Here is a 56,847-nt window from a genome sequence, read left to right on the forward strand (position 1 = left end):
ATTGGACTTTTCCGCGACATCCATTGATATCTCCAAGTCCCCTTCGAAGACTGTTCTGCTGCCAAGCAGAGCAGTCTTTTCCTTTATGAACATCATCTCACTCCACACATATCATGATAGCAAAGGAGATCTGATAACATGCCCAATTACCGTATTATCGTTGATCTGTCGCAGCGGATGCTGTATCTGCTGGATGACAACACCGTGATCAGAGGGTTCCCCGTCGGCATCGGCAAAATGCTGACCGTTACTCCGGCAGGTGAATACACAATCATCAACAAACAACCCAATCCCGGCGGACCCTTCGGTGCCTTCTGGATGGGGCTCTCCAAACCGCACTACGGCATTCATGGAACCAATGATCCCTCCTCTATCGGCAAAATGGTCTCCCACGGCTGTATTCGCATGCACAACGAGGACGTTCTCTCCCTGGCAGCAATTGTACCTATCGGAACCCGGGTCACCATACGCGAATAAGCTTGAACCAGCACAAAGAACACCAGCGTCAGGCGATACTCAACGGCCCGGCGGTGGTGTTCTACATGTTCAAGCAGTTTTTTTCACATTCATACAGGAATTTTGCGGCTATATGTCGAATCTTGTTCATTGGAAGATTAATTCTCGAAAGGAAGTGCCTGGTTTGAATAATTCAAAGATTAGAACCCATATTGATTTTAAGGTGGATGCTTTGGGGAAGCTCTCCAATCTCCTGCTGAACAATGATCATGGGGAACGCAGAGTAAACATCCTCACCAGCTTTGGCAGCATTCAAGGAAATGTGGCCGGCTATAACAGCAGACAAGAAGAGGATGTATTTAACCTGAAATCATTAATGGATGACGTCATCGTGGACGAGTACATTTCCTACTTGGGCGCAGAGCACCCTGAGAAGAACTATAATTATAACTTTGTAGTACTGGATAATGTGGTTGTAAGACCTTTCTCCAGCTACGGCACTGAGATTGAATATAAGCAGCTTATCGTGTATGCCGACCAAATCGCTGCCTTCAATTTCGTATAATTACAATACGCCATCTTAATCTGTGCCTCCAGGAAAAACCACCGCGCTCCTGCAAAGCTTTTTCCGGAGGCATTTCTATGAGCTATTCGAGTGTCTGATCGTACCCCAGCTCCTCCAAAATCCCCTCAGCAAGAGCAAACTGCGCTTCCGCCGGCTCTTTAAGCTTTCTGGAGTAGACTACCGCGCTTTTGGCAACCTTTTCGATTAACCGCCGGCCCTGCTCCTTCGTAATAGATACTTCCAGCCCCGCCCGGCCCACCACTTCCGATAAACAAAAGAAAGCAATGCGCATGCTGTAATTCTCCCGGCTCAAAAAGTAAAACAGATGGGGGATATTCTTCATCAGACGATCTATCCAATTCGTAATCTCCCGGATCTGATAAATCTCTCTAGGGTCCTGCGCATAGCCGTCGAAGATCAACGAAATTTTTCCGCGAAGCCTCTTCTTCTCATATTTCTTGAACTCCCGAAGATATCGCTCCAGCCGGCCTTGTTCCACATCCTCTCTGGAAACGTTCAGCACAGTTATACCGTCCGCATCCGTAATCAGAGTCTCGTTCAATGGTGTTCCGCTTGCTTTCTGCTGCTGTGTTAATCCCAAACGCTGCCGTAGTCCATCTTCCACTCTCTTCACCTTCCATATATGTAATTTTCGCAACAAGAAGAAACGGCTGCCCTCTCTATAAGAGGCGGCGTCCGTTTCTCCGCAGAATACCTCAAGCATTTGGCATTTCACAATTCCTGAACATTACAGTCTACAGCAGCACTCTACGCAAAAGTCTGATCGCAGCAGCGTTCAAACGCAATGCTTCCCGGATGGAGACTCTCGCAGCCAGCAGCTCCCGTCTAGCCCGGCTCGGATTCGGTACCCGCCGTAAATTCTCGTTGATTTCTTCAAGTCTTTCCAGCAGTATTGCCCTTTGTGTCCGAAGCAAATTAATCGCTCTGCGGATTCGTTCACGGTCTGTCATCATTACACCTCTTTTACGTTTGATAGTATAAGAGATGCAATATATTCAGAGTCTGCCTGTATTAACAGGAAAGAATAATACTGTTTTCCAGCAGCTATTTTCGATATCCGGGAAGAAACTATTTATTACTTCTGCGGCAACCTTACCCTAAATTCAAACCCCTGACGGCTGTAGCACATTCCGGCCACCAATACATCATCAGGAGTCCATCTCTGCACAGGGCCGGCATAGTCTGCAATCACATGCGGCTTGCCCTCCATTAATTGGACCACGTACACCTTTACCTGAGCGAGAGCTGCAGCAAACAAATCCGCATCGCTGGAAAGGACTTTATATGTTGATTTCAAAAAGCTACCTCCTTATATATGGTTCATACTTAATTGTCAGCTTATTGCCACTCTGTAGAAATAGTATACAGCGGCTTGGAACAATATGTAAACGCAATCTTTGGCGTAAAATCACAAAAAAGACCCCGCCCGCGTTGAAGCCCTTCCGGCAAGGTCATGCCACTCTATATAAGATTCATTAAAACGCAAAGAAAAAAGCCCCACGATCTGTGGACCTTCACATTACTTCTCTTCTATATGCTTCAAAGCTGTTTCGATGCTCTCTTTCAAATAACCATGGTTTTCGGGTAAAACAACTTTGTGCGCTCCGGACACTTCAACACCTTGCGATCTCGCCTCAGTCTCTACAGCCTCGACAAAAGTCATTTGCTTGTCTTCAACATTCACCCGGATATTATGAACATCCAGCAAATCAAGAATCAGCGTCGAATTAGCTTGTTCCATACCAGATAGCTCCTTTCGCATTTTCTTTCATTGTGTCACATTACGTCAGATTTAGCTATGCAATAATTTACATGAACTAGATAAGATGAACTTTAGATTTTCATGTTGGGGTCTGGTCGTACTGCGGGGAATGTTTGGACTTCCGGCCGCTGCCCGTCTGCAGATTTCTTGATTTGTACCGCTCTTCGCGGTGGAAATTCGCAGACAAAGGCGGACGCTGACGCTCCTCCAGTTCCAAACTTCCCCTCCATACTTTTACCCTCTTTATGATTTTTCAAGTTCATCCTATATAGATTTTAAATGGATGAACTTGCCTTTCCGTTCAGGATTTGATAAGACTAAGTTAGTTGTTCCCTAAGAGATAAAGAGGAGGATGCACAGTGGAAGAAGTACGAATTCAGAAAAAAGACCGCACTGTAAGCTTTAGAGTGATTGAGGAGGAAGGTGAATTTATAGTTTTTGATATGTCGCTCTCAAGTCCGACAAGCAATAGAACGAATTACAGCGGGAACCAATTCCAAGAGGCTTGGAAAGCTGTTGAAGCCATTCTTGGCGAAACCGAAGTCCCTCATGAATTTTTAAAATACACAAATTCCTGATCCACAGCAGACGGTCCCGTACGCGGGGCCGTTAATTATTTTCTCACGGAATCCACGCAAAAAAACCCTTGAGCGCTTAGAGCGTCAAGGGCTGCTTCATCCTAGTAAAGAGTCATGTACTGATCTCTTTCCCATTCATGTACTTGCGTCCGATAGATATCCCACTCGATTTCTTTCAGTTCGTAGAAGTGAGCCAGCGCATGCTCGCCGAGAGCTTCGGTGATAACATGGCTGCGGATCATTTCATTCAGCGCTTCCTTCAGATCAGACGGCAGGCTTGGAATGCCTTCTTCGATCCGTTCTTCCTCAGACATCACATAGATGTTGCGGTCGATTGGAGCCGGAAGATCAAGCTGACGTTTGATGCCGTCAAGACCTGCCTTCAACATTACAGCAAGTGCAAGGTACGGATTAGCTGCCGGGTCCGGGTTGCGGACCTCAATGCGTGTACTGAGCCCTCTCGATGCCGGAATACGGATCATTGGGCTGCGGTTGCTGGCAGACCAAGCTACATAACAAGGCGCTTCGTAACCAGGCACCAGACGTTTGTAGGAGTTCACTGTCGGGTTCGTAATAGCCGCAAAAGCACGTGCGTGCTTCAGAATGCCGGCCATGTAGTAACGCGCAGTTTTGCTTAGGCCAAGTGTGTCGCTTTCATCGTAGAAGACATTCTCACTGCCTTTGAACAAGGATTGGTGTGCGTGCATCCCGGAACCGTTCATGCCAAAGAGAGGCTTAGGCATAAAGGTTGCATGCAGGCCATGCTGGCGGGCTACCGTCTTCACGACAAGCTTAAAGGTCTGGATTTGGTCAGCTGCCTTGATGGCGTCAGCATATTTAAAGTCAATCTCATGCTGGCCGGAAGCGACTTCGTGATGCGATGCTTCAATTTCGAAGCCCATTTTTTCAAGAGTCAATACGATCTCGCGGCGGCAGTTCTCCCCAAGATCCATCGGCGCCAAATCAAAATATCCGCCTTGGTCGTTCAGCTCTGTAGTTGGATTACCCTTCTCATCGGTTCTGAACAGGAAGAATTCCGGCTCAGGTCCAACGTTCATTGCGGTAAAGCCCATTTCTTCGGCTTCCTCCAGGCAGCGTTTGAGAATACCGCGAGGGTCGCCGGCAAAAGGCGTTCCGTCAGGCATGTACACATCACAAATCAGGCGTGCAACCTTGCTGTCCGTAACCCAAGGGAAAATAACCCATGTGCTAAGATCAGGGTAGAGGTACATGTCGGATTCTTCGATTCGAACGTAACCTTCGATAGAAGAGCCGTCAAACATCATCTTGTTGTCGAGCGCTTTTTCGAGCTGACTAACGGGAATTTCCACGTTTTTGATCGTGCCAAGCAAATCGGTAAATTGCAGACGAATAAAACGGACGTTTTCTTCCTTGGCGACACGCAGAATATCATCTTTTGAAAAGCTCACTTTACCCTCTCCCTTTCAAGTCTCTGTGTATTATTTATTAAAAAACCGGGATAGCTCGCCTTGAATGAGAGACACTTGTCCCGGTCTTTTACCGGAAACCAGCTCCTGCTTCAGTAAACGGTGAAGCTGTGAGTCAGACAATTCTCTACGTCTTACCTCTGTATCAGGGGTAATGACCGTAGCTTCTTCAGATTCCTTCGAAACAGGGTTCATCACCTGCTTGATGCCGGCAATATTAACCCCCTTCTCTATCAATGCCTTGATCTCCAATAGACGTTCTACATCATTGAATGAGAACAAACGCTGGTTGCCGGATGTGCGCGCGGGCACGATCAGGCTGTGCTGCTCATAATAACGAATTTGTCTTGCAGATAAATCAGTTAGCTTCATTACGATTCCTATAGGGAATAATGCCATATTTCTGCGGATTTCATCACCCATGACTCATCCAACCTTCCAATGATCTTTTTCTCATCTCATTGTACATTTCTTAATTTGGCGTGTCAATGGTATGTAAGTTTACTTTACAATAGTCTGCGATCTCTCATACTTTGTAAAGCCATCAAAACTCCATATTTTACGTGAGAATACGTTAATCCGCCTTGCATATAGCCGATATACGGCGCCCGGATCGGCGCATCCGCAGATAACTCCAAGCTGCCACCCTGGATGAATGTACCTGCCGCCATAATGACAGGATGCTCATAACCTGGCATATCCCACGGCTCGGGAACGACATGACTGTCAACGGCGGCGGCACGCTGAATGCCCTGTACAAAGGCGATCAGATGCTCCGGTCCGTCAAAAGCCACCGCCTGGATCAGATCCGTACGCGGCTCATCCCAGGCTGGCTTGGTCGTAAACCCGCAGCGCTGGAACACAGCAGCAGCGAAGATGCTGCCTTTCACTGCCTGTCCCACTGTATGCGGTGCCATGAACAGCCCCTGATATAGCCCTCTCGTTGTCCCCAGCATAGCGCCCACTTCACCGCCAATCCCCGGCGCAGTCAGCCGGTAGGCCGCAAGCTCCACAAGATCGCGGCGGCCGCAGATATAACCGCCCGTCTCGGCGATTCCGCCGCCCGGATTCTTAATCAGCGACCCGGCAACAAGATCCGCTCCCACCTGAGGCGGCTCCAGCTTTTCTGTAAATTCGCCATAGCAATTATCTACGAATACGATTACATCCGGTTTCAGCTCTTTAGCCTTTGCCACCATCTCACCGATCTCTTCAACGGTAAAAGAGGAACGCCAGTCATACCCGCGGGACCGCTGAATCCCGATCACCTTGGTATTGTCATTAATAGCCAGTGCTACCTCTACCCAATCAATTTTCCCTTCAGCTGTTAATGCCGTTTCGCGATAACCGATTCCGAAATCAGCCAGGGAGCCGGTGCCGTCTCCCGGTTTGCCGACTACCTTATGCAGCGTATCGTAAGGACGGCCTGTGATGTACAGTAGCTCATCTCCGGGACGCAGCACGCCAAAGAGCGCTGTAGATATCGTATGTGTACCGGAGGCGAAATGCGGGCGTACCAGCGCGGCTTCCGCGCCGAACACCGCCGCATAGACAAGATCCAGCACCTCACGGCCCCGGTCATTATAAGCATACCCTGTAGAGCCGGCAAAATGAAAATCGCTCACCTGCTGCCGCTGAAAAGCCTCAATTACCTTCCACTGATTATGATCGACTATCCGGTCAAGCGACTTCACCGCACCTTCGATTTCCTGCTCTGCGGCCTCTGCCGCCTGTAAAATATCCTCTGCAAAAACTGCCATTCCCCTAGTTCTCTCCTTACATTACATTTACTTGCCATGAAAAGTCAGAGCTACGTCGTATTCTCCGGGTCGGGTCTATTCCTGCTCCACAAACTCAGCGAGCTTATAGCTCCATTTGCCGTAATCCTCTTTATTCAGGCGGACGTTGTACAGAACATCGTTCTCGTCAAAATGCTGTTCAAGCACTTCGCCCACCCGATAGAGCAGCGAAGACAAGTCCCCGCGGTCCCCGGGAATCCGAAAAGTCAATGTGTCTCCGGCCAGCTCATCAGCGATGATCTCTGTGATCCGGGTCAGGTCCTCAGGGTTAAATGCGCTGACCTTCAGATGCCCTGGTCCAGCAGGCAGCATTTCCAACTGATCAAGCCGGCAGGCATCGCTTTTGTTGAACAATACAATTTGTGGTTTCCCCGCCGCGCCAAGATCCTGCAGGATGACCTGCACCACTTCCATTTGCTCTTCCCGCATCGGCGAGGAAGCATCGACCACATGCAGCACCAGATTGGCTTCATTGACCTCCTCCAGTGTAGCCCGGAAGGATGCCACCAGATCATGCGGCAGGTTCTGGATGAAGCCAACCGTATCGGTAAGCACTACTTCCTTCCCTCCGGGAAGCTGCAGCACACGCGAGGTCGGGTCGAGTGTCGCGAATAACTGGTTTTCAATATAAACATCGGCATTCGTAAGCTGTTTAAGCAGCGTAGATTTTCCGGCGTTCGTATATCCGACCAGCGCCACCTGTACGGCCCCGCTCTTTCTGCGGCGTTCACGATGCAGCTCACGCGTCTTGACAACTTCGTCCAACTGGCGCTTCAGCTCGGCAATCCGGTCGCGGATATGGCGGCGGTCCGTTTCCAGCTTGCTTTCCCCCGGGCCTCTAGTGCCGATGCCGCCGCCCAGTCTGGACAGATTCTTCCCGTGCCCGGACAAACGCGGCAGCAAATAGGAGAGCTGTGCCAGCTCGACCTGGATAATGCCCTCGCGCGTTTTGGCGCGCCCTGCAAAAATATCCAGAATAAGCTGGGTACGGTCAATAATCTTCAGGTCCAGAGTCTCCTCAAGGTTGCGTACCTGTGCCCCGGACAGCTCCTGGTCAAAGATAGCCGTATTCGCCCCAAGGCCGTCAGCGGCCATCCGCAGCTCTTCTACCTTGCCTTTACCAATGAACCACTTGGAGTCGGGAGTCTCCTTGTTCTGGCGCATAACCTCCAGCACCTCAACCCCTGCGGTCTCCGCTAGCTGAACCAATTCCTGCAGCGAGAGCTCGGGGTCAATGCCGGAGCGTTTGATTTTGTCCGTGACTAGACTGACTAAGATCGCCCGGTCCTGTACTTCTGTTTCTGTATCATGTGTCGTGGTTGCCATTAATTACATACTCCTTATCTATTTACCTGAAGAGGTATACCTTCCGCCTATGAACAGTTTGCTGTCTACAGCTTAAAGTCTTCGGTGCGCAGGGTCATTAGCTCCTGCTTGCCCGGGCTCGTGCTCTCGTATTGATTCAGGAGGCGCACAGCTTGGGAACGCAGGGCTTTCTCAATGGAGTTGCGCACATAACGCGCATTGCTGAAGGCATGCAGACTTTCCGTCTTCTCCATCAGCAGATGCTGCTTTAGTTTGAGTATGGCCTGCGGCATCAAAATATAATCGCGCTCCTTGGCCATCAGCTCGGCAATTTGCAGCAACTGGTCAATCGTATAGTCCGGAAACTCTACCTGGATCGGAAACCGCGAGGGCAGACCCGGATTGCTCATAAGAAAATAATCAATCTCACTGGAATATCCGGCCAAAATCAGCACGAATTGACTACGATGATCTTCCATTGATTTTACCAGAGTATCTATCGCCTCTTTACCGAAATCCTTGTCTCCACCGCGGGCAAGACTATAGGCCTCATCAATAAAAAGAATGCCGCCGAGCGCCTTTTTCACTAAATCCCGTGTCTTTTGGGCGGTATGGCCGATATATTCTCCAACAAGATCAGCTCTCTCCACTTCGATTAAATGGCCTTTGCTGAGGACACCCATCCGCTGGAAGAGCTTCGCAACAATCCTGGCCACTGTTGTTTTGCCAGTGCCGGGGTTGCCTTTGAACACCATATGATAGGCCTGGCTGCCACAAGCAAGTCCTGCTTCGCTGCGCATCTGGGCAACCTGCAGCAGAGCATATATCTCAAAGACAAGCTCCTTGATATTCTCCAATCCCACGAGTGCGTCAAGTTCCTTGCTAATCTCCTGGAACAGTCCGCTATATCCGTGATTCTTGGAAGGTATAGCCTGAACCAGGCTGTCTGCAGCTGCATTATTTACTGCCGGCGCTTCTTGATTCCGCAGCACAATATTAATTTGTCGTGACGGTCTGCCTTCCTCCCGCCCGCTTGCCGCCGCTACGCGTCCGTTCACCTTGTTCACCCCATTGTCCAGGACTGACTTTAACTATATTATATTTCAAGTCTATTCCGAAGCATGAGGTGTTATTAGCAGTTTCAGGAACTTGCTTTCTTTTTGAGATTAGCTTACAGAGAAAGCTCCTGCAGCTTCCATTTCGTATAGGCCAGAATCTCGCGGGTTTTGTACTTGAACATGGACATCACCTGTGAGTCGGTCAGCCCGAGCTCAGGCTGGGCATAGTCCAGCTTCTCGGCAATTTCCAGCGCCCGCCGTCCATGAAAGGCATGCGTAATAATGACCGCTGTGGACAAACCTTCGGAACGCATGATCCGCTGGCTGAACAGGAGATTCTCATAGGTGCTGGTAGATTTATTCTCGAGAAGGATTACCTTCTCCGGCACACCCTGTCCAACCAGATAATTCTTCATGCCTTCAGCTTCGGTGTATTTGTAGTCCGCATGATCCAGACCGCCTGAAACAATAAAACGGGTGAAAATCCCTTCCTTGTAGAGCTTCAGCCCGTAATCAAGCCTTTCCTTCAATCCAGGACTAGGCTCGTCGCCCCACATTGACATGCCTAGAACAATACCCGCATCCGCTTTCATCATCGGTGAGGTTGTCGCTGCGCTGTTGATCTTATTTAGAGCAACCCCGGACCATGCCAGTCCCGCTACAACACAGACAATTACAGCAATCCATATCTTTCGTTTGAAACGGGAACGTCCTTTTCGGGACATTTTACGAATCGGGGATGAGCCCCTTTGATAGACATACCATTCCATTCTATTTCCTCCTGAATTCTCCATGATGGAACAATTCGGCGCGATGCTTAAGCGAGAGGGCGAAGTAAGGAAAGGCATGAGCGTCTATGCTGCGTAAAATATTGTTCGCTGTTGCCCAGGCCAAATTGTAGTCGCTGTCCGTAATATCCCCACGTTCCAGCGCTTCCTCCAGCTCGTCCTCATCCAGCAAAAACACCTCTCCGTTCCACAGCACCACAACATCCAGATACAAGTCGTCAAACCACGGAACCCCCTGATCTGTGACTCCCTGGACCTTGCAGGTGTCAATGTACCATTGTACGATATTCTGCCGTTCGTCGAACATAGCCGTCACAATGTAATGGCTGTCTTTAGGAAAATATTGCAGCCATGAATATCCTTTGTCCGCAATGCGGTATGTATGCCTGCCATAGCTCTTCCACAGTGGTTCCTTCAGCCCATAAATCGTATAAAGTGTAATATATCCGCTGAATTCCCGGCTTTCCACATAGCGGCAAGCAAAATGGCGGCGCGTAATCCGGCGCCAGTTGGCCCGGTCTCCGAATTTACGTTTCATATGAATGACCCTCTCAAGAAATGGTGTCTTCAGCTTAACACATTTAGGAGACACACTCAAAACATCCCTTACAAAATGCGACAAAGGGGATTCAAACCTGGCAACAAAAAAATCAGCCAGGCAATCTCCCTATTGGGAGAGACTGCCTGGCTGACGGAGGATGAAGGTTTCATTATCTTTGAACTTCAGCTCAATCTATTGAGGTGCATTGCCTTGATCTACCATGCCGGCAGCCGGATCTGCGCTGGCGGCCCCGCCGTTCTCTGTGCCGCCTGGACCAGTGGTCGAAGCCGGAACATCCGTAGTTACCGGTGTATCTGAAGGCGGTGGTGGCGTAGCTTCCGGTGTTATTACCGGACCGCCGCCACTATTGCCTCCCTGGTTACCATTGCCATTGCCGTTACCGTTATTGCCACCGTTCCCTTGACCATTCCCGTTGCCGTTGTTGTCACCAGGATTTCCGTTACCGTTGCCGTTACCTTGACCGTTATCCCCGCCATTTCCGGTTGAATCTGTCGGAAGATTCGGATCAATCGTCGGTTCAGGTGTCGGCTGCTCGTCTTGGACTTCGACGGTAACTGTAGCTGAAGGTTCGCTTTCGACATCCAGTTCAGGATAGTAAGCTGTCACATAGTATTCGTATGTCAGTCCAGGCATAGCGCTGATATCGCCAACACTGGTCGAAGCCGTGTTAAGCACCGGACTGAAATTAGACTCGGACGTTTCTTTGCGGTAGATTCTGTATTCTACACCTGCGGTCGGCACAGCCGCCCAGCTTAGGTTGACCGTCATTGTCGATGGATCATAAGCTGCATTCAGCCCATTAACAGGCTGTACCGTGTCCGCAGTCGGTGATGGAGACGGCTGGCTTACTCCCTCCGGCTGCGGGAAGGCCTTGGACGGAACGCCCTTCAGCGCTTCCTCCATCACCTTGCCCCAGAACGCCGCCGCAAGCGGACTGCTGTTCTTGAGCAAATGGGTTCTGCTTGGCTTGTCATACCCCATCCAGACCGCAGCAGTCCATTCAGGAGTGTATCCGACAAACCATACATCCCGGTTAGAGCTGATGCCTTCGTACCCGCTTTGCGTAGTACCTGTTTTACCGGCTACAGGACGGTCGATTTTTGCTTTTTTACCTGTACCGTCTTGTACAACCTTCTGCATCATTTCTGTCATTTGGTAAGCCGTGTTCTCGGTCATAACCCGTTTCGGGGTTGTATTGGCCTTGTAGACGGTATCGCCGTCGCTGTTGGTAATTGATTTAATCGAATAGGCTTCCCGCAGCTCACCGCCATTGGCAAAGGCACTGTAGGCCTGCGCCATCTCCAGCGTGTTCGTACCTTCGCTCATGCCTCCGAGCGCAAGCGAGAGGTTTTTGTCCTCATCCTTCAGAGGTATCCCCAGATTCTTGGCGAACTGGAAGCCGGTATTCACACCGATTTCGTTCAGCAGCCATACGGCTGGTATATTCTCCGACTTTGTCAGGGCATCGCCCATGCTGATCGTCTTCGAATAACCGTGCAGATTGTTCGGGCAATATTTGCCGAAGCACTGCTTTTCATTGCTGAGTAGCGAGCTGCTTGTGAACTTGCCCGACTCCAGCGCAGGCGCATAAGCAACCAGCGGCTTAAATGAGGAGCCTGGCGAGCGGCGGCTGCCGTCGACACGGCTGTAGCCTTTTTTCTCATAATTACGTCCGCCAAGAAGCGCCACAATGCTGCCATTCTCCTGATTGATGATCGTCATCGAGCCTTGCACCAGCTGATCATCGACGCTTTTCTCAAAGTTGGAGCTGTCCGCAAATGCATCTTCCACCGTTTCCTGGGCATGTTTGTCCATGGTCGTGTAGATTTTGTACCCGCCGATATTAAGATCATCCTCGGACAATCCGAACTTTTCTTCAGCCTCACCGACAGCATAATCAATGAATGCCTGATAACGCTGCTTGCTTTCCGGCGGTTTATAGTTGTAATCAACCACCTTGGCTTCGTCCATCTGATCCTTGGTAATGTACCCTTGCTCATACATCAGTTGGAGCACTACACCACGCCGTTCCTTGGACAGCTCAGGATTACGCAGCGGGTTGTAACGGGAAGGTCCCTTCGGCATAGCCGCCAGTGTGGCAATCTCCCAGACCTTAAGCTTATTCAGATCGCTTTTGCCAAAATAACGGATGGATGCTGCCTTGATGCCGTATATCGTGCCGCCGAAGTTGATGCGGTTGAGATACTTAGTAATGATATCTTCTTTGGTGTACTTGTTCTCCAGCGCCACTGCGATTGAAACCTCTGTCGCCTTACGGAAAAAAGTCTTATCCCGGGTCAGGAATATATTCTTCGCGAGCTGCTGGGTGATCGTACTCCCGCCCTCAACCATGCTGCGCGCCGCAATATCCTTCACCGCCGCACGGCCGATTGACCAAAGATCCACACCGCTGTGTTCGAAGAACCGTCTGTCCTCGGTGGCAACAAAGGCGTCAACAAGCAGCTTGGGAATCGCCTCATATTCCACCGGCTCACTTTTCTCCAGCGCCAGCTCCCCGATCAAATTCGCATTCCGGTCATAAATCTTCGTAGTCTCGTTTACCGTCAGCTTGTCAATGTTCGCATCCAGCAGCTTCTGACCGTTCACCATGATGAACAGATAACCGCCCAGCGCACAAAAAATTGCCAGCGCCGTAGCAAAAAACAATGTCCACAGCACACGCTTTTTCGTTAGAAAGCTTTTCTTTTTCTTCGGCGGTTTACCCTTTGAACTGGAACTGGAACTGGAACTGGATACATTTGAACTACTGTTTCTATTACGATTCGTCCTGGATATTTCGTCTCTGGACATGGTACCTCCTGACTCCCTCTCGGAAAAATCCTGTAGTTGAGTGCACGAATGAAAAGAACAACCCTCACAGGTTGCTCTCTCGCACTCTCTATTCAAACGATTTATAAACAAAAAGGTTTCGCTCTAAGACTGTAAAAACTTATTCTTCGCTTCCGCTGTCCTGCATGAGCGATACGCTGCGCTGCGGTGTAAACGTGGAAATTGCATGCTTGTACACCATTTGCTGGCGGCCGTCGCTGTCGATGACAATCGTGAAGTTATCGAAGGCTTTGATGATTCCACGGATTTGAAAGCCGTTGGTCAGATATACTGTGGCAGGGATATTTTCTTTACGCAACTGGTTCAAGAACGTATCTTGGATGTTAATGGACTTGTTCATATGACGTACCCCCAATGGTTCAATTAGATTGTTCAGAAGTATATTCAAGACCGGAGAGAAACTTTCCTGCTATTATAGCACGGATTTTGGCAAAATTCTCTGAAAAGTTTTGGCTCTCGTTGATGTCGATCCACTGAATATCCTTCATGTGGCGAAACCATGACAACTGTCTCTTGGCGAATCGGCGGGTATCGCGCTTTAAAAGAGTCACAGCCTCGTCCAGCGTCATTTCGCCCGCGAGGTAGGCGGCAATTTCCTTGTAGCCCAGTCCCTGCATGGACACAAGGCTTCTGCTGTAGCCGCGTTGCAGCAGTCCTTCCACCTCGGCGACGAGTCCGTCCGCCAGCATCTGATCAATTCGGTCTTCAATACGTTTATATAGTATTTTCCGGTCCATTGTCAAACCTATGAGGCACAGCTCGTAAGGAGATTCCTTTTTTTGCCCTTCGTGCGACTCGGAAAGCGTGACCTTCGTCTGATGCTGTATCTCCAGCGCCCGGATGATTCTGCGGCGGTCATTGGGGTGCAGTCTGGCTGCGCTTGCCGGATCTACTGCAGCCAGCCGCGCATGCAGCGCCTCTGCCCCGTGTGTCTCCGCATATGCATCCATCTCACTGCGGAAAGCTTCATCCGCCACCGCTTCCGAGAAGCGGAAGCCATAGCACAGCGACTCAATATACAGGCCAGTCCCGCCTACGATAAATGGAAGCTTTCCTCTCACGCTGATCTCTTCAATCAGCTTGACGCCCTGCTCCTGAAATTCAGCAGCCGAATAGGACTCCTGCGGATCATGGATATCAATCAGATGATGGGGAATACCCTGCATTTCCGCAGGCGTTATCTTGGCTGTGCCGATATCCATGCCGCGGTAGACCTGCATCGAATCCCCAGAGATAATCTCGGCATTATATGCTTGCGCCAGCTCAAGGCTAAGCCTGGTTTTACCGACCGCAGTCGGGCCAAGCAGCACCAGAACCCTGCGTTTAGTCTCAGTTGTCAATGGATATCACCCCGTACGATATTTTGGCGCTGCCCCGCAGCAGTTCGGAGAAGCCAAGCCGGGAGAATTCTCCGCTTAAGGCTTTTTCTTTTAAAAGAACGGTCTTTCGCGCTACTCTAACTGCCTCCGCAACACTCTCCGGCGACAAAGCCGCCGCATTCGCGAAATGACGCAGCGGGGAAATCGCCGATGAATCCGTTAGCGGCACACGGAACATAGGGTCAAAATAGACGATGTCCACACTCTTGTCCGGCTGAGCCCGCAGGTAGGCCAGATGATCGCTGTGCACAACGCGCACACGGCGCAGCGCCTCGTTCACCTTCTCTTGTCCTGAGATATAATGGCTCATTCCTTCAAGGAGGAGCGCATACAGCGGCAAAGAGCTTTCCAGTGCAGTGACCGTTGAATTCTCGCCGCCATGCATGGCAAACAGCATTGAATCGCTGCCGAGGCCTGCCGTGCAGTCCAGCACGCTGTCACCTGGCACCATTCCGGCAGCCTCAAGCATAGGGTCAAGCTCGCCCCGGATAAGCCTCTTAGCCCGGACAAAGCCCATGCTGGGATGGAACTCCATCGGCGGCATGTCTGGTGTAATCAACCGTACTGCCTCTTGCAGCACCACCAGAATCTCTCCGTCTCCGTATCGCTCCAACAGCTTGGGCATGGAAAATCTGCCTCTAGGCGCGTATTTAGTGCCGGTTCGCTCTGCAAGGCTCTGGGCCCGCAGTACAATTTCCGGTATCGGGTCAAAACCCGTTGTTATAATCATGTTGCCTCCGATCTTGCCCACTTCAAATTTACGGTGTTGCTATTACATGACGCGTTTGAACAGCTTCTCCAGATCATAAGCGGAGAAAGAAACTACAATCGGCCGTCCGTGAGGGCAGGTGTACGGCTGACGGCACGCGGCCAGCCTGGACAGGAGCGACTCCACTTCATGCTCGGTCAGCTTCTGATTGGCCTTGATGGAAGCCTTACAGGAGCAGAGAATCGAAGATTTCTCGCGCAGCTTCGCCAGGTCAATCGACCGCTCGCTCAGCACCCATTCCGCCATCTCCTCAATGACCGCCTTCTCATCCCCTTCCGGGAACCAGTAAGGGAGGGAACGGACCAGAAAGGTCTGGCCGCCAAAATGCTCAAGATACACGCCCGCCTGCTGGAACCAATGCAACCGTTCGCTAAGCTGACGGCTCTCCGAAGGGGTAAACTCCAGAGTAATCGGCAGGAGCAGCTCCTGGGAAGCATCCTCGGGACGTCCGAATTTCTCATAATAATATTCGTAATTAATCCGTTCATGCGCAGCATGCTGATCAATGAGATACAGGCCGCTATCATTCTGGGCGATGATATAAGTACCGTGATGCTGACCGATATAATTCAGCTCCGGGAATTGCGGAAGAGCCGCCTCTTCACTGCCGGAAGGGGCATACAGCTCCTCCGTAGACGGCATCTGGCCCCGCGCAGCGTTGAAGGAAGCGGACGGGCGGTAGCTGCTAGCGGTATAGCCTTCCCGGGTACTGCCAGCGCTGCTGTCCTGCGGGCGCCAGCCTGCTTGCGGAGCGCTCCCGCCATAGGCCGCAGCGGTTTCCCGCGCCTGGATGGTTCCAGGCGGTGAAACCGCACTGGCGTTATTGGCATACTGCCCGGCACCTCCTGCAAAGAGCGGCGCATCGCTGACGCTCTGCCGGCCACTGGATGGCTGTACCGGCAAGCCGCTGCGCGGTCCTTCTGAACGGGGCTGCTCCATGCCAGGGTCTCCGGCAAGCGGGAGCCCATTGCCGGATGCAGGTGCCATTCCGCTGCGGGGAGCAGCGGATTCCCGGCCGTTCCGGGAGTCAGGCCCCTCCTGAGGAGGCGGTGGAACCGCTCCTTTTGGAAATGCAAACTGCTCCTGTATAAAAGAGCTGCTGCCCTTGCCACCGATCATTTCTTTGCCTGGACGGGGAATCAGGCTTTGCCCAAGCAGAACCTTGCGGATCTCCTGCTCTACAAAAGCATACAGCTCGGCCTCCTTGCTGAAGCGGACCTCCAGCTTCGCCGGATGCACATTGACGTCGACCAGCGACGGATGCATATCAAGCTGCAGCACCAGCAGCGGGTAGCGGTTAATCGGCAGCAGCGTGTGATAGGCGCGCATAATTGCCGCGTTAAGCCCGTTGCTGCGGATGTAGCGCCCGCCTACAATCGTAGTGATTGCATTACGGTTCGAGCGGGTCCACTCCGGCCGGCTGACATAACCGGATATCCGGTAATCCGGGTCCTCGGCAGTTATCGGCAGCATTGCCTTGGCCGCTGAGGTTCCATAAACGGCAGCAATAACCTGCAGCAGATCACCGTTGCCGAGTGAATGCAGCAGCTGATTGCCGTTATGATGCAGCGTAAAGGAGATTGACGGATGCGCCAGCGCCATCCGGTACATCGCATCCGAAATATGCCCCAGCTCAGTCTGAATGCTTTTCATATATTTCAGCCTTGCCGGTGTGTTGTAAAATAATTCCCGTACCGCAAGATCACTTCCCTTGCCGGAAGGCTCATCTTCATTCCTTATCAGCTTACCGCCCTCAATATCAAGGCCTCTGCCTTTGCCGTCATCATTATTAGCGGTAAGAAGCGACACCTTGGAGACGGCGGCAATACTGGGCAAAGCCTCTCCCCGGAAACCCAGGCTCGTAATTTGAAATAAATCACGCCCATTCGTCAGCTTGCTGGTAGCATGGCGGTAAAAGGCCGTCTCACAATCCTCGGGATCAATCCCGGAGCCGTTGTCCTTGACCCGGATGCTCTGGAGCCCCCCCTCCTCCACCGATACTTCTATGCGGGTGCTCCCGGCGTCGATAGCATTCTCCACAAGCTCCTTCACGACGGAAGCGGGCCGCTCCACTACTTCCCCTGCGGCAATCTGGTTGGCAATATGCTCGTCCAGCACATGAATTTTGGCCATGTTCATTTCACCTCGCAATTATGCTGTTATAGATAAATTGAACTATAGATTTTCATATTGGGGTCTGGTCGTAACTGCGGGGAATGTTTGGACTTCCGGCCGCTGTTGTCTGCAGATTTCTTGATTGTTACCGCTCTTCGCGGTGTAAATCCGCAGACAGCCTATGCTTCCGATGCCAGCTTTCCTACGGAAAGCTCTTAGGCGGTCGCTAACGCTCCGTAAGTATCCAAACTTCCCCTCCGTCACTTCGGCCCTTTTTATATTTTCTTAAGTTCAATTTATATAGATCTGTTGCATTATTGAACGCGTACCCGATAACTGTACTTGCTGCACTTGCTGCAGTTAAAAGGGGGCGCAAACTCTTGTTTTTAGCGATAATTGCATTCTGTACAGCTAAAAACAGCGAAAAGTCTTCTTTTACAGCATGTCTGTCTGTTTAGTTGCACAGAATGCAGATAAATGGAATTTAGCGCAAAAATAGGACTTTTTAGTTGTATGAAATACAGCTAGAGCTTAAATGAATCTCCGTAATCCAAAGACGCGCTTTTTCAAAAGTTCATCAGAACCCCCTAAAGCTCCTTGGCCTTCAGCTTCAGTTCGTTGAGCAGGCCCATCGCCTGCAGCGGCGTCATGTTCATCAGGTCAGCGCCTTGAACGGCGGAGATCAGCTCTTTAACAAGCGGATTCTCTTTTGCCGCCGGGGCTGCAAGCGCGCCTTTACGGTTTTTGCGCGGCTCTTCCTCGCCAAAGATCGAGAGCTGCACAACCTCATTGTCCTCCTCCGCCGGGGAAGAAGCAAGTGAGGCCGCCGCTTCGGCAACAGCCGATGCTGCAGTCACAGCCGTCTCAAGGACAGAAACCGATGACATATTGCCGGTAGAAGACGCACTGTTGCTTACAGAAGCTGCAGTCATTGTGTGACCGCCTGGTGTTGAGCTGCCTGTGGACTCATCCAGCCCCAAACGAGACTGAAGCGGCGATGCCGGGTTTTCTTTGATCGCCGACTCCGCATGACTATCACCAGTGCCGTAGTTAAGTGCTTCAGCCTTCGGAGCGGCCACCTGCTCAATACTCTGGAGCAATCCATAGGCACGGTCAATGATGCCTTCCGGCAGACCCGCAAGCCTCGCGCAATAAATCCCGTAGCTGCTGTCCGCCGCTCCCGGCACCAGCTTGCGCAGGAAGTTTACTTTGTCGCCGCTTTCTTGAACCGCCATCGAGTAATTGCGCAGTCCAGTGAGACTTTGCTCCAAATGAGCCAGCTCATGAAAATGCGTCGAGACCAGGGCTTTGCAGGCAATGGTATCATGCACGTATTCGATCACGGCTTGGGCGATAGCCATCCCTTCGCTAGTTGAAGTACCCCGGCCCAGTTCGTCGATGATGATCAGACTGCGCGCTGTTGCTTTTTCGGTCATGACCTGGATATCCGCCATTTCCACCATGAACGTGCTCTGTCCGCCGATAAGATCATCCGCTGCTCCGATCCGTGTAAAGATCCGGTCAATCAACGGAACCTCAGCGCTCCCCGCAGGGACAAAGCAGCCAATCTGGGCCAGAATACAAATCAGTGCAACCTGGCGCATATAGGTGCTCTTACCCGCCATATTAGGGCCGGTAATCAGTAGAATATTGCCCTCATCCTTGCTGAGTGTGCTGCCGTTCGCAATGAACGCCGCATCCTTTAGCACCGCCTCCACCACCGGATGGCGTCCTCCCTCCAGCCGCAAATCGTAGCCTTCGGTGAGCTTTGGCTTCACGAAACGGTGCTCGGCGCTGACGGCCGCCAGACACTGGTACACATCAATTTCCGCCACCTTCTCGGCCAGCGCCTGGAGGCGGGGAATCTGCGCACTGATCCGGTCGCGAAGCTGGATAAACAAGCTGTATTCCAGGTCGGTCATTTTATCCTGGGCTTCGAGAATCAGCGCTTCCTTCTCCTTCAGCTCCGGTGTAACAAAACGCTCGGCGTTCGCCAGCGTCTGCTTGCGTTCATATCTTCCTTCCGGCAGAGATGACAGGTTGGAGCGGGTGATTTCAATATAATAGCCGAAGATTTTGTTGTAGCCGATCTTCAGCGACTTAATGCCTGTCGCCTGCCGTTCCTTCGCTTCCAGCTCCGCAATCCAGCGTTTGCCGCTGCTGCTGGCCTCACGCAGCTCATCCAGACGCTCATGATAACCCGCGCGGATGATCCCTCCGTCACGCACGGACACAGGCGCATCCTCAACAATTGCATGGTCGATATCCTCGCGCAGCTCAGCGCAATCATCCATGCTGGCCCCAATCTCCCGCAGCGTAGCTGAGCCAGAAGTCAGACACATTTCCTTCAGCGCCGGAATCTGGGCAAGCGACAGCTTCAGCGCATTCATGTCGCGACCGTTGGCACTGCCATAGGCAATCCGCCCAACCAGCCGCTCCAGATCGTAAATCTCCTTCAGCGCCCCGCGCAAATCCTCACGTACGATGAACTGGTTGTACAGATAATCGACAGCCTCCAGCCGCCGCTCAATCGGCGCCCGCTGAAGCAGCGGTTTGTCGATTCGGCGCCGCAGGAGCCGCCCGCCCATCGAGGTTTCGGTGCGGTCGAGCAGCCAGAGCAGCGAGCCTTTTTTGGAACGCTCACGCACAGTCTCGGTCAGCTCCAGATTCCGGCGGGTAAACGGATCGAGAATCATATAGTTGCCAGGCTCGTATGGGGAAATCTGGCTGAGCTGTCCCAGGGAACGGCGCTGGGTCTCGTTCAAATAAGAAATCAGCAGCGCAAGGCAGTGCCCGCGTTCCTTCTCCAGCCGCACCCAGGCCGCTTCGCCAAACTGGCGGCGGGCCAGCTCTTCTTCAATTTTTTCCCAGGGAGTATAGACAACAGGCTTAGCCAGAAGCGATGCCTCTGCCTTCAGCATGTCCAAAAGCGCCGCATCCCCGATAATCTCAGCCGGCTCGTAAATGCCGATCTCATCCCGCAGCCACTCGGCACCAGAAAGCACAGAGGTTACATACAGCTCGCCCGTGGTCAAATCGCACGCAGCCAGCGCCATCATCCCGTTTTCCTCAGTCACACAGACCAGGTAGTTGTTGTTTTTATCACTAATAATCTTGCCGTCCATGACCGTACCCGGTGTGACCACGCGGACAATATCGCGCCGGACCATCCCCTTGGTAACTGCCGGATCATCGAGCTGTTCGCAGATCGCGACTTTATAGCCTTTTTCGATCAGGCGCTGTATGTACCCCTCGGCAGCATGGTAAGGCACCCCGCACATCGGAATGCGCTCCCCCACTCCGCCCTCGCGGCCTGTTAATGTAATCTCAAGCTCCTTGGAGGCCAGAATTGCATCCTCGAAGAACATTTCGTAAAAATCGCCCAAACGGAAGAAAAGGAAAGCATCCTTTGCTCCTTCCTTTACTTTTAAATATTGCTGTATCATCGGCGTATAATTTGCCATCTTTTACCTCCATGCCTGCTTCATACTGTCCTCTATTATAACAGAAATCTGCAAAGCAAAGTCACCCCGTGAGTCCTCAGAAAATTTTGAAGAGCATCAATCCCGGACAAATGCGATGGGAATCATTACGGGCTCGGGTGCAGGTAAATGCAGGGAACATATCAACGGAGGAAATCCGCTGGCTGAAAGAAAGTCGTGCTTTTCATTCCATATGCTGTAAAATAAAAAGTAGACATTATTTGATACTAGAGATACATAGGGAGGTAGCAACAATGATTCGCAAACTGAGCGAGGCAGACAGAGAGCCGCTGATGGCGCTGCTGCGAAAGGACCCGGCTATCAATTTGTTCATGATCGGGGATATCGAAAATTTTGGTTTTGAGCAGGATTTTATGGAGCTGTGGGGTGAGCTGGATGATGCGGACGGGCAGCTTAAAGCAGTTCTTCTGCGCTTCTACGGAAGCTATTTGCCGTATGCCGATGGTCCCTATGATGCGGCGGGGTTTGCCGAACTGATCCGGGCAGGCGGGAAAAGCGAGATGATCTCCGGTTCTGCGCAGGTGGTGCGGGCATTAACTGAACATCTGAGCTTCAAGACGGAAAAACAATTGCTGTTTGCCGAGCTCACGGAGATAAATGAGGAAATTCGCACAGCGGCAGCTTCTCCGGGGATTGTTAAAAAGGCAACGATACACGATGTGGACGCTATTTGTTCGCTTACAGATCAAATCGAGGAATTTCTAAGCAGCCGGAAGGATTCGCGGAAAAGTCTGCTGAAGACGCTGGACAGCGGCACCGGCCGAACCTATTTCATGGAACAGGACGGCAAAGTAATCGTTACGGCATCCACCACTGCGGAAAATTCGATGTCGGCGATGGTCATCGCTGTAGCTACACATCCGGATTACAGAGGTAAAGGCTTAGCCAGAAACGTCGTAGCCCGGCTATGCGCCGATTTGCTTACGGAAGGCAGATCGTTATGCCTTTTCTATGACAATCCCAAGGCAGGTATGATTTACAAAAAGCTCGGCTTCAAGGATATCGGTTTCTGGTCGATGTATTATTTGTAATATGGAACTTAGGAGTTACATAGTGAAAAGTTAAGCCGCCTGATACGATGCTGCCTGCAGCAATCGTACAGGGCGGCTTTTGGTGCGGGCTGACTGCCACTGCTCCAACCTTCAACAACGGCATTTCTGCCGTTGTTTATGTACAAATCTGGCGCGGGGGCTCCAACAACGGCATTTTTGCTGTTGTTTTTGCACAAACCCGGCATACTACCTCTAACAACGGTATTTCTGCCGTTGTTTATGTACAAATCTGGCGCGGGGGCTCCAACAGCGGTATTTTTGCCGTTGTTTCTGCACAAACCCGACGCGCTACCTCTAACAACGGTATTTCTGCCGTTGTTTATGTACAAATCTGGCGCGGGGGCTCCAACAACGGTATTTTTGCCGTTGTTTCTGCGTAACCCAACTTCTGTTTTAGTTTCGTAAGCGCTCGACCTGAATAGCAGACCTTAAGACTAGTATTGGTGCTGGAGGCAGAGCGATTCCATTTTGTGCAAAGTTAAGCCTGCGTCAAAAAAATGCATGCCGCGCGGGCAGGCCTATCATGGATGATTATCGTTGCACCATAGCTCCCGGATGTCGCGCGATTCATCCCAGGTCTGTCCGGCGGCAATGCCACGAAGCAGCGGCTCTATGTAGCGCGCGGCCTGCGCATAGCCGGGCAGCGCGCGGAGCTGCGCCGCCAGCGGCAGGAACGCGGCGCGCAGAGGGGGCTTGTCGCCGCTATAGTAGGCGGCGTGCAGGTCTTCCCGGTCGAGCGGACGCAGGGTCAGGTCTTCATAGCGGCTCACAATCAGGTGAGCCAGGAAGACCGCCCCTTTCGCGATGACCGGGGACACCAGGAAGCTCGGCAAGGTCCGGTATTCAAAGCCGCCATGCGGCTGAAGACGGAAATCGCCGAGCACCCCGTATCTCGGACGCCGGGCCGAGGCCCTGGCGTCCTCCAGCAGCAGCAGCGGCAGCGCGAGATAATTGTCGAGCGCGCGCAAGAGCGGCGCCGTCAGCGTCACGCCGCTGAAGTGCAAGTGGCCGCCTAGGGCCCAGCCCCGCAGCGGCATGCCTCCCGCCCGCCAGCGCAGCGAGCGGTCGGCAATGAGCCGGTCCGCCGTGCGCGCGGCGGACATTAGCTGCGCCAGCAGCGCGCGCGGTTCCCCGCGCGGCGCAGGGCGCAGCTCGGCGACCGGGAACGCGCCGCGCGTTCCCGGAGGTCCGGCGTCGCAGCCGGCGACGCCGTCCAGGGGCAGGTACCGCGACGCCGGCACGACGCGGCCCGTGGACTCCCGGAGCAGGAGGAACTCCGGGTCCATGCCCATAAGCAGCCCGGGGCGTCCGGGCTGCTCCAATGCAAGGGCGCGGCCTAGCGCCAGCGCAGCCGCCTGGTAAGGCGCGGGCAGCGGTTGTCCAGCCGCTGCCCGCAGCGGAGTGACCGCCACCACAATATAGCGCCGCTCCCCCATCGCCTTGAGCAATACATCACCACTGTCCAAGCCCAGGCTGTACAGCGCACGAACAGCTATCCCTTGCATAATCTTTACCGTCCCACGCCGCTCACCGGCATACCCAGCTCTCGCCGTCCCCTCCCCCGCTTCTCCCCCTCCACTTACCCTGGAACTGTTCTCCACCCCGGCTCCTCCGCGAACTTTAACCCCCGTCATCCCCCGCCGCTCACGGGCATACCCAGCTCTCCCCGCCCCCTCCTCCGCTTCTCCCCCTCCACTTACCCTGGAACTGTTCTCTCCCCCGGCTCCTTCGCGAGCTTTAATCCCCGTCGTCCCTCGCCGCTCCCCAGCATACCCGGCTCCCGCCGTCCCCTCCTCCGCTCCCCTTACACTTGCCCTTAAGTCATCTTGTGCTCCAGCCCTTACACGCCCCCCGCCTTCGCTTGGGCCGCTGCGGGCTGTCAAAGCCGCGGCTTGCATGGCAGCTCCAGTTCCCAGCGGCAGAATCTCAAGCACAGAAAGCCCGAGAACACGAATGCGATAGCATTGTCTATAATTACCCGTTGCCGGATTACTTACATATGTAGCAATCTCATTTGCACCTCTACCAGCCGGAGTCAATGAAGCTTCCAGTCCGCTGCGGCGCAATCTATTCTCCCGCTGCTTAAATGATAGCTGTCTATATGTTTCATACCCCTCATTCATTAACCCGCCCCCTCCCGGCTGGAGCATGGCAAGCCGACTGCCACGCTCTTTGCACTATTAAAATTGAATTTTAACATCCATAAGCGGTCGGAAGTCCTAACATTCCCTTCAGTTACAACCAGACCTTAATATGAAATTAAAGTTCAACTTATATATCCCCTGCCCTGATAATCCCCATTCTGCCGTTACCCTTACCATTTCAGCTTCCCCGCGCCCATTTTTTCAAAAAAAATAAAAAAGGAGGGCATTCGCCCTCTCACCGCCGCCCCCGCTACATATAATGGACTATAACCCACCCGATATTCAGTCGGCGGCGGTGCATCCCTTCCTTACAGCTCATCATCCAGGGCGTCGGGGTCGAGATCATCGTAATCGAAGCTTTCACCGTCAAAATCAAAATCCTTGTCTTCCGGATCATCGCTTTGATCAGTGACATACACACGGACTTTGGTCTCAGCCACCAATTCCGCCTCGAATTCCCGTTCTACGCGGAGTGTCACACTGCCGCCGCCCGGCGATACCCCTGCTTCCACGCAATTAGGCTCCTGCGTTGCCTCCGCAGAGACCTCAACCGTGGAAGCACGGTGTCTCGGGTCCAGATACGACAGCGGAATAAGCTCCACATAGGAGACCGTTTCCTTGGCTACCTCGGTCTGCTTGTTTTTGTCGTACGAGTACCAGATGTTTACATCATAAGTACCAATTACTTCGATTCCGTTCCCGGCGGCAACCGCTTCATACTGGTGGTTGATAATCCAAGCCCCCAGAATACTCGTCGGATGGTGTGGCGGAGTCACGGTATGGGTTGCTGTAGAGAACTTACGACCTTTGCCGCAAATTGCCTTCGTAATGATCTCCCTTGTCTGACGTTTATGGCTTAATGACATCTTTGAACCTCCTCCATACAATCATTCACTATCAAGTGTATGCACGTTCTGGGCATTTGTTGATTGTTAGAGTAGAAATAAATTTGGGTAAGCCCTCCAAGAGCCTAAGCATTAGATTCAGTAGTAAAATATGATATGCGCCAAAAAGCCCCCGCAGAATCTGCTGGGGCCTGAAGTGTTAAGTTATTGCGGAAGCACCCGCACAATTCCCAGCTTTCTATGCTTGCTGAGATCAATGAAATCCTCGCCGATGTTCACCAGCGGGTGAAGCGGATCATGGGCCAGGATCATGATGATTTTCCCGACCCTGCCGTCCGTCAGCACCACATCGTTGCCTATCATCGACTGCATTAGCTTATTGATAAAGACTCTGCAAATATATGGATCAAGCTTGCCGTAGACATTTTCCTCCATCTGCGTAAGCACCTCATAGAGCGGTGCGGCTGAACGGTAATAACGGTCCGAGGTCATCGCATGAAAAATATCCGCGACGGCAACGATTTTACTGAAATCAGTAATCCGGTGTCCCAGCACGCCGAACGGGTATCCGCTGCCGTCCAGTCTTTCGTGATGCTGCAGTGCAACGAGCGCTTGCATGTGTGTTGTGCCTACCGTGTCCCTGATCATCTCATAGCCAAGGGTGGTATGCTTCTTCATTACCTCAAACTCTTCAGTATCCAGCGGACCCGGCTTCGTCAGGATTTCCGCCGGAATCATAATCTTCCCGATGTCGTGCAGCGTTGCGGCAGTGGTCAGCATGCTGAGCTCCTCCGGCTTCATCTTAAGCCATTTGCCGAGAAGTGTTGACAATATCCCCACCGCGACATTATGTCTGTATGTATAATCATCTTTTGTCTGCAGCGCAGCCAGGATTCCATAGAAATCGTTCTTCTCGCTTACCTGCTGGATGAAGGGGATTACTTCATTTCTTAGCTCAAGCATCGGCAGCCGTTTGCTCTTGGTATAACGGAACTCTTCGAAAATATGCTCCATCGCCTCTGTACAATCATCTACGGCGAGCTGATAGAAGGCTGCACTGTCAAGCTGTATCACGTCATGAGGCTCCAGAATAATCCGGTGCTGGGTGATTAAGCGGACATGCTCCGAGTTCAGTAGCGTCATTGCCGGCAGCACAAATACACCGCTGCGATTGAAGAGGTTGTCTGCGAGCTGTTTGCCAATATATTGTTCATTGCCGTTGTTCACTGAGTTCACCTGCCAGTGCAGAATTCACAGCTTGTGAATTAGCTGCTGTAATTGGGATATGGCCCTTCCATTTATAATGATAATACAGAGTACACCTGCGTACCTGAACATAAAATGAACGCAGCATTAATAAACCGTTCACTTTTTGTTCATACATATCATATCGTGATTTCTCACTTAAATGTTAATACCTGCTCCTTATTTAGGGCCCTGCTTATGAATTTCCTTTTGTCGTCAAGGACCGTTTCACCGACTTACTATCGACCGGCATTTTATACCTTTTGGCGATATTCAGATACAGCGAGAGCTCGCGGCATAGCTGCAAAATCGCGGAACGGACCTCGAATTCCTCACGGGTTTCCGGCAGCTCCATTCCCTGAAATTCCTTCTCAAGCCCGTCCAGCAGCTTCTCCGTGCGGCCCGTATATTCTTCGGCCAGCACATCGTTGCTAAGCTGATCGAACAGGTCCGCGACCATGTCACCGTGCGGCAATTGGCGGTAGACCTGCGAGAGAAGCTGCATCATATTCTGGATCGACTCCAGTTGCTCCTTGCGCATATAGAAGTAGACATTCCAGGCTTCATCCGGATGAATGACATGATTCTCCATTTCCCTTGAAGCCGCCGTTAGGCCACGCTGCACCGCCTGGTTTGCGCCAATCAGCTCTTTGCCGTCCCATAAATACCCCGGATCACGCAGAGTAACCGCCATTTGTGTAAAAATAACGGAAAAATAACCGTCTACCTCTTTGCGGATTGCCGCAATAACCCCGCCCGTCTGTGGCATATAGATCAGATTGACTAGTCCGGCCGACCCGAGTCCGATCAGCAGCAGCTCAATCTGCTGCAGCAGAACATGCACGGACAGCTCAGCTTGTCCAAACACACGGAAGACGATAACCGAGCTGGTGACAATGCCCTCCTTATAGCCTGATTTTACGATCATGGGAAATCCGATTAGCACATACAGACCCAGCACCCAATAATGGAAGCCGAGGGTAAAGAACAGAATACAGCCGAAAAAGAGTCCCACAAGCGATGCTAGAAAACGCGCCGTAATCGTGCGAAGACTCCTTTTGCGGGTGGTTTCCACACCCAGAATCGCCAGCAGCCCGGCACTTTGCGCGTTGGGAATGCCCACAGCGGCTGCCAGCAGGATGGACAGCAGCGTTGCGGCCGCTGTTTTGATAACCCGAAATCCCATGTAAATACCTCTCCTTGCAAGCTTTGTAAATCGTTTTCGCGTGAAATAGCAGGTTAAAAACATAATGACTGTATTGTTCAGATGAAGCTATAGTCATGGTACAAGATTTTGCAGGGCTGCACAATATGACATCATTCTCATCTTCTCGACAAAAGCAGCTTTTCCACATACACCACCAGTTGATACATACCAGTAGCCACTGCAGCGATAATTAACAGGCTGGACATGACGAGTGTGAAATTGAACACCTGGAAGCCATAAATAATCAAATATCCCAGCCCGGTTTTTGCGGCCAAAAACTCACCCACAATCACGCCCACCCAGGACATGCCAACATTCACTTTCAGTGTGGAGACAATGGCCGGAAAAGAAGCCGGCAGAATCACCTTGCTGAATTCCTGTACCCGCGAGGCTCCAAAGGACCTGACTACTTTCACAAGATTCGGGTCTACGCTGCAGAAGCTGTTATAGACTACAAGTGTTGTAATGATAACCGTAATGGACAATGTTGTGACAACAATCGCCGTAAAGCCCGCGCCGAACATCACGATAAAAATCGGGCCCAATGCCACCTTCGGCATACTGTTAAATACGACCATATAGGGATCAAGCACCGCAGATAAAAAAGGCGACCACCAAATAATGACGGCCAGCAGCGTACCAAGCAATGTACCAAGCACAAATCCGACCACCGTCTCACCGACCGTCATGCCCAGATGCGGCCACAGACTTCCGCTGACCATGTCTCCCCAAATCTGGCGGAAGACCTTCGTCGGATAGCTGAACAGCAGCTCATCCAGCCAGCCCAGCCTGGCTCCTGCTTCCCACAGAACAAAGAACAGCACAAGCAGACTGCCGCGTACAGCATTAACCCTGCTTCGCCAGCGCCGCTTTTTCTTCCGGTATTCTCCGTGCTTCTCTTCCAGCCATAACGCACGGGAGGCTGCCAACTCAATTTGCTCGACGGATTTCATAAGCCTTCCCTCCCTGCCAGCTCCATTTCCTTCCATACTTCATGAAAAAGCTCCGCGAACCCCGGCAAGTCACGTGCATACAATGGGGGCGTGCGGCGAATCGCTTCGGGAACTGTAAAAATTTTACGGATCTTCCCCGGATTCCGCTGCAGCAGGATCACCCGGCTGCTGACCGCTATCGCCTCGGACAGATCATGGGTGACAAGAATCGCCGTAGTCCCGCGGCTGCGCAAAGTCTCCGATACCAGATCCTCAAGCTGTAGCTTAATCTGGTAATCCAGAGCGGAAAAAGGCTCATCCAGCAGCAGCAGTCCGGGGTTCGTAGCAAGCGTCCGCACCAGTGCCACCCGCTGGCGCATTCCGCCCGACAACTGGGACGGTAAGGCCTGCTCCTTGCCCGCAAGCCCCATCTCCTCCAGCAGCTTCAGAGTCTTCTTCCTTGAGATTTCGTTCAGACTGCCGGTCAGCTCCAGTCCCAGCAGCGCATTATCCAATATCGTCCGCCAGGGAAAAAGATAATCCTGCTGCAGCATGTACCCCACCTCTGGAGAGGGGCCTTCAATTGCGCGTCCGCTCACAAGCACTTCACCGCGTGAGGGCCGCAGCAGTCCGGCAATGATCGACAGGAGCGTAGTTTTGCCGCAGCCGCTGGGTCCAACCAGGCTGACGAACTCGCCCTTTTCAACGTTTAGACTGAAGCTCTCAATGGCAAGCGACGCCTCGCGGTCCCCCAGATAGGCATGCGTCACTTCCTTTAACTGCACAATGGGAAGCATATTGCCCCTCCTAAAAGTTTTGTTAGCATAGACTTCAATGAACTGCTTCGGCAAAACTCACTTCGTAAGCATTCACTTAAGTTTTGTTAGCATAGACTTCAATGAACTGCTTCGGCAAAACTCACTTCGTAAGCATTCACTTAAGTTTTATGGAGCATAACATCATTGAGATTCTTCGCAATAAAACTCGCTTCGTAAGCATTCGCCGCTCACTTTACGCTGGCTTCGGCTTTTTCGGCAAAGCTGTTGTTGACAATCTTCCCTTCGGGAATACGTTCCTTCAGTTCACCAGCGTTCTCGATGACATCCAGAAGATTGTTCCACTCTTTATCGTCCACAACCGGGTTCACTGCATACGTATCCTGCTCCTTATATCGCTTTACCGAAGAGACTACGATTTCCCGATCCGTCTTATCAAAATAAGGAAGAATCGCATCAGCAATCTCCTCCGGGCTGTGCTCCTTTACCCAAAGCTGCGCCCGCTGGATCGCATTGGTGAATTTCTGCACGGTATCCCCGTTTTTACTAATATAGCTGTCCTTCGACATAAAGACCGTATAAGGCAGATAGCCGCTCTCTACACCGAAAGAAGCAACCACCTGACCGCGTCCCTCACGTTCAAAGATGGAGGCTGTCGGTTCAAAGAGCTGCACATAATCCCCTGTTCCAGAGGCAAAGGCTCCGGCGATATTGGCAAAGTCGATATTTTGAATCAGGGTAAGGTCCTTTTTCGTGTCAATGCCCTTTTGCAGCAGGGTGAACGCACCGGCCATTTGCGGCATCCCGCCTTTTCTTTGGCCGAGGAAGGTGCTCCCCTTCAATTTGTCCCATTCAAAATTGGCATCGGCTTTTCGTGCGAACAGGAACGTGCCGTCCCGCTGCGTTAGCTGGGCAAAATTTATAACCGGATCATCCGTCCCCTGCTGGTAGACGTAAATGGAAGTTTCCGAGCCGACAAGCGCCACATCAATCGCTCCTGAGAGCAGTGCCGTCATTGTTTTATCGCCGCCCGGAATCGTCTGCAGCTCCACATCCAGCCCCTCATCCTTGAAGAAATTCTGCGTAAGTGCCACATATTCGGGCGCGTAAAAGACAGAACGGGTAACTTCACCAACTTTCACCTTCACCGCCGCCGAATCTCCGCCGCAGCCGGCGAGCACCGAAAAACACAAGGTGAAGATCATGAGCGACATTGTTATTTTTTTCCTGGGTTTCATCCTTCATTCTCCTTTCTTCCGGGTCTTTCGCCCTTGCTAAAAGCATATGCGAATGCCTACAGAAAGGTTAATTGACATGGTGTGCAACGTTTGCACAAGATCTACGCTCTATACTGCGTAACTTCTACGAAGGAGGATTTGGGCAATGGGGAATCTTGCAGGGGAAGACTGGGGGCAGTTGCAGAACAAGCCGGAGCATGCCAAAATGGCCGCGTCATTGCTGCTGACCCTGCCCGGAAATCCTTGTATTTTATTATGGAGAGGAGTTTGGGATGCTTGGCACTAGGCCGGATGAAGGCACCTGGGAGCCTGGCAGTCCGTTACTATGCCCCGGCAACGAAGGAGTTGTGGCCTACGAACGACTCACACTCCTCCCTATTTCACCGTAAGCATCACCCAATTATAAAAGATGGAGCATAACTGCGCCCTTGTCAGCGGGACGGCAATGATCCAATCTTCTGATGCCTCGGGGCTGACACGCACCAGCCAGCCGCCGGAGGCATCTTCCATAAAAGAAGCCTGCTGCAGCTTCCACACTCCCTCATGGTGTGAGCATAGCTTCAGTTCTCCCTCTGCAATGCGGCTCTTCAGCACCTTGGCCAGCTTTGCGGAATACTCCTGATCCCCCGTTTCGGCAGTCAGGCACTGAGACAAAAAGAACAAAGTATAAGTGCCGGCTTTATCCTTCAGCTCCTCATATTTTCGTTTCGACATTAGTAAAGCAGGAGCGTCCGAAAGGTCGGTGTCTGTAAGATCAAAGGAGCAATTCAGCAAATAATAACAGGCACGCCGAATCTCATCGGGCTCCTTTAGCTTAATACTGAAGGTGTCCGCTTCTTTTATGCTGGTAATTTGAAGTCTATCCCTGTGCACTTGAAGGCATATATCCTGAACGTACTTCCCCTCATTAAACTTTACCCGGCATATCCGTTCTGGGGCAGCTTTTTTCAGCACATCTCTTATTTTCTTATCTCCCGATATTTCAGGAAACAGAAAATACGCTAAATATCCCTCATCTTTATTGTTCACATCAATGTTTCCTTCCCGGAAAGAGGCTTCAAGCTTTAAAACTTGTAATCTTTATGTTATCATAAGCTAATTTTAAGGTAAAATTAAGAAAGAAGAGGTAAGATCAATACCATGAAAGACTTGTAGCGAGGTGATTGTTAAATGAGAATGCTCATTACATTTCAGAACAAGACAGTACCTGTGTACATCACTACAGAAAATAAACAGCCTACCCAAAAAGTACTTCGATTGCTTAACAGCACGCTAGAGCTTAAGATTCAAAAAGGCAAAAGCGCCCTGCAAAAATGTCTGAATTCTCTGATTAGTATCGAAATAAAAGGCTCTGAAGCTATATTGCACAGTTACAGTGAAAATGATTCATTGGCGCTATCCCTCTACTAGAGGGATAGTTTTTTTGTGAGCACCAGCCCATGCATCAAAAAAATTAAGCAAAGGATATTTACAAACAAAAAAGCTAATGCTATATTATTTATAGTTAATAAATATTATATACCTAAGGAGAATTTATAATGTCTAATGTTCTTTTTATCAAAGCAAATAACCGTCCAGCAGAACAAGCTGTAAGTGTTCAGCTGTACAATGAATTTTTGGCAAGCTACAAGGCATCCCATCCTCAGGATACCGTTACCGAATTGGACCTGTTCGCTGAACAGCTTCCTTACTATGACAACACACTGATTACTGGTATGTTCAAAGCAGCTCAAGGCTACGAAGCTACTCCTGAAGAAGCTGCCGGCGCTGCAACTGTTAAAAAATATGTAGATCAGTTCCTGGCTGCCGACAAGGTAGTCTTTGGTTTCCCGCTGTGGAACTTGACTGTTCCGGCTGTACTGCATACTTACATTGATTACTTGAGCCAAGCTGGTATTACCTTTAAATACACTGCTGAAGGCCCGGTTGGTCTGGTAACTGACAAAAAAGCAGTTATCTTGAACGCCAGAGGCGGCGTTTATTCCGAAGGTCCGGCTGCAAGTATTGAAATGGCTGTCAACTTTGTTGCCGGCATGCTGAACTTCTGGGGCTTCAAGAATGTTGAACAGGTAATCATCGAAGGCCACAATGCGAACCCGCAGCAATCTGCTGAAATCATTGCCAATGGCCTGCAACTGGCAAAAACTACAGCAGCATCGTTCTAAAACACAACCCGTGTTAAAAGTCCGGTAATTTATTTAGATATCCGCACTTTTACTGAGACATCTGTTATCAAGCATTATCCGGACTTTTATTTATATATAGGCAGCGGCCTCTCCCGGAAGCCGCTGCCAGACAGTAAAGAGGGTCTCCTACAGCCATTTACAGGCTGTCAGGAGACCCTCTTTATAATTTCATGCTATATAAATTGAAATATAGATTTTCATCATTGGGGTCTGGTCGTAACTGCGGGGAATGTTTGGACTTCCGGCCGCTGTTGTCTGCAGATTTCTTGATTATTACCGCTCCTCGCGGTGGAAATCCGCAGACAAAGGCGGTCGCTACCGCTCCTACAGTTCCAAACCTCCCCTCCGTCACTTCTGCCCTTTTTATATTTTCTTTAGTTCAATTTATATAGTTCACTGTCAATATTCTTCCAGTTCCCTGCGCCAGCTTGTACCCCTGGTCCGGGAGCCTCCTGCCTTCGTTGCAGCGGAGGCAGTTTTACGCTTCTGCTTCTCCTCTTTGCTGCTCTGGTACAACAGCTCCTTCTGGGTTTTGCGGTAATTCAGCAGCCGCTTCTCATCCAGCACCCCGGCAGCTACCGCCTCCAGGACAGCGCAGCCTTCTTCGCGCACATGGCTGCAGTCGCTGAACCGGCATTCTGCTGCAAGACTGCTGATATCGCCGAAGGCCAGGTCGAGACCGCCTTCGTCTTCCCATAGCTGCAGCTCGCGCATTCCTGGAGTATCCACAATAATACCGCCGTCCGGCAGAACGAACAGCTCCCGGTGCGTGGTTGTATGCCGTCCCCGGCTGTCCCCCTCTCTAACATCCTGGGTAAGCTGAAGGTTCTGCCCGCTGAGCCAGTTGACCATCGTTGATTTGCCGCAGCCTGAGGAGCCAGTCAGAGCCACCGTCTGTCCGTAGCCGATGTACGGCAGCAACTCTTCCCTCCCATCGCCTAGCAGTGCGCTGACTGCGTGTATGGCAACCCCTGGAGCTACCCGTTCCATCTCGGAGATTTTGGCCTCAGCATCGGAGCATAAATCCGCTTTGGTCAGCAGAATTACCGGGTTCGCCCCGCTGTTCCACGCCATGATCAGGTATCTCTCCATCCGCCGGACATTAAAATCATCGTTCAAGGCACTTACTAGGAATAGGGTATCCACATTGGAGGCAACGATCTGCTCATCCCATGTATTCCCGGCTACTTTCCGCGAGATCACACTGTGCCGGGGCAGCACACCGTGAATGACGGCGTGCTCACCGCCATCCTGCATCGCCAGCACAACCCAGTCCCCAATTGCCGGATATTCACCGGAATCGGACATGGTATGCCGGAGCTTGCCTGCCAGCTCTCCCCAAGTCTCCCCCGTCTCTGTCATCACACGGTATTTGCTGCCAAAGTCGCCGACAATTCTGCCGGGCACAAGCTCCCTGCCTTTCTCATTTTGGAGCTGTTCATTCCATTTGTATTGCCATTGTTCATTCCAGCCATATTGTTCAATTGTCATTTAGTTCCTCCTGAAAGTTGTCTTCTAATTTTCTGCCATTCCATTCTTCCACTACACGTATTTCCGGGAACACAAAAAGCCGCCGGAACGATTCGTTCCGGCGGCGATTCTCACAGAGCCTCTCCTCTGCCAATGAGCAAAAAGGACAAGCTCTGCAAAAACATATACGGAATAGCACAATCTCTCCTAGCCGGAGAGACCGGGTTATCCGTGCGCGATACAGACACAGCAAAAGCTAACGCTGAAATTACAAGTGTCCTGTTCACGCAAAAAAGCCGCCGGAACCGATACGGTTCCCGGCGGCTCTAAAAGGCATCATAGAGCTTACCTGCTAAGCTGCATACACTCTTACTCTACAGCCGCTGTTCCCGGAAGACACGTATCATGATCAGTAATTACAGATAACGAAATAACCGTATAAACTGCCATTAACATCGTCTCCTTCCGAACTAATATGCTGTAATGATAAACGGAGCTGCAGCAGAATGTCAACCAGAAATTAGAAACCGGTTATAAAATACCCTTCAGCTCGTCCAGCTCATGGATCGTTTTCCACGGGTGTGCGTCCAGACTGTCATCCCATGAGTGCTTGCGTTCCAGCCAGATGGTTTCCATTCCTGCTTTGGCCGCTCCCCAAATATCGTTCACCGGATGATCGCCGATAAACAGCGTCTCATCCGCGGTTGTACCGAGGCGCTCAAGCGCAAGGCGGTAGATCTCCGGATCAGGCTTGCTGATGCCCACTTCCCCGGAAATAACAATAGTGTTGAAGTAGCCGCGCAGCTTCAGCAGGTCGATTTTTCCATATTGAATCTCCGTCTTGCCGTTGGTCACAAGCCCGAGCAGGTAGCCGCGTTCCCGGCAATAGCACAGTATATCCTCGGCATGCTTCATGAGCGCTCCGTGCCCGTTGTAGGTTTCGTCATAATACGCCCGGATATCCGCCGGAGAGACCGCTGTCTTCCAAGGCAGTACCTCACTCAGCTCAGCAAAAAAACCATCCTTGTCGCGGTATCCGTCCGCATCCCTGACAATGATATCCTCGACCAGATGCTGAGTCTCAGCCGGCCCCAAATGCCCGAAGAAATCCGCTGCAAATTTCATGCAGAAGCTGCGGAAGGTATGGTCGCGGTCCATAAGTGTGTTGTCCAGATCAAACAGCAAAGCTTGTACGTTTCTCATTCCAAGTTCCCCTCATACACTGGTTTTCGTTCCGTAATTCATCAGAAATTCATTGTACTATGAGGGGTTGCATAAAGAAAAGGGCCAGCCGGACAACAAGTAGAAACGGCTACACTGTCCTTAAAAGGACGGTACCCGTTTCAGTGGGAAATATAAGAATAACGTCTAGTGTGTAACATATACTTTCTTACTCAAAATGATCCGCCCGATGTGTCAGCATCATTTCCTCCTCAGTGATATACAGGGGAAAAGGCGGTGTTTCCTTCAGATACCGCTCGCTGGCCAGCAGACGGTAATGCACCTCCGGCAGCCAGGCATCCTCAACCAGAGGGAGCTTGCCCGTATCTTGGATGTAATTGTCTACAGCCGATTGAACGATATCCAGATAATAAGGGACCAGCTTGTCAGCTTCCTCGAATATTTCAAACGTTTCACGGGACATGTAGAACTTCTGCTTCGGTACACCGCCTAAATAACGTTTCAGCCGGCTCAGATCTATGCTTTTATCCTCCAGGATCAGAGCCGTGCGGTTGATGGGTGCGGGCATATCTTCTTCAAATTGCCTTACAGCCTGCTTGATCTGCGGCAAGGTAACGGTGGGAGTAGTTGACGACGTATTTTTTTTGGCGCGCTTGAATATCATACTGAAAGTCTCCTTTCGAAGTATATGTCAGATAACGCTTACAATTCCATTTTATTCGTTATTCAGACATTTAATCAGCTTGCCTTCCATTCGTCACAGAAAATTCCCATTTTTAAGACTATTATTTGACATTTTCCCAGTGCGTCCATATCTCCGGTGGATTCAGCTCATATTTATCATTCTGCCGGTACATGAATTGGTGCATAATGAATTCGCGGCGGATGGTGGCAAAGTCTTCATGAAACTGCTTAATAAAATCGTTGATCTCTTTTTCCGTGTACACGACACCCGGTTCGAGCTTCTCCACCATATATTGCAGCGCAATCAACTTCTTCTTGTATTGTGCGGGGATTTGCCGCAGCCGGCCGTCTTTAGAAAAAAAGTTCCGCAGCACCGACTCCTTCAGACTATGTTCAGGCGATTCTTGTTCCATATTCTCTGCCCCCTTGGCAAAAATAAATTTCAGCGATGCCTCCGAAGAGGCCTCGATAAACTCTGGATTAAGCGTGAAATAGACCGTATTCTTGTCTCTCCGCTCTTTGATCAGCGCGGCTTCGCGCAATTTGGCGGCATGATGCGTTACAGTGGGCTGCGACAGATTCAGTTTCTCGGCCAAGGCCTGTCCGTGCATCTCTCCTTTGGATAACAGCAGTAGAATACGCATGCGCGTCGGATCGGACAAAGCTTTATGGTAATTGACAATTTTCTCAAGCTGCACCGGGGTCACTCTCCTATACATGATCAAACGGAATTTAAGGTTTCACAATATGTTTAGATATATATCTAATTATATACCATCCAATGAATACGAGCAATAGGATTGGCCCAGATTCCCCGGATGAATGGCGCAAATTTAAAATTTAGGGTACGCTTTAGAGAGAATGCAGATTATTTCAGGAGGTTGCAAGCTGTATGAAAGACGTCATCATCATCGGGGCGGGTCCCTGCGGACTATCGGCAGCCATAGAATGCCAGCGCCATGGGTTATCCAGTCTAATCATCGAGAAAAATTTCATTGTCCACTCGATCTATTTGTATCCGAACAATATGCAGTTTTTCAGTACAACCGCGCTGCTAGAAATCGGGAATGTCCCCTTTACTTCACCCAATGACAAACCGTACCGCCATGAAGCGCTTGTCTATTACCGCCGCGCCGCCGAGCAGCATAACCTTGAGATCGCGGCATACGAGGAAGCCTTGTCTGTTCAGCCTCAGGAGGATGGAAGCTTTGCCGTACATACCCGCAACAAACGCGGCGAAGCCCAGATCCGCACAGCCGCCAACGTGATCATCTCTACAGGCTACTTTGATCAGCCCAATCTGATTGGGATTCCCGGGGAGGAGCTGCCAAAGGTAACACATTACTTCGGGGAAGCCCATCCCTACACCGGTATGAAGGTTACTGTAATCGGCGGGAGCAATTCCGCTGTGGATGCCGCGCTTGAGCTGATTCGGGTCGGTGCCAAAGTGGATATGGTATACCGGGGGGCCAGCATCTCGGAGAACATCAAGCCCTGGGTCCGTCCGATCTTTGAGAGCATGGTCCAGAAGGAAAAAATTACACTGCACGTAGAATCGCGGGTAACGGAAATCACACTGGGGTCCGTAATTGTCACTAACCAAAGCGGCGAGGTCTCTGAGCTTGATAATGATTTTGTGCTGGCGTTGACCGGCTTCCGTCCAAGCAGAACCCTGCTCTCCTCAGCCGGAGTGCAGATGAACGATGATCTGGATAAACCATCCTTCAACCCGGCGACGATGGAGAGCAATGTTCCCGGGCTTTATGTAGCCGGCGTTATCGCCTCTGGACGCAATGCCAATGAGGTATTCATCGAAACCGGCCGGGGACACGGCAAGCTGATTGCCGACCATATCACTGCCAAACGTCTGTCCTAGAATACAAGAGTATAGAGAAAAAAGGAGTGTGTCGCCATCATGGATGTTACCTCTTTGCTGCTGCTTGGTTTTGCCGCTCTGGGGATTATCAGCAAAAATTCACCGGTAACGATTGCCGTCATTGTTCTGCTGCTGCTGCGGGTGCTTGGGGTGCAGCAGGCTTTTCCCTGGCTGGAAAAGTACGGGCTGACGGTCGGCATTATCATCCTGACCATCGGGGTAATGTCACCTCTGGCCAGCGGCAAAATATCACTGCCAATCATCTGGCAGTCCTTCCTGCACTGGAAGTCGCTGACCGCTATCGGCATCGGCATGCTTGTCGCTTACCTTGGCGGACGGGGAGCGGCATTGATCGGCGGCAATCCAACCATCGTCGCCGGCCTCTTAATCGGCACTGTGCTGGGCGTAGCTTTCTTTAAGGGAGTTCCGGTGGGGCCGCTCATCGCAGCCGGCATCCTGTCGCTGCTGATCGGAAGAGGATAAGGTACGGCTTATATTTTAAATAATGGCTGCCTGAACGGTGGATTCGAGTGTTCAGGCAGCCTTTTTTGCAGCATATAACTCAGGAATCTAGTTTCCCGTCCCCTCAACCCTATACTGCTTCTCTAGCTCCGAACGGTAGCAGGGATCATAACGTATCAGCTTGCCCGGCGTACAGTCGAGCATTCCACTGTCTCCGTGATCCGCAGGATGCTGCGCCTTGAATCTGTGCCGCTGTTCTTTCACTTTGCTGACGACTTCCTCATCAATAATTGCCTGCTCCGCTTCCGCCGAATCTGCGTCCACAATTCTCAAAGGAACAATCCGCACACTCTCCCGATCCTCTCCGCTCTTCATCCTACAGGACACGATAATGTCAAGCTCCGTCTCACCGCAGCCTATCGGCTGAACCGTATAGATTTCCAGCAGCAGCTCATTCGAATACTGTGGCTGGTCGAGTACGATCTGGCCTTCGGCATCGGTGAAGCAATTACCGGCATTTCCGTCCCAGTAGACACCTTGTGGAAGCTGCAGCCGGACGGAAGCATGTTCCACATCGTTGATCGGCCCGATTCTTATCCACAAATGATTGATCCCTTCTTCGTTCTCCAAGAAGGATTTGGCGAAGCGCGCTTCAGTCACGAATCCAATACCGCTCATAGCTTGTTCTCTCCTCTCAGCAGCCGGCCTATGGTCTCAATCATCTCTGATCTCAGCTCAGCCGAGATTCGAGGACTCACCGTCAGCATGATGTCTTCGCTCACCACCAGCGTCTCATTCTGCAGAATATGCTCTGGCTGAGAGAACCGCAGGCGTCCGCCAATGTTAGCGACTTCTTCGTCGGATAACCCCGACAGCTTGGTCTGAATATTCGCCAGGCTCTCCCCGCTTCTGGACAAGGTCTGAATAGCCCGCAAATGCTCCAGATGCCGATCTGTGTACACACGCTTGTTACCCGCCAGCTCCAGCGGCGGCAGCAGTCCAATTTGCGTATAATACCGTATAGTCCTCAAATTCATGTCCGCATCCTCCTGCTGGAGAAGTTCAGCCAGTTGTTTGCCGGTATAGATGTTCATCCGGTTCACCTCCTGTTATGATTACTAAATTCCATCGCAGTTAAGTTACAGTTAAGTGTTATAGTTACAGTATAGTGTAACCATAAATATAAATCAATATTTCCGCTTTGACTGGGTACAGTTGACATTTACGCTCCACAGTGTTTTTATATTTTTAAACCCATAAGTACGATAGCAGTACCCGAACTTCAGGAGGATAATGATGTCCAGACAATTTGTGACAGAAGCCGTCATGATGGCGATTTACGGCCAGCTTCTTGTTCCGAGAAGCCCTGTAGAATATATTGTGCCTTATACCACCGTGATGGAATTATACGAACTGCGGGACAGCGACGAGCCTCTGATGAGCCATGCAGAGGATGACCAGCATGTGAAGCTCAAAATCCGCGAATTGATTGCCTATTTCGAGGAACCGCTGAATTCCAAGAAGATCAACCGCTGCCTGAACGTCCCTTGGGCCAAAAGCTCCGGGATTCTGCTCGGCAGCCAGGCACAGGTCACGATTATCAACAGCGTTGATAATGCCACATATGGAGAAACCTTCGACCCGATTGAGACAGAGCTGCTGCTCGCTTCACAGCGGGAGAAGGTGCCGATTCTAACCGACCAGTTCGAGCTGATCCAGCGTATCATCGAAGGCGGTGTGCCTGTTCAGGTGTATGATATTGACGATTTTGAATTTGCTATGGAGGAAGAAACCTTCCGCAGCTCGCACTAATGCTTCATCATACATGGTCCTGCTTCAGCTAGCCAACATAAAAAGCCCTGCCTAATGGCGAGGGCTTTTGTGCTAAATATGTGCTGATCCGCCTGGCGGCTGGATCACTCCTTCACACCGCCGGTTACCGGCTGTGGTTCATACGTATATTCGATATCATCCTCATCTTCGGAATACACAATGGACAGGCTGTACCCTTCCATATACCATAAATCCTGCTCTTCCATATAAAAAACAATGCCCCCCTGCTCAGCCTGCACAGCAGGACGGCCCGGCGGCTCGGTTGCGATTCCCAGCGAAAAACCGGGATGCAGTCCTCCGCCCGAGCTGTAACGGGGAAATAAGCGAATATAATCCCCTTGCTGCAAACTAAGCTCCCGCTTGAACCAGGCGGCGGCATCCGGGCTAATCAGCATATTCATTTTTCTAAGCACCTCCCGTTTTTTCATGATCCTGGTGAACATTTGATGATATTTTAAATTGCAAATACATAATATATCATACAACTTATTTGCAGGTTATTCAAAATTACATTTGACAATTCTTGAAGCCGGGTGATAAACTCAAACACATAACGAAGCGTTTCAAGTTATTACCAAAATTAATGAAAGGGGTGAGCTCGGTGTTTAAAATTGTACCTATGTATTTCCTAACTATTGTCGGCAAGAAATCACAACTGAATACCGAAGCAGCCCTAGTAGTGGAACCCTCCTGAGAATCATGCGTGTTACGCGTACCGCTTGATATCAGATCGTGCAAGTCTCTTCCATGTCACTGTGCTGCAGTTAGCACCGTTGACATGATAGCTGCTGTAAATTACAGGCATATCGTCCGTTATCGGATGGTATGCCTTTTTGTTTGCCGCCCAGAACTTCCCACTAACATTGATGAGGCAAGTCAGTAATTCTCTGTAAGAAGCCGACAACCATTACAACATGAAAGGAAGGGATTCCCCTTGTTCTCCGTTCTTCGCAATCTCGGCTGGTTTTTCCGCCGCGAAAAAAAGCGTTATGCGATTGGCCTAATTCTGCTAATCGCTGCAGGTGTGCTTGAGCTGCTGCCTCCCCGCCTGCTTGGCAATGCCATTGATGACATCGTCAACGGTTCAATAACCACATCTTCACTGTTTATGTACATCGGCATGATTGTTTTCATGCTGCTGATCATCTATTGGGTCACTTACATATGGATGCACAAGCTGTTCGGAGGCTCTAACCTCGTGGAACGTCTCCTTCGTTCCCGCTTCATGAGCCGTCTCATGACGATGACGCCTTCGTTCTTCGAGCGCAACCGTACCGGCGACCTGATGGCCCGGGCCACCAATGACATCCGGGCCGTCTCGGCAACCGTAGGCTTCGGGATGCTCACACTTACGGATTCAACCTTTTATCTCACGGTAGTGCTGATGGCTATGGGCTTTCTGGTCAGCTGGAAGCTGACGCTTGCCGCCGTATTGCCGCTGCCGCTGATCGCTATCGCGATGATTTTCTACGGTAAAGCAATTCATGACCGGTACAGTCTGGCACAGGACGCCTTCGGGGATATGAACGACCAGGTGCTGGAATCAGTGTCCGGCATCCGCGTCATCCGCGCCTATGTGCAGGAACGGCATGACGAGAAACGGTTTGCGGACATTACTGATGACGTATACCGCAAAAATATGGCTGTTGCCAAGGTCGATTCCTTCTTCGAGCCAACAATCCGGTTCTGCGTAGGGCTAAGCTACATTATCGCGCTCACCTACGGTATCTATCTTGTATTCCGCAACCAGATTACACTGGGGGACCTGGTCTCCTTCAATATGTATCTCGGGATGATTGTCTGGCCGATGTTCGCCATCGGCGAGCTAATCAACATCATGCAGCGCGGCGGCGCTTCTCTGGAGCGTATTGACGAAACGCTGAATTCCAAGCCCGATGTGGAGGATGTTCCTCATCCGACTCCGGTAACCTATCCGGCCAGCATTGAGCTGAAGGACGTTACCTTCCGGTATCCGACCTCGACGATTGATAACCTGAGCGGTGTCAGCTTCAAATTGTCCCAGGGGCAGACGCTGGGTGTGGTCGGCCGTACCGGCAGCGGTAAATCAACACTGCTGAAGCAGCTGCTGCATGAATATCCAACCGGTAAAGGCGATATTCTGATCTCTGATGTGGCGATTGAACAAATCGCGCTCGACCAGCTTCACAGCTGGATGGGCTATGTGCCTCAGGAGCAGATCCTGTTCTCCAAATCCGTGCGCGAGAATATCCAGTTTGGCCACTTCCAAGCCAGTGACGAGAAGATCATGGAGGCCATTACGGCTGCTGCGTTCCAGAATGATCTTGGCACCTTGTCCGACGGTCTGGACACACTGGTCGGTGAGCGCGGCGTCTCCCTCTCCGGAGGCCAGAAGCAGCGTGTATCCATCTCCAGAGCCTTTATAGCTAATCCCGATATTCTGATTCTGGATGATGCGCTGTCCGCCGTGGATGCCCGGACCGAAGCCAAAATTATTGAGAATATCCGTGAGGAACGCGCAGGCAAAACCACATTAATCTCCACACACCGTCTTTCCGCCATCGAGCATGCCGATCTGATCGTCGTGCTGGACAATGGGCGTATCACTGAACGCGGCACCCATCAGGAGCTGCTGGAGATGAACGGCTGGTACCGTGAGCAGTTCGACCGCCAGCAGGTGGAGAATAACCTGACTAATGATTAATCAGCAGCTTAGCTGCACCATGCTCCCTAGAATTAACATTCGGAATACCCTTTAGGAGGTGTCACTGTGACACAGAGTACAGGCAAACGCCTGCTGCAGTATGCTTTAACTGCCAAAAAAACGTTCATTGCAGCCCTTTTGCTGCTTAGCATTGGAGTCGCGGCCGAGCTCGCAGGGCCATTTATCGCCAAGAGCATGATCGACAATCATATGCTGGCTATCGAGAAGCCATACTTTCAGACTTCCTCATCCGAGGATGCGGCTGAATATAACAATACCTTTTACAAACGCGGTGACCGCTTTGCGCCGGATGAGGCCAAAGGCCAGGAGATTCGCCTGCTGCAGGCGGGTAAAAGCTTCTATTTCATCAATGAGCCGGTAGCGCAGCCCGAAGGCAAGCGGACCTACCGTGACGGAGCGCTGCATATCCAGCGAGGAGACCAAGAAGCCGTCTACCCCGCTGTGAAGCTGTCAGCAAATGATCTATTTTCCTTTTACAAACCAGAGCTGCCGGGAATTTATGAGCTTGTGGGCTTGTATGGACTGTTCCTTGTCATCTCTATCTTTGCCGAATTCGGTAAAACCTACTGGCTGCAATCCTCGGCCAATCAGGTAATCCGCAAGCTGCGGACAGATGTGTATGCGCATATCCAGCGGCTGCCGGTCTACTTTTTCGATAATCTGCCTGCGGGCAAGGTGGTTTCACGGGTTACGAATGATACCGAAGCGGTCAAGGACCTGTTCATCGCCGTATTATCCAACTTCAGTACGGGGATTATCAATATTATCGGGGTGTACGTCGCCTTGTTCCTGCTGGATGTCCGGCTGGGTCTGGTCAGCTTGTTCATCATACCGATTGTTGTGCTCTGGATCGTGCTGTACCGTAAAATCGCCACCAAATACAATACGATCATCCGCTCGCGGCTTAGTGAGATCAATGCCATCATCAATGAATCCATTCAAGGGATGTCCATCATCCGCATTTTCCGCCGCCAGAAGCAGAGTACGGAGGAATTCGAGAAGCTTAACGACGATTACTTGAAGTATCAGAATAAAATGCTGAACCTGAACGCCTTCACCTCGCACAATCTGGTAAATGCGCTGCGCAGCCTCTCCTTTGTGCTCGTGCTGTGGTACTTCGGCTTTGGCAGTCTGGACGGCTCAACCTTCGTGTCACTCGGTGTGCTGTATGCCTTCGTCGATGTGCTGGGACGGATGTTCCAGCCGATCACCGGGATGGTCAACCAGCTTGCGAACCTCGACAGCTCCATGGTTTCTGCGGGACGCGTATTTACGCTGATGGATGAACCGGGCGAACCGGTGACAGATGGAACCATGCCGCGTTACAAAGGGAATGTTGTGTTCAAGGATGTCTCTTTTGCCTATAAAAAAGACTTCGTCCTGAAAAACATCTCCTTCGAGGCGCATCCGGGTGAGACCGTCGCCCTCGTCGGCCATACCGGCTCCGGTAAAAGCTCGATCATCAATCTTCTGTTCCGCTTCTATGATCCGCAGCGCGGCACCATAACGATTGACGGCCAGGAGGTTACAGGAATACCGAAGCAATGGCTGCGCAGCCATATGGGTATTGTGCTGCAGGACCCTTACCTCTTCACCGGCACCATTGCCTCCAATGTGAGCCTCGGAGACGAGCGGATCTCACGTGAACGTGTAGAGCGGGCGCTGCGTGAGGTCGGCGCAGATAAATTGCTGTCCCATCTGCCTCAAGGTTTTGATGAGCCGGTTATCGAGAAAGGCAGCACGCTGTCAGCAGGCCAGCGCCAGTTGATATCATTTGCCAGAGCGTTGTCCTTCGATCCGGCGATTCTGATTCTGGATGAAGCTACCTCCAATATTGATACCGAAACGGAGAGTATTATTCAGAACGCGCTGGAGGTGCTCAAGAAAGGCCGCACCACCTTCATTATCGCGCACCGTCTGTCGACGATCCGCAGCGCAGACCAGATTCTGGTGCTGCATCACGGCGAAATTGTCGAGCGCGGCAGCCATGACGAACTGATGGCACTCGGCGGACGGTACTTCCGCATGTATCAGCTACAGCTCGGTGCTGGAGCTGGCGGCGGTTCGGAGCTTCCGCAGGCTGATCCGGTTCAACTGTCGGCAGCGGCTTTGCAGCCTTCAATTAATCAAGCGTAAGACTTACCAAATCAGCCCCTGATGATATTAAATTTCATCAGGGGCTTTTACATGCTTGTGCAGGGAACGTTTGTTCCGTATAATGGAAGACAATACATGGATCGGGGTGAAGCATTTGGTTACGTATACACTCAGCAAGCGGCAGGCACGGCTTTTTTTGCTGCAGCACCAGCGGCTGGTCTCAGGCGGTGCGCCAGGCGGAAAGGAAAGCATTTATGATTTCGTTCGTCATGTGGGCTGCATCCAGTATGATCCGCTCAGTATCGCCGGACATAATCATGAGCTGGTGCTTCAGGCGCGGATTCCGGGCTTTACCCCGGAGCTTACCGCAGAGCTGCTGTACAAAGACAGGCTGCTGATCGACGGCTGGGACAAGAATATGTCCATCTATTGCACGGAGGACTGGCCTTACTTTCAGCGGCGCAGAGCAATGGCGGCTGAGCGCTATCATAAGAATGAGGGATTGATGGGGATGGTGTCTCATGTCCGTGAAGAGCTGACAACGCGCGGCCCGCTCTCCTCTCTCGATCTGGAGAGCAAAGACAAAATCGACTGGGCCTGGGCGCCTGCAAGATTGTCGCGTGCCGCTATGGAGAGCATGTATTTCTGGGGTGAGCTCTGCGTGCATCACCGGGTACATACACGCCGCTACTATGACTTCTCAGCGAAGCTGCTGCCCGATAAGCTGCTGCATTCCGAGGACCCTAACGTGACCGAGCAGCAGCATCACGACTGGTATGTGCTGCGGCGGATCGGCAGCATCGGCCTGCAGTGGAACAAATCCGGCGACGGCTGGCTGGGCATTGCCGGCCTGAAGAGCAAGGAGCGGACAGCCGCCATAGAACGTCTGCTCCGTAACGATAGCATCCGTGAAGTGCGAGTAGAGGGTCTGAAGCTTCCGCTATATATGCGCACTTCAGATGCTCCAGAGCTGGAAGCGGTATTGGTTAGAGACTCTGCATCCGAAGCGGACGATAACAGCTCTGGAGCAGATTTTGCCGCCGCACTCGCTCCCCTCGACAACCTGCTCTGGGACCGGGAGCTGATCCGGCAATTATTCGGGTTTACATACCGCTGGGAGGTATACAAGCCTGTAGCTGAACGCGAATACGGCTATTATGTGCTGCCGCTGCTCTACGGGGACCGTTTCATTGCACGGTTTGAGCCGATAATGGATAAGAAGAACCGGGTGCTGAATATTGAGCGCTGGTGGTGGGAGCCGGACACAGGCTTAAGCGCGGAGATGATCCCCGCGCTTACAGCAGCCTTATGTTCGCTAGGTAAATGTACACGCGCGGATGCTATCCGGTTTGCTCCCGGAGCTTCCGAAGACAACGGTCTACAAGCGCTAGAGGCCAGCCTCCAGTGGTAAGTCCGATTACAAATCTATGAGTATGCCTCCGGCATCAGCGGAACGAAGCTCTGCTTCAATAATTTCTAGTGTGCCTACCGCACTCTCCGGCAAACACACGGACACCGGCTGCTGCTGATGAATGGCTTCAATAAAGTACTTGATCTGCCGATAGTAGCCCATATCACCGGATAGTTCAGCGATGAAGCCCGGCGCAGCATTCGGATTAACCTTTAGTTGACCATTCTCAAAGACCAGGTTACCACGTTCGAAATTCACGCGATAGGTCATAGAGAATCCATAATCCCCCTCAAGTGTCCAATCCGCCTGGGCATTCAGGACTTTGCCATCTGGATAAATATAATGGGTGGAGACTGTATCATAGCCACTTCCGGAAATGACGTTGCGGGCAAGAGTCGAGACCTTGTCCGGTCTGCCGAAGAGCCAGTGAACCATATCCGTATCATGGATATGCATATCCAGAATACAGCCCCCGCTTAGGCTGCCGTCCAGGAACCAGCCCTTGGGTGCTGCGGAGCCGCGGAAGAAATAACCTCCGGTCACGGCTCCATACCGTTCATCTTCAACGCAGGCTTTCAAATATTCATAAGCAGGCCAGAAGCGCAGGCATTGGCCAATCATCAGCGTGTTCCCGCTTCTTTTGGCAGTCTCCGCCATCCGCCGTCCGTCTGCGGAATTCCCGGCGACAGGCTTTTCGCATAAGACATGTATTCCTTTTTCCAAAAGGGTACAGGCCAAATCCGCATGCAGGTAGGTAGGCAAGGTGATGTCCACAATGTCCAGCTCTTCATGCTCCAGCATATCCGAGATATTCTCGTAGAGGCGGTAAGGCGACAGATCGTATATCACCTGACTGGTGGCGATATTGCCTGAAGCCGATCTGTTTTTCAATTCTTCTATCAATAAATCACTGATGGCCACAAGCTGAATCGGCGCACCTTCCTCTGCAAGACGGACATAGTTGTCGAAATGCATTCTGCCCATAAAGCCAAAGCCAATAAGTCCAACCTTCAACATAAGATTAGCCTCCTAGATCATCCTTCTATTTGTATCACTGGTTATTGCCGGGTACGTCCAAGTATCGCATCCATCGCTTTGGAGGTATTGAAAATAATTTGCTCGGCATGATGGGTGTAAGGCGGTATCATCTCTGCAGTAACATAATTGCTGTAACCAATAGCCTCAAGCGCTTCAATCACCGCCGGATAGTTCACATCACCTGCCAGCAGATCTACGAAGCCATGCAGTCCCCCAGCCTGACGGCGGTAATCCTTGAAATGCACCTTCTTGATCCGGTGCCCGAGAATGCGAATCCATTGCTCCGGGTAGCCGCTATGCAGCGCATTCCCGACATCAAAGTAGGAACCAACATACTCCGAGGCGTGTTCATCAATGAAAGTGCGCATTTCCAGCGGAGACAGCAGAAATTTGTTCCACACATTTTCAATCCCAATGGATACTCCGGCGCTTTCCGCATAAGGCACAAGCTGTCCGATGGACTCCAGCGCCCGGTCGTAAGCATGCTCATAATCGGTAACCTCACTACCCAGAATAAAATCCACGCCTACCGCACCAGGGATGACTAGAATAGTATCAACACCAAGGGCAGCAGCAAGCTCTAACTGCTTCTTGCATACATTTGCTGCTTTGGTGCGGATGGACAAGTCACCGCTAGTCATGGGATAAGCCCAATATAGCCCTGTTGCCAGTCCTGCGATTTCCAGTTCAGCCTCCTCCAGTTGCTCACGGATGCTGCGGATTTCCTGATCCGTCGTTGTCAGACTGAGCTCGCCTGTCACATTTAGGGACAATTCTATTCCCTCAAATCCCGCCTGCTTGGCAAGGCGGATACTATCTGCAATTGAAGTCCCTTCCTTGAATGACCAGATATTAACCCCTTTCTTCACCTACAGGTCCCTCCTTTGATCTCTAGTCAATTTTTAGCTAATTCCGTTCTTCTGTGTCGTTAAGAATTTGATATGATAATACATATATAATAAAGAATTTCCGATTGTTTTTATTTAGTAAAACAAGTGATTAGTTGGACAATTCCGTTCAATTCCCATTGCATATTTCAGAACAGGAGGAAGCCATTTGGACAAACCAGCGATAAGCTATCCACAACGGAGAACCGCGACTTTCAAGGAGTGGGCCCCTAGCGTCCATTATGCGCAGTTTCAGCAGCTGCCTCCCGGCGCGCTCCCGGAACGCAGACTATACGATTTCGAGCTGCTCTATGTATGCCAAGGCGCGGCAGCCACAACCATGCTTGGGCAGCGGCATATACTGGAGGCAGGGCAGCTTATCCTGCTTCCTTCAGGTGTGTTACACCAGAACGAAGCGCTCGCGGCACCTTTTACCCGCTTCCTGGGTATCCATTTTGATTACTTCGGTGAATTGGATATTCAGACTGATGCGGATATGGTAGTCAATGAATCGGCGGTTCAGAGCACCAAGTTTGCTGTGGAAGCCTGTGCTGAGAGTATGACGCCTTTATCCGTGAGTCCGATCTATACACCGCCGCTCCCATGTATACAATTGATGGAGCAGTTGGTGGACGAATTTACGATGCGTCTGACGGGCTATGAGCTGGTCTGCAGAGCTTTACTGCTGAATATTCTGGCTTACCTTCTGCGTTCTCCCGCCTCGGCCCTGACCTCATCTCACTCGGAGCACAGCAGTAAAATCGCCGAGATCATCAGCCTAATCGAAGCATCACCCGGGGCCTCATGGACCAACAAGAATATCTCTGAGAAGCTGCATATGAGCATCGACCATACTGCCAAGCTGTTCAGGCAAATTGCCGGCAAGCCGCCGGGTGAGTTCGTTCAGACCATCCGGCACCGGGAAGCCAGACGGCTGCTGAGAGAAACTGAGTTGTCCATCGAGCAGGTTGGCGAAGCGGCAGGTTATCCCGATATCCATTATTTCAGCCGCATCTTCCGCCGCCTTGAAGGTATCCCGCCTCGCGAGTACCGTAAATTGTCGAGAATTTTGTAATATACACAGAAAAAAAGGCAACCCCGGATGAACTCCGGTTTTGCCTTTTTGACTATTGAAAATGATACCCCCAGGATAGAGGGCGCTAGCGCATTTTTCACATTAGCTTTTCTTCTTCAAGTCCCAACTTGCTGTACATCTCGGTACAATAGCCCTGCAGCTTAACCTCAAGTCTGCGGGCTTTGTTCTTGAAACGCTTCAGCTCACGGATCATCTGCGCTCTGCCGGCCGGCGTGAAGGTCTCCTGAATTCGCTCCTTAAAATAGTCGTGGACAATATGGTTGCGCTGCTTCCATACCGCCTGCAGTTGGTTGGTTTCCTCTTCCGAAAAGGGAAAATGATGCTGGATTTCTTTGATGAGCTGGCCGAGTGAATTGCTAAGCTTGCGCTGATACAGTTCCGCAAGATCCGCTTCCGTTGGCGTTTCTCCCTGAGACAGCTTCGTAAGCAGCAGCAGGTTGGTCAATTGCTGCTCCAAAGCCTGACAATAGTAAACTGCCAGTCCGAAATAAGCAAATAGCTCTTTGGATTGTTCACTCTCCGGTATGTGTGTATCCTTCATCTTTCCTCCCGTTCCTATATCTATATAAGTTGAACTATAGATTTTTATATTGGGGTCTGGTCGTAACTTCCCCTCCGTCACTTCTGCCCTTTTGTATATTCTTTAGTTCAACTGATATATTTATTTTTTATGTTCCTCTCTAAAAGCTTTTGTTAACATCCTTGCGGCCGGATTGATACAGATAAAATCCTATAAGCACCGCTATGTACGCTAAGGCATTGGCGAATGAACCGAGCAGAGCTGAAGCGGGCAGCTTGTCCGCATTCATCAAGGCATTCATGACGGGGGCAACCGGCGGCAGCAGCACACGAACAAACGGACCCGGAATCAGAAGACTCAGTTTGTTCGCGCCGACGGAGAGAATGAGTACCGCAAGCAATATTCCGGCGGCATAGCTGTTCCTGGACACCCATGAAGCCTGAAGGTACAAGGAAATTGCAGCACCGAGAAAGCCGAGCAGCGCATGTCCTGCAAAAGCCAGCATAATCCGGTACACTCCTGCCGGTTCATCAAAATAGCCCAGCAGCACTGGATACCCCACAATGAAAAGGTCCAGCAGCAAAACAAGAAAACCTAAAACCAGTATGCTCCCGAGACTATACTTGCGCTTGCTGCCCAATTGAACGATGGCAACCTGCTTCTGCACAGGCAATTCATGATTCAGAAAGCTTAATCCCATCCAGGCGGCACCTATAAAAAGAATAACAGCCGTAGCTGCGTAGCTATTCATCACAGGATTGGGTTTGTAGGAGTACAGGATCAGATCAGCAATAATTATGAAGGCAATCGGTCCAAAGTAACGCTGTGAAACAGTATAGCTGCGCAGCATATATGCGGTCAACGATCTCATATAATAGTTGCCCCCTCTGCGGCCTTGGGGTCCATCCATTGCTCCAGTCCACCCACACTTGAACCGCCGCGGGGTTCGACTGAAACAACTGAACCACCTGCACCAAGAATAAGACGGAGACACTCATCCGAAGCAGATGTGCTAACTGTCACACCTGTACATTCTTCTGCAGCGTGATTAATCCCGCTCTGTATGGAGATTATTCCGGGCAGGCATGAGATGGCCACACTCCCTTCATCGGACACACCTTTGTACACTATGTATGTTGCGGGAGTCATCCGCAGGTTCTCGCGGCCTTGAATGGTCTTAACGGTCCGTCCAGCCTGCAGCACATGTACGCTGTCAGCCAATGCTTCAACCATCTGCGGCTCATGTACGGAGAACACCAGCGCGGTCCCGTTCCGTTTCAGCTCAAGCAGCAGGTTGATCAGTGTATGCTGTGCCGGAAGATCAAGGCCTGATAACGGTTCATCCAGCAGAAGCAGTTGCGGACGTGTCAGCAGGCTTTGAATCAGGTTCACCTTCTGCAGCATCCCCTTGGAAAAGCCGGACATGGACTGGCTGCGAAACTCTGTCAGATGAAAAGCTTGCAGCAATGCTGTCATCCGCACTTTCACTTCAGAAGATGGGAGGCCGCAAAGTCTGCCCATACTCAGTAAATATTGCTCAGCCGAAAATTTCAGCCCCGGAAAAGCTTCAGGGGCATATCCAACCGTAAGTCTCCGCTCGCTGCGCACTGCTGTTCCTGAGGAAAGCCCAATTAATCCGGCGAGGATGGAGAGCAGCGTGCTTTTGCCGGAGCCATTGCGTCCGATAAGGGCCGTGGCCGTTCCTGGCATAACAATCAAAGAAATTTCACTAAGAACCGGACGGCCTGCATACAGCTTGGTTGCCCGGATAAGTTCGATTAATGGAGGGTTCAGTTTGATCATTATACTTATTTCGCCAAAGCGATCCCGATCTCCTTTTAAACCTGACAGATTGATTAGAGCAGGCACAAAAAAAGAATTCCGCAGCAATAAGGACTGTGGAATTCTGGTCTTGGAAATTCGATATTTGCTATAGGCTTCTTTTGACCGCCGCTGGGCGGGCCAGGAGCCGTCCCTCCAGGCGCAGCAGACTGCTGCGCAGTTCACGGGATGAAAAGTGTTCGCCGATAAATACAGCCACATCCGGCACCTCGCCCTGAGGAGTGATTTTCATAAAATCTGCTTCCCGGTATGCGTATTGGAACAGGAATCGACTGGAGGTGTCACTGAAGGTGACAATTCCTTTAGCCCGGTAGATATCCCGCGGCAGCTCCTTGACGAATTGCTCAAATTCCTCGCTGTTCACCGGACGCTTGAAATAGTGGGTATACGCCATAACATGATCATGTGCTATATGCGCTGAAGGTCCGGTACCCTCCTGCTCATCATCCTCATGGAATGCCTCAGCCTCCGAGCGGGCTTCGGTATGTACGCCTCCCAGACCATCAAGCAGCTCCGACGGTTCAAGCTCACAGCGCACCGCAGGCAGAATCTCCGCATATGCGTTCCATTTGCGCAGAATCACCTTGATTTCTTCGGCTTCCTCCGCGCTCACTCTGTCGGTCTTGTTCAGAATCAATACCGACGCGCAGCGGATCTGCTCCTGCATCAGCCTGTAGGTCGCTCCCTGCTGTGAGCGGTACAGCTCCAGAAGGTGGGCGGCGTCAACGACGGTGATCAGCCCCTTCAGCTCAATCCGCTGATACAGCGAGGTTTCAGTCACCGCATCAACAATCTCCAGCGGGTTCGCCGCTCCGGTCGCCTCAATGACAACAACATCCGGTGACTCCTTTTTAACCAGTGTGGCCAGCTCCGTGCTGAGATCACCGCGGATAGAGCAGCAGATGCAGCCGCCGAGCATTTCGGCCATCGGTACCGACTGCTCGACCAGCAGACCGTCCAGGTTCACCTCACCAAGCTCATTCATCACTACCGCCGGTCTGAGCCCTTGGGTTTTCCAGTGGTCCAAAAGGCGCTGCAGCAATGTTGTTTTGCCGCTCCCGAGAAATCCTGACAATATATAAACCGGCAAAGCCTGTTCCATGCTTCATCTCTCCCTGCACAAAATTCCGTTATGGTAGCGAGTGTACTACAAGTACCAGTTCGGGTGCAAGGCTTCGGCCGCATTCCGCAGTCTGCCTCAGCTTCCCCTTCCTGGCTTGTCTTTGCTGATGCCATCGCCTATCATGAAGGAGATATTCAATGATGAAGGAGTTGGTCCGCTTGTCATCTGTAGAAGAACACCGTCGCGAAGCCCCGCAAAGTGTGGCCTGTTATATCATTACAGTCTCGGACACCCGTACACCGGAAACCGATACTGGAGGCGCGCTGGTTAGAACCATGCTTGAAGAAGCCGGTTATGAGGTTGCTGGAAGTGCCATCGTCAAGGACGATTATGAAGCTATCCGCGAGCTGGTCTATAAAAACGCCGTTCATTCCGGCATTGAAGCTGTACTTCTGACCGGAGGAACGGGAATCTCTCCCCGTGATACCACATATGAGGCGGTGGCCTCCCTGCTGGACAAAACACTCCCAGGCTTCGGAGAGATCTTCCGGCTGCTTAGCTTCACTGAGGACATCGGCTCCGCAGCGATCCTGAGCCGGGCGATTGCCGGCACCATCGGCAGCACGGCGGTATTCTCCATGCCCGGTTCCACGGGTGCGGTCAAGCTCGCTATGGAGCGGCTGATCAATCCCGAGCTGCGGCATGTCATGCGCGAGATTTATAAACGCTCCTAAACTGCGGAGCTGCATAAGAACTGTTAAAGGCGAAAGAACCAAACGTGCGAAGAATGCTGCGCTATTGGTGCTTTCGCCTTTTTTTGCTGTGAACATTAGATTTCATTGACAACCGGAGACGTTCTATTTATACTATTGAACACTTTTCGCGAAAGTGATTTTTGATTAACCAAATGGTTAATCGGAAAGGAACGAGATGAGCTCACTCGAACAATTGCATAGAATCGTTAAAACGGTAGTCAGTCCCTATCATGAGCTGCTGTGCAGCCTGCATGTCCTCTATCAGCCGGAGCATCACCCGAAACGCTTGGAATGGGCCAGAGAGATCAGAGCTGCAATGCCAGCTTCTTTGCTGGAAGACATATGTAATCTGGGCCGTTTGACAGACCACTGGTTAGGACTCATGCTTCCCGGCCATAGCGGCAACCCGCTTACCAGTACCGAAGGGATCAGTCTGCTAAAAGGATTACCCGATGCCGAACTCATTCATCTATTACTGAAAAATAAGGTTTCACTGGGCACCATACTGGAATGGCAGCAAGCGTATGGGAGAGGAAGGTTCCAGCCTGACTCTGGGCCGGATGAAGCCAGTGCGTATCTGCTGAAGCATCTGGTATCCATCCGCAAGCAACTGATCACTACCCTGGAGACGTATGAACAGAATTATTTCCGTAAGGAATGGGATTATGTGATGCCATGGATCAACACGGCTGCTGCACAATTTCAAGATCAGGTCTCCCGTTCTGCGGAAAAAACGCTAAATACCCTCCATCCCCGGCTTCGGGCCTCCGAAGGGAAATTTACTGCGCAGAAGGCGGAAACGTACTATTTTGCCTACGAAGATTTGCGGCATGTGTATGTGCTTCCTTCTACCTTCATTTTTCCGCATCTGCTGATTGATTGGACCGCGGACAGTCTGCTGCTGCCGCTCGCCGTGGATATTCCTGGCCTACCCTTCAGCGAGGCTCCACCGGAGGATCTGCTGCGGCAGTTCAAAGCCCTTGGCGACGCTACACGCTTGCGCATTCTCAAGCTGCTCTGGCAAGGCCCGCACTGCACGAAGCAGCTCGCCCCCATCCTGGGCATTTCGGAGGCTGCGGTATCCAAGCAGCTCAAGCTGCTGAGCGAAGCCGGACTGACAAGCGCCGAGCGCAAAGGGAATTACTTGTTCTACACCAGCCAGAAGGAGGTCTTTGACAGTCTGATTGTTCTACAGCGGCAGTATCTTGAGCAATGAAGTCTGAAGGCTAAAGAATTTTGAAAAAAGGAGTTGTCCGCCGTGTGGCAAACTGTTTTTGCGACCGCAGCCAGGAACCAGAGAGCGAATCTCCGGGCGTTTCCCTGGGCTTTTACCCTTGGTCATATTATTGAAGGCGGGTATCTGGTCCTTGTCTCCTATTTCTCCTATGTCTATCTCATCCAAGGGGATCTGGATGGCAGATTCGCCTTATATACCGGAAGCAGCAATTATCTGGCTTATGCCATCATTGGCGGTGCGCTGAATGTGTTCAGCGTCAGCATGATGATGAATGTATCCCGGGCGCTCATCACCGAATGGCGGGAAGGCACGCTGGAAGCGCTGCTGCTCTCTCCCTCCAGCCGGAACGGATATTTTCTGGGCACAGCTCTCCAGCAGTTTTACCGCAGTGGAATGGTGCTGCTCGCCGTAACTCTATTCGGGATGCTTGCCGGAATGCGCCTGTCCACACCCAACCTGCTGTCAGCTGCTATAGGCGGCCTACTGTTCATTCTTTCCTGCTACGCTATGGCGCTGGTGCTGGGGAGCATCATGCTGTACACAAGAGATACGTACATTGTCCAGAATACGTTATTTGCGGTGACCACGCTGCTATGCGGTTTTCAGTTCCCCAGACAGTATTTACCCGAATGGCTGCAGACGGTAGGCGAAATATTCCCGCTAACCTCCTCGCTGCAGCTCCTGCGGGGTGCGCTGTTAACAGGGGAAGCAATCTCGCTGCCCGATATTGTCCCTGCCCTGCTGCTGTCTCTGATATACATAGCGGTTGGAATAGGCTGCACGCGGCTTGTGGAGCGAAGATTATTTGAGCGGTTCTAGAGATGAAAGGAATGAAAGCTTATGATTGAAATGAATGAGGTCACCAAAATTTACGAATCTAAAAACAGGCTCGGACTGTTCCGTTCAGAGCTCAAAACCGTTACCGCCGTCCAATCACTCACGCTTAACATTGCAAAAGGAGAGATTGTAGGTCTGCTGGGTCTGAACGGAGCCGGTAAAACCACAACTATCCGCATGCTGTCCACTCTGCTTGACCCCACTTCAGGGAGCATCGAGATCGACGGCATACCGATGGCGGACAACCGGCGTGCTGTGCAGCAAAAAATCAATATGATCGCTGGGGGCGAACGCATGCTGTACTGGCGGCTCACAGGCCGGGAGAATCTGCAGTATTTTGGCAGCCTATATGGGCTTGGCGCGGAAGCACTTCGCAAGGAAAGCGCACGGCTGCTAAGCGAAGTGGGACTCACCGAAGCGGCAGACCAGCCAGTGGAGCAATATTCCAAAGGAATGAAGCAGCGCCTGCAAATTGCCCGCGGCCTGATCAACGATCCGCACTATTTATTTCTGGATGAGCCGACGCTTGGCCTGGATGCGCCGATTGCCAGACAGCTTCGCAGCACCGTGCTGAGTCTGGCCAAAGAGCAGGGCAAAGGCATCCTGCTGACCAGCCATTATCTGCAGGAGGTCGAAGAATTATGCGACCGGGTCTACGTGCTGAACCGCGGCCGGTTGCTGCTGTGCGACAAGCCGGAAGCGATAGTCCGGCAGGTCGCCGGCCTTCAGACTGCCCATCTGGAGGTCAGCGGCTGGAAGGAAACCCTGCGCCCGCAGCTAGAGGAGCATCTCGCACGGCTGGGACACAGGGCAGAACTAGTAGTCAGCGGCATGGACGGAGGTGCCGGTATTGTCGCGCTCCAAGCGGGCGAGTCTTACCGGATCTCAGTACAGTCAACCTCTGCCGACAGACTGATTACAGAGCTACTTCCCTGGGCCACTCAACATGGGCTCAGTATTAATGGCTTCACCTGCGATAAGCCGAACCTGGAGGATGCCATTATCCGGCTCTCAGAAGGAAGGGCATCATGAGTCCCGGCGGTGTATGGCATGCCCTTCTAGCTGAAATCTCCAAGCAGCACCGTAACCGCTCCAAAGGTAAAGTGGTGTTCTTCTCGCTGCTGCTTTGGCCTGCACTCAGCTTCCTGACCTCCTACTTCACCATGAAGCCTTACCGCAGCGGGGCCGGCTCCGTGCTCTCGCGGATCATTCCCGATGAGCGCATTCCCTTGTTCTTACTGAGCGGCTATCTGGTGTTTCAGCTCTTCTG

At 51.5% G+C, this 56,847-nt stretch carries 60 protein-coding genes (2 of these 60 running past the window's edge); 21 read left to right on the plus strand and 39 right to left on the minus strand.

Going from position 1 to position 56,847, the window contains the following annotated elements; translation table 11 throughout:
- The 3 genes from lexA to ACX1DY_RS01550 all read left to right on the plus strand — a co-directional run.
- A protein-coding gene (gene lexA, locus ACX1DY_RS01540; RefSeq protein WP_028530732.1) for a transcriptional repressor LexA crosses the window boundary here: on the plus strand, positions 1–27 show its 3' portion. The gene continues 600 nt to the left of window position 1, outside the view; the window shows 27 of its 627 coding nt (coding positions 601–627); the start codon falls outside the window, past its left edge; it ends in the stop codon at positions 25–27.
- A 111-nt stretch (positions 28–138) separates the two neighbouring features.
- A complete protein-coding gene (locus ACX1DY_RS01545) occupies positions 139–477 on the plus strand; it encodes a L,D-transpeptidase (protein WP_458962436.1) in 339 nt (112 codons plus the stop codon).
- Between the two features lie 163 nt (positions 478–640).
- The gene (locus ACX1DY_RS01550; RefSeq protein WP_458962437.1) at positions 641–1,021 is read left to right on the plus strand and encodes a hypothetical protein; all 381 of its coding nucleotides are present in this window, start codon (positions 641–643) and stop codon (positions 1,019–1,021) included.
- Positions 1,022–1,103: 82 nt separating this feature from the next.
- On the opposite strand, the gene ACX1DY_RS01555 is transcribed toward ACX1DY_RS01550, so the two are convergent.
- From ACX1DY_RS01555 to ACX1DY_RS01575, 5 genes are all read right to left on the minus strand, one after another.
- The gene (locus tag ACX1DY_RS01555) at positions 1,104–1,646 is read right to left on the minus strand and encodes a hypothetical protein (RefSeq protein ID WP_458962438.1); all 543 of its coding nucleotides are present in this window, start codon (positions 1,644–1,646) and stop codon (positions 1,104–1,106) included.
- 130 nt (positions 1,647–1,776) lie between these two features.
- On the minus strand, positions 1,777–1,992 hold the full coding sequence (locus tag ACX1DY_RS01560; RefSeq protein WP_458962439.1) for a hypothetical protein: 216 nt from the start codon (positions 1,990–1,992) through the stop codon (positions 1,777–1,779).
- Positions 1,993–2,117: 125 nt separating this feature from the next.
- Positions 2,118–2,339 carry a hypothetical protein gene (locus ACX1DY_RS01565; RefSeq protein WP_458962440.1) on the minus strand — a complete coding sequence of 74 codons (222 nt, stop codon included), beginning with the start codon at positions 2,337–2,339 and terminating at the stop codon, positions 2,118–2,120.
- A 222-nt stretch (positions 2,340–2,561) separates the two neighbouring features.
- Positions 2,562–2,783, minus strand: a complete 222-nt coding sequence (locus tag ACX1DY_RS01570) for a hypothetical protein (RefSeq protein ID WP_458962441.1) — start codon at positions 2,781–2,783, stop codon at positions 2,562–2,564.
- A 100-nt stretch (positions 2,784–2,883) separates the two neighbouring features.
- Entirely contained in the window at positions 2,884–3,021 is a 138-nt protein-coding gene (locus tag ACX1DY_RS01575; RefSeq protein ID WP_458962442.1) for a hypothetical protein, read from the minus strand.
- A gap of 142 nt (positions 3,022–3,163) precedes the next feature.
- Here ACX1DY_RS01575 and ACX1DY_RS01580 point away from each other — a divergent pair, with 142 nt between their 5' ends.
- On the plus strand, positions 3,164–3,382 hold the full coding sequence (locus ACX1DY_RS01580; RefSeq protein WP_458962443.1) for a hypothetical protein: 219 nt from the start codon (positions 3,164–3,166) through the stop codon (positions 3,380–3,382).
- 101 nt (positions 3,383–3,483) lie between these two features.
- Here ACX1DY_RS01580 and glnA read toward each other — a convergent pair whose 3' ends face one another.
- From glnA to mutS, 13 genes are all read right to left on the minus strand, one after another.
- On the minus strand, positions 3,484–4,812 hold the full coding sequence (glnA, locus tag ACX1DY_RS01585) for a type I glutamate--ammonia ligase (RefSeq protein WP_458962444.1): 1,329 nt from the start codon (positions 4,810–4,812) through the stop codon (positions 3,484–3,486).
- A gap of 30 nt (positions 4,813–4,842) precedes the next feature.
- Positions 4,843–5,253, minus strand: coding sequence for a MerR family transcriptional regulator (locus ACX1DY_RS01590; protein WP_019910684.1), 411 nt, complete (start codon positions 5,251–5,253; stop codon positions 4,843–4,845).
- Between the two features lie 83 nt (positions 5,254–5,336).
- Positions 5,337–6,590 (minus strand): methionine gamma-lyase family protein, encoded by a 1,254-nt coding sequence (locus ACX1DY_RS01595; RefSeq protein ID WP_458962445.1) that lies wholly within the window; start codon positions 6,588–6,590, stop codon positions 5,337–5,339.
- 75 nt (positions 6,591–6,665) lie between these two features.
- Positions 6,666–7,955, minus strand: a complete 1,290-nt coding sequence (gene hflX / locus ACX1DY_RS01600; RefSeq protein ID WP_458962446.1) for a GTPase HflX — start codon at positions 7,953–7,955, stop codon at positions 6,666–6,668.
- Between the two features lie 65 nt (positions 7,956–8,020).
- Positions 8,021–8,992 carry an AAA family ATPase gene (locus ACX1DY_RS01605; protein ID WP_458962447.1) on the minus strand — a complete coding sequence of 324 codons (972 nt, stop codon included), beginning with the start codon at positions 8,990–8,992 and terminating at the stop codon, positions 8,021–8,023.
- Between the two features lie 113 nt (positions 8,993–9,105).
- Positions 9,106–9,762, minus strand: coding sequence for a YdcF family protein (locus ACX1DY_RS01610; protein ID WP_458962448.1), 657 nt, complete (start codon positions 9,760–9,762; stop codon positions 9,106–9,108).
- Position 9,763: 1 nt separating this feature from the next.
- On the minus strand, positions 9,764–10,318 hold the full coding sequence (locus ACX1DY_RS01615; RefSeq protein WP_458962449.1) for a DUF402 domain-containing protein: 555 nt from the start codon (positions 10,316–10,318) through the stop codon (positions 9,764–9,766).
- A gap of 195 nt (positions 10,319–10,513) precedes the next feature.
- Complete coding sequence (locus ACX1DY_RS01620; protein ID WP_458962450.1) at positions 10,514–13,153, minus strand: transglycosylase domain-containing protein; 2,640 nt, start codon at positions 13,151–13,153, stop codon at positions 10,514–10,516.
- Between the two features lie 139 nt (positions 13,154–13,292).
- Positions 13,293–13,532, minus strand: coding sequence for an RNA chaperone Hfq (gene hfq / locus ACX1DY_RS01625; RefSeq protein WP_019910673.1), 240 nt, complete (start codon positions 13,530–13,532; stop codon positions 13,293–13,295).
- Positions 13,533–13,551: 19 nt separating this feature from the next.
- The gene (miaA, locus tag ACX1DY_RS01630; protein WP_458962451.1) at positions 13,552–14,532 is read right to left on the minus strand and encodes a tRNA (adenosine(37)-N6)-dimethylallyltransferase MiaA; all 981 of its coding nucleotides are present in this window, start codon (positions 14,530–14,532) and stop codon (positions 13,552–13,554) included.
- A complete protein-coding gene (locus ACX1DY_RS01635) occupies positions 14,522–15,301 on the minus strand; it encodes a class I SAM-dependent methyltransferase (RefSeq protein ID WP_458962452.1) in 780 nt (259 codons plus the stop codon). Before ACX1DY_RS01635 ends, miaA begins: the two co-directional genes overlap by 11 nt.
- Positions 15,302–15,343: 42 nt before the next feature.
- On the minus strand, positions 15,344–17,473 hold the full coding sequence (mutL, locus tag ACX1DY_RS01640; protein WP_458962453.1) for a DNA mismatch repair endonuclease MutL: 2,130 nt from the start codon (positions 17,471–17,473) through the stop codon (positions 15,344–15,346).
- Between the two features lie 569 nt (positions 17,474–18,042).
- Positions 18,043–20,919, minus strand: coding sequence for a DNA mismatch repair protein MutS (gene mutS / locus ACX1DY_RS01645; protein ID WP_458962454.1), 2,877 nt, complete (start codon positions 20,917–20,919; stop codon positions 18,043–18,045).
- Between the two features lie 272 nt (positions 20,920–21,191).
- Between mutS and ACX1DY_RS01650 the strand changes: the two genes are divergently transcribed.
- Together ACX1DY_RS01650 and ACX1DY_RS01655 are read left to right on the plus strand one after the other, a co-directional pair.
- Positions 21,192–21,989 carry a GNAT family N-acetyltransferase gene (locus ACX1DY_RS01650; RefSeq protein WP_458962455.1) on the plus strand — a complete coding sequence of 266 codons (798 nt, stop codon included), beginning with the start codon at positions 21,192–21,194 and terminating at the stop codon, positions 21,987–21,989.
- 47 nt (positions 21,990–22,036) lie between these two features.
- On the plus strand, positions 22,037–22,390 hold the full coding sequence (locus tag ACX1DY_RS01655; RefSeq protein WP_458962456.1) for a hypothetical protein: 354 nt from the start codon (positions 22,037–22,039) through the stop codon (positions 22,388–22,390).
- Between the two features lie 141 nt (positions 22,391–22,531).
- On the opposite strand, the gene ACX1DY_RS01660 is transcribed toward ACX1DY_RS01655, so the two are convergent.
- The 7 genes from ACX1DY_RS01660 to ACX1DY_RS01690 form a co-directional block, all read right to left on the minus strand.
- Positions 22,532–24,133: a putative amidoligase domain-containing protein gene (locus ACX1DY_RS01660; RefSeq protein WP_458962457.1), complete on the minus strand. Its 1,602-nt coding sequence runs from the start codon at positions 24,131–24,133 to the stop codon at positions 22,532–22,534.
- A 329-nt stretch (positions 24,134–24,462) separates the two neighbouring features.
- Entirely contained in the window at positions 24,463–25,020 is a 558-nt protein-coding gene (locus tag ACX1DY_RS01665) for an outer spore coat protein CotE (RefSeq protein WP_458962458.1), read from the minus strand.
- Between the two features lie 183 nt (positions 25,021–25,203).
- The gene (locus ACX1DY_RS01670; protein ID WP_458962459.1) at positions 25,204–26,226 is read right to left on the minus strand and encodes an HD-GYP domain-containing protein; all 1,023 of its coding nucleotides are present in this window, start codon (positions 26,224–26,226) and stop codon (positions 25,204–25,206) included.
- 214 nt (positions 26,227–26,440) lie between these two features.
- Positions 26,441–27,430, minus strand: coding sequence for an aromatic acid exporter family protein (locus ACX1DY_RS01675; RefSeq protein WP_458962460.1), 990 nt, complete (start codon positions 27,428–27,430; stop codon positions 26,441–26,443).
- 137 nt (positions 27,431–27,567) lie between these two features.
- The gene (locus tag ACX1DY_RS01680; RefSeq protein WP_458962461.1) at positions 27,568–28,404 is read right to left on the minus strand and encodes an ABC transporter permease; all 837 of its coding nucleotides are present in this window, start codon (positions 28,402–28,404) and stop codon (positions 27,568–27,570) included.
- A complete protein-coding gene (locus ACX1DY_RS01685) occupies positions 28,401–29,180 on the minus strand; it encodes an ABC transporter ATP-binding protein (protein WP_458962462.1) in 780 nt (259 codons plus the stop codon). Before ACX1DY_RS01685 ends, ACX1DY_RS01680 begins: the two co-directional genes overlap by 4 nt.
- 209 nt (positions 29,181–29,389) lie before the next feature.
- Positions 29,390–30,397, minus strand: a complete 1,008-nt coding sequence (locus ACX1DY_RS01690; RefSeq protein ID WP_458962463.1) for an ABC transporter substrate-binding protein — start codon at positions 30,395–30,397, stop codon at positions 29,390–29,392.
- A gap of 145 nt (positions 30,398–30,542) precedes the next feature.
- Between ACX1DY_RS01690 and ACX1DY_RS01695 the strand changes: the two genes are divergently transcribed.
- Complete coding sequence (locus ACX1DY_RS01695) at positions 30,543–30,683, plus strand: hypothetical protein (RefSeq protein ID WP_458962464.1); 141 nt, start codon at positions 30,543–30,545, stop codon at positions 30,681–30,683.
- Between the two features lie 89 nt (positions 30,684–30,772).
- Here the strand turns inward: ACX1DY_RS01695 and ACX1DY_RS01700 are convergent, their stop codons facing one another.
- Positions 30,773–31,111, minus strand: a complete 339-nt coding sequence (locus ACX1DY_RS01700; protein ID WP_458962465.1) for a hypothetical protein — start codon at positions 31,109–31,111, stop codon at positions 30,773–30,775.
- Positions 31,112–31,567: 456 nt separating this feature from the next.
- Here ACX1DY_RS01700 and ACX1DY_RS01705 point away from each other — a divergent pair, with 456 nt between their 5' ends.
- Together ACX1DY_RS01705 and ACX1DY_RS01710 are read left to right on the plus strand one after the other, a co-directional pair.
- Complete coding sequence (locus ACX1DY_RS01705; protein ID WP_019910652.1) at positions 31,568–31,807, plus strand: hypothetical protein; 240 nt, start codon at positions 31,568–31,570, stop codon at positions 31,805–31,807.
- A gap of 128 nt (positions 31,808–31,935) precedes the next feature.
- Entirely contained in the window at positions 31,936–32,562 is a 627-nt protein-coding gene (locus ACX1DY_RS01710) for an FMN-dependent NADH-azoreductase (RefSeq protein WP_458962466.1), read from the plus strand.
- 420 nt (positions 32,563–32,982) lie between these two features.
- Here ACX1DY_RS01710 and rsgA read toward each other — a convergent pair whose 3' ends face one another.
- The 4 genes from rsgA to ACX1DY_RS01730 form a co-directional block, all read right to left on the minus strand.
- Entirely contained in the window at positions 32,983–34,074 is a 1,092-nt protein-coding gene (gene rsgA, locus ACX1DY_RS01715; RefSeq protein ID WP_458962467.1) for a ribosome small subunit-dependent GTPase A, read from the minus strand.
- A gap of 510 nt (positions 34,075–34,584) precedes the next feature.
- The gene (locus ACX1DY_RS01720; protein ID WP_458962468.1) at positions 34,585–35,256 is read right to left on the minus strand and encodes an HAD family hydrolase; all 672 of its coding nucleotides are present in this window, start codon (positions 35,254–35,256) and stop codon (positions 34,585–34,587) included.
- Positions 35,257–35,443: 187 nt separating this feature from the next.
- A complete protein-coding gene (locus ACX1DY_RS01725) occupies positions 35,444–35,899 on the minus strand; it encodes a DUF3939 domain-containing protein (protein ID WP_458962469.1) in 456 nt (151 codons plus the stop codon).
- 121 nt (positions 35,900–36,020) lie between these two features.
- Entirely contained in the window at positions 36,021–36,617 is a 597-nt protein-coding gene (locus ACX1DY_RS01730) for a DUF2087 domain-containing protein (protein WP_458962470.1), read from the minus strand.
- Between the two features lie 194 nt (positions 36,618–36,811).
- Here ACX1DY_RS01730 and ACX1DY_RS01735 point away from each other — a divergent pair, with 194 nt between their 5' ends.
- Both ACX1DY_RS01735 and ACX1DY_RS01740 read left to right on the plus strand, forming a co-directional pair.
- Complete coding sequence (locus ACX1DY_RS01735) at positions 36,812–37,795, plus strand: YpdA family putative bacillithiol disulfide reductase (RefSeq protein WP_458962471.1); 984 nt, start codon at positions 36,812–36,814, stop codon at positions 37,793–37,795.
- Positions 37,796–37,834: 39 nt separating this feature from the next.
- The gene (locus ACX1DY_RS01740; protein ID WP_458962472.1) at positions 37,835–38,278 is read left to right on the plus strand and encodes a DUF441 domain-containing protein; all 444 of its coding nucleotides are present in this window, start codon (positions 37,835–37,837) and stop codon (positions 38,276–38,278) included.
- A gap of 87 nt (positions 38,279–38,365) precedes the next feature.
- On the opposite strand, the gene ACX1DY_RS01745 is transcribed toward ACX1DY_RS01740, so the two are convergent.
- Positions 38,366–38,935 (minus strand): hypothetical protein, encoded by a 570-nt coding sequence (locus ACX1DY_RS01745; RefSeq protein WP_458962473.1) that lies wholly within the window; start codon positions 38,933–38,935, stop codon positions 38,366–38,368.
- On the minus strand, positions 38,932–39,351 hold the full coding sequence (locus ACX1DY_RS01750; RefSeq protein WP_458962474.1) for a MerR family transcriptional regulator: 420 nt from the start codon (positions 39,349–39,351) through the stop codon (positions 38,932–38,934). The genes ACX1DY_RS01745 and ACX1DY_RS01750 overlap by 4 nt, the downstream gene beginning before the upstream one ends.
- A gap of 202 nt (positions 39,352–39,553) precedes the next feature.
- Here ACX1DY_RS01750 and ACX1DY_RS01755 point away from each other — a divergent pair, with 202 nt between their 5' ends.
- The gene (locus ACX1DY_RS01755) at positions 39,554–40,069 is read left to right on the plus strand and encodes a hypothetical protein (RefSeq protein WP_019910642.1); all 516 of its coding nucleotides are present in this window, start codon (positions 39,554–39,556) and stop codon (positions 40,067–40,069) included.
- A 104-nt stretch (positions 40,070–40,173) separates the two neighbouring features.
- Here ACX1DY_RS01755 and ACX1DY_RS01760 read toward each other — a convergent pair whose 3' ends face one another.
- Positions 40,174–40,491: a HesB/YadR/YfhF family protein gene (locus ACX1DY_RS01760; RefSeq protein WP_458962475.1), complete on the minus strand. Its 318-nt coding sequence runs from the start codon at positions 40,489–40,491 to the stop codon at positions 40,174–40,176.
- A gap of 533 nt (positions 40,492–41,024) precedes the next feature.
- Between ACX1DY_RS01760 and ACX1DY_RS01765 the strand changes: the two genes are divergently transcribed.
- The 3 genes from ACX1DY_RS01765 (at position 41,025) to ACX1DY_RS01775 (ending at position 46,302) form a co-directional block, all read left to right on the plus strand.
- Positions 41,025–42,773: an ABC transporter ATP-binding protein gene (locus tag ACX1DY_RS01765; RefSeq protein WP_458962476.1), complete on the plus strand. Its 1,749-nt coding sequence runs from the start codon at positions 41,025–41,027 to the stop codon at positions 42,771–42,773.
- Between the two features lie 66 nt (positions 42,774–42,839).
- A complete protein-coding gene (locus tag ACX1DY_RS01770) occupies positions 42,840–44,930 on the plus strand; it encodes an ABC transporter ATP-binding protein (RefSeq protein ID WP_458962477.1) in 2,091 nt (696 codons plus the stop codon).
- A 70-nt stretch (positions 44,931–45,000) separates the two neighbouring features.
- A complete protein-coding gene (locus tag ACX1DY_RS01775; RefSeq protein ID WP_458962478.1) occupies positions 45,001–46,302 on the plus strand; it encodes a winged helix-turn-helix domain-containing protein in 1,302 nt (433 codons plus the stop codon).
- Positions 46,303–46,308: 6 nt separating this feature from the next.
- Here the strand turns inward: ACX1DY_RS01775 and ACX1DY_RS01780 are convergent, their stop codons facing one another.
- On the minus strand, positions 46,309–47,319 hold the full coding sequence (locus ACX1DY_RS01780) for a Gfo/Idh/MocA family protein (protein WP_458962479.1): 1,011 nt from the start codon (positions 47,317–47,319) through the stop codon (positions 46,309–46,311).
- Between the two features lie 41 nt (positions 47,320–47,360).
- Positions 47,361–48,209, minus strand: a complete 849-nt coding sequence (locus tag ACX1DY_RS01785; protein ID WP_458962480.1) for a sugar phosphate isomerase/epimerase family protein — start codon at positions 48,207–48,209, stop codon at positions 47,361–47,363.
- A gap of 187 nt (positions 48,210–48,396) precedes the next feature.
- Here ACX1DY_RS01785 and ACX1DY_RS01790 point away from each other — a divergent pair, with 187 nt between their 5' ends.
- Entirely contained in the window at positions 48,397–49,302 is a 906-nt protein-coding gene (locus ACX1DY_RS01790) for a helix-turn-helix domain-containing protein (protein ID WP_458962481.1), read from the plus strand.
- Between the two features lie 97 nt (positions 49,303–49,399).
- Here the strand turns inward: ACX1DY_RS01790 and ACX1DY_RS01795 are convergent, their stop codons facing one another.
- The 4 genes from ACX1DY_RS01795 to ACX1DY_RS01810 all read right to left on the minus strand — a co-directional run bounded on the left by ACX1DY_RS01795 (position 49,400) and on the right by ACX1DY_RS01810 (position 52,787).
- Complete coding sequence (locus ACX1DY_RS01795; protein WP_019910630.1) at positions 49,400–49,864, minus strand: hypothetical protein; 465 nt, start codon at positions 49,862–49,864, stop codon at positions 49,400–49,402.
- A 139-nt stretch (positions 49,865–50,003) separates the two neighbouring features.
- Positions 50,004–50,714, minus strand: coding sequence for a hypothetical protein (locus tag ACX1DY_RS01800; protein WP_458962482.1), 711 nt, complete (start codon positions 50,712–50,714; stop codon positions 50,004–50,006).
- Positions 50,711–51,646, minus strand: coding sequence for an ATP-binding cassette domain-containing protein (locus tag ACX1DY_RS01805; protein ID WP_458962483.1), 936 nt, complete (start codon positions 51,644–51,646; stop codon positions 50,711–50,713). The genes ACX1DY_RS01800 and ACX1DY_RS01805 overlap by 4 nt, the downstream gene beginning before the upstream one ends.
- A gap of 127 nt (positions 51,647–51,773) precedes the next feature.
- Entirely contained in the window at positions 51,774–52,787 is a 1,014-nt protein-coding gene (locus ACX1DY_RS01810) for a CobW family GTP-binding protein (protein WP_458962484.1), read from the minus strand.
- Between the two features lie 161 nt (positions 52,788–52,948).
- Between ACX1DY_RS01810 and ACX1DY_RS01815 the strand changes: the two genes are divergently transcribed.
- The 5 genes from ACX1DY_RS01815 to ACX1DY_RS01835 form a co-directional block, all read left to right on the plus strand.
- Positions 52,949–53,482 (plus strand): MogA/MoaB family molybdenum cofactor biosynthesis protein, encoded by a 534-nt coding sequence (locus ACX1DY_RS01815; RefSeq protein ID WP_458962816.1) that lies wholly within the window; start codon positions 52,949–52,951, stop codon positions 53,480–53,482.
- A gap of 196 nt (positions 53,483–53,678) precedes the next feature.
- Complete coding sequence (locus ACX1DY_RS01820; protein ID WP_458962485.1) at positions 53,679–54,719, plus strand: ArsR/SmtB family transcription factor; 1,041 nt, start codon at positions 53,679–53,681, stop codon at positions 54,717–54,719.
- 42 nt (positions 54,720–54,761) lie between these two features.
- Entirely contained in the window at positions 54,762–55,559 is a 798-nt protein-coding gene (locus ACX1DY_RS01825; protein ID WP_458962486.1) for an ABC transporter permease, read from the plus strand.
- A gap of 21 nt (positions 55,560–55,580) precedes the next feature.
- Complete coding sequence (locus ACX1DY_RS01830; RefSeq protein WP_458962487.1) at positions 55,581–56,609, plus strand: ABC transporter ATP-binding protein; 1,029 nt, start codon at positions 55,581–55,583, stop codon at positions 56,607–56,609.
- Positions 56,606–56,847, plus strand: the 5' portion of a protein-coding gene (locus ACX1DY_RS01835) for an ABC transporter permease (RefSeq protein WP_458962488.1). Its footprint extends 577 nt past the window's final position; only the first 242 of its 819 coding nucleotides appear in the window; the start codon lies at positions 56,606–56,608; the stop codon falls past the right edge of the window. Before ACX1DY_RS01830 ends, ACX1DY_RS01835 begins: the two co-directional genes overlap by 4 nt.

This window comes from Paenibacillus sp. BAC0078 (assembly GCF_054483875.1).

Excerpts from the sequence above, each read along its gene's own strand:
- ACX1DY_RS01545 (WP_458962436.1), top strand. The coding sequence starts at position 139 with ATGCCCAATTACCGTATTATCGTTGATCTGTCGCAGCGGATGCTGTAT.
- ACX1DY_RS01560 (WP_458962439.1), bottom strand. The coding sequence starts at position 1,992 with ATGACAGACCGTGAACGAATCCGCAGAGCGATTAATTTGCTTCGGACA.
- ACX1DY_RS01570 (WP_458962441.1), bottom strand. The coding sequence starts at position 2,783 with ATGGAACAAGCTAATTCGACGCTGATTCTTGATTTGCTGGATGTTCAT.
- ACX1DY_RS01590 (WP_019910684.1), bottom strand. The coding sequence starts at position 5,253 with ATGGGTGATGAAATCCGCAGAAATATGGCATTATTCCCTATAGGAATC.
- ACX1DY_RS01595 (WP_458962445.1), bottom strand. The coding sequence starts at position 6,590 with ATGGCAGTTTTTGCAGAGGATATTTTACAGGCGGCAGAGGCCGCAGAG.
- hflX (WP_458962446.1), bottom strand. The coding sequence starts at position 7,955 with ATGGCAACCACGACACATGATACAGAAACAGAAGTACAGGACCGGGCG.
- ACX1DY_RS01610 (WP_458962448.1), bottom strand. The coding sequence starts at position 9,762 with ATGGAATGGTATGTCTATCAAAGGGGCTCATCCCCGATTCGTAAAATG.
- ACX1DY_RS01615 (WP_458962449.1), bottom strand. The coding sequence starts at position 10,318 with ATGAAACGTAAATTCGGAGACCGGGCCAACTGGCGCCGGATTACGCGC.
- ACX1DY_RS01620 (WP_458962450.1), bottom strand. The coding sequence starts at position 13,153 with ATGTCCAGAGACGAAATATCCAGGACGAATCGTAATAGAAACAGTAGT.
- hfq (WP_019910673.1), bottom strand. The coding sequence starts at position 13,532 with ATGAACAAGTCCATTAACATCCAAGATACGTTCTTGAACCAGTTGCGT.
- ACX1DY_RS01635 (WP_458962452.1), bottom strand. The coding sequence starts at position 15,301 with ATGATTATAACAACGGGTTTTGACCCGATACCGGAAATTGTACTGCGG.
- mutL (WP_458962453.1), bottom strand. The coding sequence starts at position 17,473 with ATGGCCAAAATTCATGTGCTGGACGAGCATATTGCCAACCAGATTGCC.
- mutS (WP_458962454.1), bottom strand. The coding sequence starts at position 20,919 with ATGGCAAATTATACGCCGATGATACAGCAATATTTAAAAGTAAAGGAA.
- ACX1DY_RS01650 (WP_458962455.1), top strand. The coding sequence starts at position 21,192 with ATGATTCGCAAACTGAGCGAGGCAGACAGAGAGCCGCTGATGGCGCTG.
- ACX1DY_RS01655 (WP_458962456.1), top strand. The coding sequence starts at position 22,037 with ATGCTGCCTGCAGCAATCGTACAGGGCGGCTTTTGGTGCGGGCTGACT.
- ACX1DY_RS01660 (WP_458962457.1), bottom strand. The coding sequence starts at position 24,133 with ATGAATGAGGGGTATGAAACATATAGACAGCTATCATTTAAGCAGCGG.
- ACX1DY_RS01665 (WP_458962458.1), bottom strand. The coding sequence starts at position 25,020 with ATGTCATTAAGCCATAAACGTCAGACAAGGGAGATCATTACGAAGGCA.
- ACX1DY_RS01675 (WP_458962460.1), bottom strand. The coding sequence starts at position 27,430 with ATGGGATTTCGGGTTATCAAAACAGCGGCCGCAACGCTGCTGTCCATC.
- ACX1DY_RS01680 (WP_458962461.1), bottom strand. The coding sequence starts at position 28,404 with ATGAAATCCGTCGAGCAAATTGAGTTGGCAGCCTCCCGTGCGTTATGG.
- ACX1DY_RS01685 (WP_458962462.1), bottom strand. The coding sequence starts at position 29,180 with ATGCTTCCCATTGTGCAGTTAAAGGAAGTGACGCATGCCTATCTGGGG.
- ACX1DY_RS01690 (WP_458962463.1), bottom strand. The coding sequence starts at position 30,397 with ATGAAACCCAGGAAAAAAATAACAATGTCGCTCATGATCTTCACCTTG.
- ACX1DY_RS01695 (WP_458962464.1), top strand. The coding sequence starts at position 30,543 with ATGGGGAATCTTGCAGGGGAAGACTGGGGGCAGTTGCAGAACAAGCCG.
- ACX1DY_RS01700 (WP_458962465.1), bottom strand. The coding sequence starts at position 31,111 with ATGTCGAAACGAAAATATGAGGAGCTGAAGGATAAAGCCGGCACTTAT.
- ACX1DY_RS01705 (WP_019910652.1), top strand. The coding sequence starts at position 31,568 with ATGAGAATGCTCATTACATTTCAGAACAAGACAGTACCTGTGTACATC.
- ACX1DY_RS01710 (WP_458962466.1), top strand. The coding sequence starts at position 31,936 with ATGTCTAATGTTCTTTTTATCAAAGCAAATAACCGTCCAGCAGAACAA.
- rsgA (WP_458962467.1), bottom strand. The coding sequence starts at position 34,074 with ATGACAATTGAACAATATGGCTGGAATGAACAATGGCAATACAAATGG.
- ACX1DY_RS01720 (WP_458962468.1), bottom strand. The coding sequence starts at position 35,256 with ATGAGAAACGTACAAGCTTTGCTGTTTGATCTGGACAACACACTTATG.
- ACX1DY_RS01725 (WP_458962469.1), bottom strand. The coding sequence starts at position 35,899 with ATGATATTCAAGCGCGCCAAAAAAAATACGTCGTCAACTACTCCCACC.
- ACX1DY_RS01735 (WP_458962471.1), top strand. The coding sequence starts at position 36,812 with ATGAAAGACGTCATCATCATCGGGGCGGGTCCCTGCGGACTATCGGCA.
- ACX1DY_RS01740 (WP_458962472.1), top strand. The coding sequence starts at position 37,835 with ATGGATGTTACCTCTTTGCTGCTGCTTGGTTTTGCCGCTCTGGGGATT.
- ACX1DY_RS01745 (WP_458962473.1), bottom strand. The coding sequence starts at position 38,935 with ATGAGCGGTATTGGATTCGTGACTGAAGCGCGCTTCGCCAAATCCTTC.
- ACX1DY_RS01750 (WP_458962474.1), bottom strand. The coding sequence starts at position 39,351 with ATGAACATCTATACCGGCAAACAACTGGCTGAACTTCTCCAGCAGGAG.
- ACX1DY_RS01755 (WP_019910642.1), top strand. The coding sequence starts at position 39,554 with ATGTCCAGACAATTTGTGACAGAAGCCGTCATGATGGCGATTTACGGC.
- ACX1DY_RS01760 (WP_458962475.1), bottom strand. The coding sequence starts at position 40,491 with ATGAATATGCTGATTAGCCCGGATGCCGCCGCCTGGTTCAAGCGGGAG.
- ACX1DY_RS01780 (WP_458962479.1), bottom strand. The coding sequence starts at position 47,319 with ATGTTGAAGGTTGGACTTATTGGCTTTGGCTTTATGGGCAGAATGCAT.
- ACX1DY_RS01795 (WP_019910630.1), bottom strand. The coding sequence starts at position 49,864 with ATGAAGGATACACACATACCGGAGAGTGAACAATCCAAAGAGCTATTT.
- ACX1DY_RS01800 (WP_458962482.1), bottom strand. The coding sequence starts at position 50,714 with ATGAGATCGTTGACCGCATATATGCTGCGCAGCTATACTGTTTCACAG.
- ACX1DY_RS01805 (WP_458962483.1), bottom strand. The coding sequence starts at position 51,646 with ATGATCAAACTGAACCCTCCATTAATCGAACTTATCCGGGCAACCAAG.
- ACX1DY_RS01810 (WP_458962484.1), bottom strand. The coding sequence starts at position 52,787 with ATGGAACAGGCTTTGCCGGTTTATATATTGTCAGGATTTCTCGGGAGC.
- ACX1DY_RS01815 (WP_458962816.1), top strand. The coding sequence starts at position 52,949 with ATGAAGGAGTTGGTCCGCTTGTCATCTGTAGAAGAACACCGTCGCGAA.
- ACX1DY_RS01820 (WP_458962485.1), top strand. The coding sequence starts at position 53,679 with ATGAGCTCACTCGAACAATTGCATAGAATCGTTAAAACGGTAGTCAGT.
- ACX1DY_RS01830 (WP_458962487.1), top strand. The coding sequence starts at position 55,581 with ATGATTGAAATGAATGAGGTCACCAAAATTTACGAATCTAAAAACAGG.